This window comes from Rhodococcus sp. JS3073 (assembly GCF_026810085.1).
Taxonomy (GTDB): domain Bacteria; phylum Actinomycetota; class Actinomycetes; order Mycobacteriales; family Mycobacteriaceae; genus Rhodococcus_F; species Rhodococcus_F wratislaviensis.
This window is the reverse complement of the sequence record NZ_CP113951.1, coordinates 8,224,350-8,279,126: the sequence shown is the minus strand read 5'-3', so window position 1 is coordinate 8,279,126 and position 54,777 is coordinate 8,224,350. Positions and strand designations below refer to the sequence as shown.

Here is a 54,777-nt window from a genome sequence, read left to right as displayed (position 1 = left end):
GAAGACCTCGGCCACCGTGGCGCCCCACGGGTCCAGGCTCACGATCTTGCCGGGCTCGCTCCACTGCGGATACGGGCCGATGATGTTGGTGGGCGCGGTATTGGTGAGGTCGGCCTTGTGGTGGCGCGACAGCGCGCCCGACGCCACCGCCAGTGCCCGGTAGATGCTGTACGAGCCGCTGTGCGTTCCGATCACGTTGCGGTGGGCGCGGTTGGTGGTGGTGCCGACCACCGGCCCGCGCTCGGACGCCGTGGGTGCTCCCCAGTGGATCGGCAGGGCTCCGACACCGCCGCTGTGTGAGGTCAATCGGATGTGGCCGCCGGCGGACTCGGGGGTGGCGGCGACGGATTCAGCGGACATGGCGTTCCTCCGTTAAGGAAGGCCCGGCGGCACGGCATGCCGCCGGAACGTGTCTCCAGCGCCGGATGCTGCCGACCACCGGAAACCGAAGCATAACCACTCGGCCGCCACAATGTCGTGTGGCGGAGACGGCGACCCGTCCTGGCGATACGGCAGCACGATGGATCCGACTCGCGAGGCCCATTCTTCGCAGGTAGCGACGGCAGACGCGCGCGATGGGATGGCGCCGACGAGCGGATAGCCGCGAGGACCTGGGATAGTGTCGCCGTGGTGACGAAGAATCGAGCGCGAGCCGTCGACCTGCGAACCCAGATCGAGGCGGACGACGTCTTCGCGCGTGGCGACGCGTTGCGGGCCACCGTGCCGTCGAGTGCGCACGAGAGCGCCGCGGCCGGCGCAGGACGGCCGGATGTGCTCGAATTCGTCGAGACCAGCAATCAGGGACGGCTGGCAAATCTGATCCCGCTGCGAATCGGCCGGATGATCGCCTCCCCGTTCGCCTTCTTCCGCGGCGCCGCAGGCCTGATGGCGGCCGACCTCGCCACCTCTCCGGTTACCGGATTGACAGCGCAGCTGTGCGGTGACGCCCATGCTGCCAACTTCGGCCTGTATGGGACGCCGGACGGTCAGATCGTCATGGACATCAATGATTTCGACGAGACAGTCCCCGGCCCGTGGGAATGGGATCTCAAGCGCCTCGCAGCAAGCCTGGTCCTCGCCGGACGCGAGGGCGGTGTGTCCGAAAACGGCTGCATCGAGGCCGCCGAAGACGCCGTCAAATCGTATCGACGCACCATCCGCGATCTCGCCGAACTGCCATTCCTTCAGTCCTGGAATGCGTTGCCGGACAAATCGGTGCTCGAGCGGGCAAAGGCCGACGCGCTGCTCGACGACTTCGACAAGGCTGCGCAGAAAGCGCGACGCAATACGAGCGAGAAGGTGGCGGAGAAATGGACCGCCCACCTCGAAGATCACGATACCGGGATCCGCCGACGACGGTTCATCGACGACCCGCCGATCCTCACCCACGTCGATCGCGCCACCGCCGATGCCGTGACCGATGGTCTGGAACGGTATGTCGAGTCACTGCGCGAGTCTCGCAGGAACCTGATCACCCGATTCGCCGTGTCCGACGTCGCGTTCCGGATCGTCGGAACCGGCAGCGTGGGTCTGCGCAGCTATATAGCCCTGCTGCACGGTAATCGGGACGAAGTGCTCGTACTTCAACTGAAGCAGGCCCGGCCGTCCGCACTATCGGCGTATCTACCTGTCGACGAGCCGAAACACGAGGGCAAGCGGATCGTGCACGGCGCCCGGCTGGTGCAGGCGGAATCAGACATTCTGCTGGGCTGGACGACCATCGACGGCCTCCCTTACATCGTGCGGCAGTTCCGAAACCTCAAAGGGGACATCGATCCAACCGGTCTGGAACAAGACCATCTCGACGACTACGGCCGGCTCGCCGGCGCCCTGCTCGCGCGTGCACACACCCGCTCGCTCGATCCGCGGGCGCTCGCCGGATACTTCGCCAGCGACACGGACCTCGACGAGGTGATCGGACGGTACGCCGTCAGCTACGCCGATCAAACCGAAGCCGACCACGCAACGCTGGTCGCCGCGGTGAAATCGGGGCGGATCGCAGCAGAGCCGGCCTGATCCGGCACGGCGGAATTGCTCAGTGCGGAACGTGTAGCCAAGGGGTGGCGAGCCGAGAAAGGTCGCCACTCCCCCGAGATACGAGGCGCGGTTGCACCTCGTATCCACCCGAGCCGGAATGCCTCGGATGCGTGAGTGTGAGTGGCGACCTCTTTCGTCGCAACCAGAACATACCTCGCTCCCCCGACACGAATTGTCACCCCTTAGGCCATGGAGCCGGCGGTGCGAGTGAGAGCCTCCGCGCGCGCCGCTACAGGCGTTCACCGGGCTCGGCAGCTGCCGACCGCCCGCGCCGCCAGCTCATCCACCGGACGGACACGGCAAGCACACGCGGTACGACGAGATACACCGCGGTGGGAACGACGACACCGGTGAGCGACAGGGCCCGCAGCCACGTCGGCCAGGCGGCCGTGATCGGGCCCGACAAGGCCATAACGGTCATGCCCAACGTGACGAGCGGGAATATCGACACCCAGGTGGCGACCGCCCGCACGTGGATGGACGGAGGCGGCGCCGGCACGAGATCCCGAGCAAGCCGGTTCACCCGTACAGGCCGGTACCTCGTAGTCGTCGGAGCGAGATGTTCCACCACCGCGGATGCGAGAACGAGAGATTCCATCCTGAGGCAACCCTTCCCAAAACTCCAACTATTCAGTTGCACTTTGACCGTAGAGCCTGAGGAGGCAGATTGCAACCAAACAGTTGGAGTCTGTCGTAGGATGCAGCCGTGGCGTGGGATACCGAACGAACCAAGAAGCTCCTCATCCAGGCCGGAGTTACCGAATTCAGTTCGTTCGGTCTGGCCGGCGCCCGTGTCGATCGGATCGCCGACACAGCAGGAGTGAACAAAGAGCGCATCTACCAGTACTTCGGCAAGAAGGAGGCGTTCTTCAGCGCGGTCCTCGAACACGAACTGGCAACCACGCTGGCCGCTGTCGAACTCTCCGGTCACGGGGTCCCCGCCATCGCAGACTATGCCGGTCGCCGATTCGACTACCAACGCGAGCACCCCACTTTCACGCGGCTGCTGTTCTGGGAAGGACTCGAGCTCGAGGCACCTGTCGCGGAAGCATCACGACAGAAGCACGCTCGAGCGTTAGTCGCCAGCGCACGGGAAGCGGTCCCCGAACTGTCCGAGAGCGATGCACAGGAACTGCTCATCACTGTCATCACGCTCGTCGACGGATGGGTAGCTCTCCAGACCGCAGACCGGCTGTTCTCGACACCCCTTCCGCGTGGTCGCGACCGGGACTCGCGACGACGCGACTTCATCGTCCTGACAGTCGAGGCCGCGACCCAGGCCGCACTCACCCGAGCCCAGTCGGCCCGGACATAGCCGTCGCGTCATCTCTGCGAGGATCAGGTATCGGCGCGGCGAAGGCCTGTAAAAGCGGCCATCGGCGCTTCATGCTCGACGGTCTCGATCACCACCCTCGGTGAGTGCACGGGTAATGCTCAGGGCGGTCGTATGCACAGCGGGACCGACTCGTCGGATGTCGACCTTGCCGATCCACCCGGACGCGGAGACGGCCGCCACCGGCGGACCGTCGTCGACGCGAACGGCGCTGGCAACGCATGCGACGCCCGGCGCCGACTCCTCGTGCTCGTAGGCGATGCCGCTCGAAGCGATCCGCCGCAACTGCCGCACCAGCGGCCCGGGCGCGGTGATGGTGCGTGGACCGACCCGGACCAAGCCGGCTGCCAGCACGTCGCCGATCACCTGAGGCGGTGCTCCCGCGAGCAGGGCCTTGCCCACCCCGGTGGCGTGCGCGGGGAGACGACCACCCACGCCGGACGGCAGCCACGGTGCGTCCCGCCCCGGCAGGATCTCGACGTAGACCACCTCGGTGCCGTCGAGGATCGCCAGATGCACCGTCTGCCGTGTCGCCTCCCGCAGGTCGGCGAGGAACGGCAACGCCACCTCGCGGACCGACCGGCGACGAGAGGCCCGCTCGCCTAGCTCGAACAGCCGAAGGCCCAGCCCCACCTTGACACCCCGGCGTTCGAGAAACCCGACGCCTTCCATCTCCTTCACCAGCCGCGACACCGTCGCCTTCGGTATCCCGGTCCGCCGGGTCAACTCGTTGACGCCCAGCGCCGTGTCGGTGGGACCGAACGCGGCGAGCAGATCCGACATTCGCCGGACCACCGATGTCGGCTCGTCACCCCGTTCCACAGTGTTCCGTTCTACGGGACTCATTCGTTGAGTATCACCATCCGGCCCGGCACAGTACAAGCAACAACGCACCCAACATCCATCTCGAATCAGCACACCGTGAGGTCATCGATGCCAACCACCACGTCCGAAGCCCTGTCGAATTCGTCGATCGTGGCCGCAGCCGACCGACTTGCGTCCGCAACCGCGGGTCCGTGCGCACCCGTGCAAGATCTACTGGGAGTCACCGATATCGACGCCGCCTACGCCGTCCAGCAGCGGTTGACCGACCTCCGCGTCGCCGCCGGCGGCACCATCACCGGACGGAAGATCGGCCTGACCTCCCCCGCCGTGCAACAGCAACTCGGAGTGGACCAACCGGATTTCGGTGTGCTGTTCGCCGACATGGACGTCACCGGCCTACCCGAGGTCCCGAGCGGCCGGTTGCTGCAACCGAAGGCCGAGGCCGAAATCGCCTTCGAACTCGGTGCCGACCTCGTCGACGGCGACCTCGGCCTCGCCCAGGTGCGCGCCGCCGTCGCCCGCGCCGCAGCAGCCCTCGAAATCGTCGACTCCCGCATCGCCGACTGGGACATCACCATCACCGACACCGTCGCCGACAACGGCTCCTCCGGACTCTACGTCCTCGGCGAAAGCTGGCTCACCCTCGACGAATTCGAACCCCGCGAGGTATCCATGCGCCTGTTCTCCAACGAGGAATTGGTGTCCGAGGGCACCGGCGCCGCCTGCCTCGGCGACCCCCTCCAAGCCCTCGCCTGGCTCGCCCGCACCGCCCGCGACTACGGCCACCCCCTGCGCGCCGGGCAGGTCATCCTCTCCGGTGCCCTCGGCCCGATGGTCCCCACTCCACCCGGAACGGTCATCCGCGCCGAACTGTCCACCCTCGGCACCGTGACCGCCACCTTCTCGAAGGACAACGCATGACACACACCCACAAGATCAAAGTCGCGATCATCGGATCCGGCAACATCGGCACCGACCTGATGATCAAGGTCCTGCGCAACTCCGACAGCCTCGAGATGGGCGCGATGGTCGGCATCGACCCGACCTCAGACGGCCTCGCCCGCGCCGCCCGCCTGAACGTGCCCACCACCGCCGACGGCGTGCACGGCCTCATCGCCCTCGACGGCTTCGACGACATCGACATCGTCTTCGACGCCACCTCCGCCAAGGCCCATCAGGCCAACGCCGCAGCGCTGGCCCCCTACGGCAAGAAGCTCGTCGACCTCACCCCCGCCGCGATCGGCCCGTTCGTCGTGCCCCCGGTCAACCTCGACGAGCACCTCGACTCCGGCGTCGACAACGTCAACATGGTCACCTGCGGCGGCCAGGCCACCATCCCCATGGTCGCCGCCATCTCCCGGATCACCCCCGTCGCCTACGCCGAGATCGTCGCGTCCATCGCCTCCAAATCCGCCGGACCCGGCACCCGCGCGAACATCGACGAGTTCACCGAAACCACCTCGCACGCCGTCGAACAGGTCGGCGGAGCCGCCCGCGGCAAGGCCGTCATCATCCTCAACCCCGCCGAACCACCCCTGCTGATGCGCGACACCGTCCTCGCGCTGATCGGCAACGCCGACCACGACGCGATCCGCGGCTCCGTCGCGGAGATGGCCGCCCGGGTCGCCGAGTACGTCCCCGGCTACCGGCTCAAGCAGGACGTCCAGTTCACCCCGATCCCCGACGGCGAACCCGTCCACACCCTGGTCCCCGCCGGCGCCGGCCCGGTCACCACCAAGGTGTCGATCTTCCTCGAAGTCGAGGGCGCCGCCCACTACCTGCCCGCCTATGCCGGCAACCTCGACATCATGACCTCCGCCGCCCTGCGCACCGCCGAGTCCATCGCCCGACGCATCCAGAACACGATCCCCGCGGAGGTCGCACCATGACCAAGCTCTACATCCAGGACGTCACCCTCCGCGACGGCATGCACGCCGTCCGGCACCGCATCACCCCCACCGACGTCGGCCGCATCGTCGCCGCCCTCGACGCCGCCGGGGTCGACGCCATCGAAGTCGCACACGGCGACGGCCTCGCCGGCGGCTCCCTCAACTACGGCCCCGGCAGCCACACCGACTGGGAATGGATCGAGGCCGCCGCCGACAACCTCACCCACGCCACCCTCACCACGCTGCTGCTGCCAGGCATCGGCACCATCGCCGAACTCGAACACGCCTACCAGCTCGGTGTCCGCTCCATCCGCATCGCGACGCACTGCACCGAGGCGGACGTGTCCGCCCAGCACATCACCAAGGCCCGCGAGCTCGGCATGGACGTCTCCGGATTCTTGATGATGAGTCACATGAGCACCGCCGACGACCTGGCCAAGCAGGCGAAGTTGATGGAATCGTATGGGGCGCACTGCGTCTACGTCACCGACTCCGGCGGCCGCCTGACCATGGACGGGGTCCGCGACCGGGTCCGCGCCTACCGGAACCTCCTCGACCCCGCCACCCAGATCGGCATCCACGCCCACGAGAACCTGTCACTCTCGGTGGCCAACAGCGTCGTCGCCGTCGAGGAGGGCGTCACCCGCGTCGACGCATCCCTCGCCGGGCACGGCGCCGGCGCCGGCAACTGCCCACTCGAGGCATTCGTCGCCGTCGCCAACCTCCAGGACTGGAAACACAACTGCGACCTGTTCGCCCTCCAAGACGCCGCCGACGACCTCGTCCGCCCCCTCCAGGACCGGCCCGTGCGCGTGGACCGGGAAACCCTCACCCTGGGCTACGCCGGCGTCTACTCCAGCTTCCTCCGCCACGCCGAAACCGCCGCCAAGCAGTACGGCATCGACGTCCGCACCATTCTCCTCGAAGTCGGCAAACGCCGACTCGTCGGCGGACAGGAAGACATGATCACCGACATCGCGCTCGATCTCAGGTCCGAGGACTGAACAGCTCGAAGCGCAAGTGAACGGGCGACCGCTGGGTAGTTGATCAAGGTAAATGCCATGAACAATTCAACCAAGCTCGAGCGTTCGTAACTCTACTGTGTCACAGCGCTATCCACCTGTCCGCGGGTGCGATGCCTGGGTTGAACTGCGGCGCGGCTGTCCAACTCCGCCCAGGTCGGCTCGAAAATCATTGTGGCTGAGGCATTTTCCCTGGGTGTTCGACATCAACACCACACCATCTGCGTTGAGTTCGTCGAAGACCCGTCCGATCTCGACCCAGACCCGTCGATGTCCGGCAGGGAGCGCTCAGGGAGAGGATCCCGGTTCCGATTTCCGAGCGGTGCATGAGGTCGATCGCCGATGCCGGTGACCAGTCCGGGGTGGGCCAACCCCCGCGGTGAGGCCGCGGTCGTCGAGCATCCGACGATAGGCGGGGCATCAAATGCCGGTGGGTGTCGATGCGAGCGGTCACGAATGCTCCTGGGTCGATTTCCGGTTGCCGGCCCGAAGCCCGGTGAGTGCGTCGAAGACGAGCGAGGCGTGCAGTTCGAACAGAGCGAGGAGGTCCACGGTGTCCCCGCCGATCTCCTTGGCGATGAACAGACCGTCTGCCGACGCCACGGCATACGTCGTCAACAGGTGAACGGAGGCGCCGTCCAATTCGGGTGCGAACTCCCGGACCGTGTCCGCTATTCGCCGGGTGGCTTCGTCGCGGACTTCGAGGAACATCGTTCGGGCGCGTGGTTCGGTCGGACGACGCTCGAGTGCCAGCATCAGCCCGAGCCGTAGGAAATCGGGAGAATCGAGCAGCGCCTTGGCGATGTGGATCGACATCGCCGTGATGCGCTCACGAGGCGTCCCGTCGGCCGGCAGGGTGACCGCTTCGAGCCAACTGGCGAAGGAACGCTCGATCACCGCCGCGATCAGATCGTCCTTGTCCTTGAAGTGCCAGTAGATCGAACTGGCGGGCAAACCGCACGAGGCACTGACGAGTGCGATCGAGGTTCCGTCGTATCCACGTTCGCTGGCGACCTCGACAGCCGCGTCCAGAATGCGGCGCCGCGATTCTTCGCCGTTCGAACGTGTACGTCGCGGTTTCCGGTCCTCGGGCATTCGTAACCTCCGCAGGTTGTGTCTTGACTCTCAACGTATCCCATCTTACTGTAGCGATCAATACATATTGTAGTGACCACTACAGTAAGAGTGGCAGCGGTGGAGATACTCCACCCGGCGAGAGGTCCTCGAAGTGCCCGACACGACATACGACGTAGCCGTCATCGGCTACGGACCTACTGGTGTGACCGCCGCGAACCTATTGGGAATGAACGGATTACGCGTTCTGGTCATCGAGCGTGACCCGAACATCTACGGGCGCGCCAGAGCAATTTCCACAGACGAAGAAGTGCTGCGGATTTGGCAACAGGTAGGCCTGGCCGACCGCCTGAACGTTGAGATGTTGCCAGGTAAGCCGGTCAACTTCGTCGATTCCCACGGTAAGCCGTTCGTCCGCACAGCCCCGGTATCGCGCGGCGCGGGGCACCCGCCCCAGCAGTTCATCTATCAGCCGGCCGTGGAGAAGACACTTCGCAGCGGTGTCGAGCGGTTCCCCAATGTCGAGCTACTCCTCGAACACGAGTGCCTGCGGGTGGTCCAGGACGGCACCGGCGTGCAGCTCATGCTCGCCGACCTGACGACGGACGTGTTCACGCGCGTTCGGGCGTCGTATGTGATCGCGGCGGACGGGGGGTCGAGCCCGACTCGCGGGCAGCTGGGCATCGGATTCGAAGGACAAACCTACGAGGACCGATGGGTGGTCATCGACACCAAGGTGCTCCAGGAGTGGCCGGGCCACGACTCGTTACGTTTCCACTGCGACCCGGCCCAGCCCACTGTCGACTGCCCCACGCCCCTCGGTCATCACCGCTGGGAATACCCGGTTCCCACCGGCGCCGACGAGGAGGAACTGGTCGCCCACGATGCCATCTGGGCGGTCCTCGAAAAGCAGGGCATCACGAACACCCAGGTCGAGATCCTGCGCGCGGTCGTCTACAGCCACCACGTGCGGTTCGCCGACCGGTGGCGCGTCGGGCGGATATTTCTCGCAGGAGACGCCGCACACGTGATGCCACCCTGGATCGGGCAGGGAATGTCGGCGGGGGTGCGCGACGCGGCGAACCTGTGTTGGAAGCTGGCAGCCGTCGTCACCGGGTCGTTGCCCGAGGCGGTCCTCGATTCCTACCACATCGAACGCATGCCGCACGTCCGCGAAGTGACCCGCAGAGCCGTGAAGACCGGCAACATTATCACCGAACGCCGCCCTGCGATCTCTGCCCTGCGCAATCACGGTCTGCGACTGGCAACCAAGGTGCCGGCAGTGAACAACTGGCTCCGTGACAGTCGCTGGATCCCGGCAGCGTTCTACCCCGAGGGGTTTCTCGCAACGTCGCCGACAACCAGGCTGCCCGGTCGCGGCGGCACTCGCGCCATCGGCCATCAAATTCCGCAACCGTGGGTCCTGGACGAGAAAGGCGAGCGGGAACGGCTCGACGACGTCCTCGCTGGACAATGGGCAATCCTTCGGGCTGGAAGCTCGGAGGGCACCGCCTCCTGGACGGCGGCCGGTGTCCCCGTGCTCGACATCCTGCCGGCCGGGGCGTACGCGCGAGAAGGGGCGATCGTCGACGCCGACGATGTCCTCATCGACTGGATCCGCGGCAAGAGCGCCACCGTGCTCGCGATTCGACCCGACGGATTCGTCTACGCGGCAGGCGGACCCGACACCGGTCTCGCTCGCGCGCCACAGGGCCTCGATCTGCACGTATCCCCCGTGACCGTCCCGACGATCGACTCATTCGACCACCTACCTCGGAGGACCAAGTGACCACCTCGACCATGACCGAGAAGACAGTGCACGTCGGCGGTAAGGACATCTTCTACGCCGAGACCGGAGAGGGTCCGGTCGTGGTGCTCCTCCACGGCGGCGGACCGGGCGCGTCCGGCGTGTCGAACTACTCGCGCAACATCGACGCACTCGCCTCGTCGTTCCGCGTCATCGTTCCCGATCTGCCGGGATACGGGCGGTCGACGAAAGGCGTCGATCAGAGCGATCCGTTCGGCTACCTCGCCGATGCGATCCGCGACCTGCTCGACGACATCGGTGTCGACAAGGCCCATCTGCTCGGCAACTCCTACGGCGGTGCGTGCGCGTTGCGGCTCGCGCTGGACACCCCGGGCCGCGTCGGCCGCATGGTGCTCATGGGACCCGGCGGTATCGGTACCACCCGCGGCTTGCCGACGCCCGGCCTCAGATCGCTGCTGGCCTATTACGGCGGGGACGGACCGTCGCGGGGCAAGCTCGAGACGTTCATCCGCGACTACCTGGTATTCGACGGCGCCGCCGTTCCCAACGCGGTGATAGATCAGCGTTTCCAGTCCAGCATCGACCCTGCTGTGGTCGCCGACCCACCTTTGCGACGCCCGTCCGGCCGCAATGCGCTCGAGACCCTGTGGCGCATGGACTTCACCCGCGACAAGCGACTGTCGTCGCTGCAGACCCCGACCCTCGTGGTGTGGGGCGCCGCAGACAAGGTGAACAGACCGTCCGGCGGCCGCATGCTCGCCGACACCATGCCGAACTGCGACCTGCTGCAGGTCTCGAGCGCCGGCCACTGGGTCCAGTGGGAACGTGCCGAGTTCTTCAACGACGTCACCCGCACCTTCCTGTCGGCCTGAGGACACCAGATGAGCACACACACGCTGAACAGTGAAGACACGGCCGCCGACGATGGGGTCGTCGGCCCGTCCGTCTTCGGCAACGTCCAACTCGGGTACATCGTCATCGAGACCCGCAAGTTCGCCGACTGGAGACGCTTCGGGGCCGAAGCGATCGGCATGCACGTCGACGACTTGGACACCGGACGCATCCGATTCCGCATGGACGACCACGAGTGCCGCTTCCTGCTGCAGTACGGCCCCGCCGAGGACGTCACCGCCATCGGCTGGCAGATCGACGACCACGAGACGTTCGATCGCATCGTGGCGAGGGTCGTCGCGAACGGAGTCCCCATCGATGAGGGCACTGCCGACGAAGCCGCGCTTCGCGGAGTGGAACGGCTGCTGCGTTTTCCGGGCCCCAAAGGGATCATCCAGGAGATCTTCACCCGAGCACTGATCAGTGCGACGCCTCTCGTGATGAAGAATCACGCCTTCGTCACCGGTGCCGGTGGCATGGGACACGTGGCGATCACATCGAAGGAGCCGTTCAAGCTGCGCGGCTACTACGACACCGTCTTCGATGCTCGCCTGACGGACTACATCGACGAGACCATCAGCGGTCTGACGCTCGAGATTCGATTCCTGCGGGTCAACGAACGACACCATTCGATCGCGATCGCGAACGTCCGGGGCATGAAGATCAACCCGATCCGCACGCGAATCCAGCATCTCAACATTCAGGTGGCCGAGCTCGACGACATGATCCAGTCATTCGAGCGGGTGAAGAAACTGGGCTTCGGGATGGCCCTCGGTGTCGGTCAGCACACGAACGACCGTGAACTCTCGTATTACGCCCAGACCCCGTCGGGGTTCGAATGGGAGGTCGGCTGGAATCCCCTCGTCATCGATGAGAACACGTGGGAGCCCGCAACGCATCAGGGCATCAGCATCTGGGGCCACTCACGCTCGGGGCAGACCGTGATCGACAAGCTGGCACAGTTCAAGGCCGCCGTTCACTGGGCCGGCGTGGCAGAAGAGACCGTCCCCGCCCTCAGCGGGAACGGAATACCCGACTACCAGTAGTCCTCCGGATCCTTTCGAGGGAATCCGTCAACGGTGTGGCGACACGACACAAGGAGCTCAGTGAACAACAACAACGGTGCGACGATGACGCGGCGAGGGCTTCTCGGTGCGACCGCCGCTGTGGGAGCGGTGCTGGCAGTGGGGCGAACAGCCTCCGCGGCGCCAGCGGTGGATGCCCAACTGCCCGCTGGTAACTACCGCATCGATCTGCATGCGCATTTTCTGCCACCCGAGTATCGGTCCGCGCTGTTGTCGCACGGGTACGTCACCATCGGCGGATACCCGACACCCACCTGGTCACCAGAAGCGGCACTCGACTTCATGGACCGATACGGCATCGGCGCCCAAGCACTGTCCGTCTCCGATCCGGGGGTTTCTTTCCTACGCGGCAGGGAAGCCAACGACCTGGCCCGCTACTGCAACACCTATGCCGCGAATCTGTTCCACCAGCACCCCACACGATTCGGTGCGTTCGCGGTGCTGCCCATGCCCGACGTCGCCGCGTCGATCGCCGAAGCCGAATATGCTTTGGACACATTGCACCTCGACGGTGTCGTGTTGCTGTCCGCGTACGACGGAATCTATCTCGGCGATCCGCGCTTCGATCCGTTGATGGCAGTCCTGAACGCCCGCGGCGCCTACGTGTTCGTCCACCCCGCATCCATTCCCGGGGATGCGAAACCGGAGTCGCCGATACCGGATTTCGTCGAGGAGTTCACCTTCGACACCACTCGTGCGGCGACGTTGATGATCGCGACCGAAACGCTGACACGTTTCCCGAACATTCGCTTCCAGCTCGCGCATGCCGGCGGCACATTGCCGTTCCTGTCGCACCGCATCGGTCTCGCCGCGCAGACTCCGATCGCAGACCTCTGGCCCGCGGGCGTGCAACGGCTGTCGGTTCTGGACGTGAAGAACCGCGTCAATCGATTCTTCTACGACACCGCACTGAGTCCCGCTCCACCGTCGATGACCAGTGTCCTGGCAGTGACATCGAAGGACCACGTCGTCTTCGGCTCGGACTGGCCGTTCAGCCAGGTCACGCTCCTCGAGTCCGGTGACCCTCAGCCAGAGTTGAGCGAGACATTCTCGGCAGCGGATCGCGTGGAGATCGAACGAACGAATCCGCTTCACGAACTGCCCAGACTGTCCGCGGTGCTGGGCGGCTGAAACTCGGCATTGCCGTGCACGTCAGCGGACCGAACTGGCAAGGTCTAATCATGGCGTTCGGGTGGCGGTCGGTCACTGCGGAGTGGCCGCTGCTGATACCACCGGTCTCCGTTGCGGTGTTGGGCGTGACCTGGGGCCGAGACATCGGCACGGTTCTGGCGCTCGTCGTTGCGGTGGTGCTGGTCGGTGCAGTGCTGGCTGCTGTTCATCACGCCGAAGTGGTTGCACACAGGGTCGGCGAGCCGTTCGGATCGTTGATTCTCGCTGTCGCCGTCACCGTCATCGAGGTCGGATTGATCGTGACGTTGATGATCTCGGGTGGCCCGGCGACGGCGTCGCTTGCCCGCGACACGGTGTTCGCGGCGGTGATGCTCACAGTCAACGGCATCATGGGGTTGTCGCTGTTCGTCGGCTCGCGAAGATACGGGGTCGCGCTGTTCAACGCGGAGGGTACCGGCGCCGCACTGGCGACGGTGGCGTCACTGGCCACCTTGAGCCTGGTGCTGCCGACCTTCACCACGAGTCGGCCCGGTCCCGAATTTTCTTCGGCACAATTGATATTCGCCGCAGTGGCCTCGCTGGTTCTGTACGGGATGTTCGTCCTCACCCAGACCGGACCACATCGACACTTCTTCCTGCCCGTCATCGCCGATGAACCGGTGGACGCCGATGGCCGGAACGCCGCACCCCCGACAGGCAGGATGGCGGGAACGAGCCTCGCCCTGCTGGTACTGGCGTTGTGCGCCGTCGTGGGATTGGCGAAGGTCGAGTCCCCTGCGATCGAGGACGCGGTCGAGGACGCCGGATTGCCACAATCCATCGTCGGCGTAGTCATCGCGCTGCTAGTGCTTCTGCCGGAAACCCTCGCCGCGGTGCGGGCGGCGCAGAGAAACCGGATCCAGATCAGCTTGAATCTGGCCCTGGGATCGGCGATGGCCAGCATCGGTTTGACCATCCCGGCCATTGCCGTCGCCTCGATCTGGCTGGACGGCCCACTTCTGCTCGGACTCGGTCCCACTCAGGTCGTGCTACTCGCCATCACCGTGGTGGTGGGCATGCTGACGGTGGTCCCCGGGCGTGCCACCCGCCTCCAAGGCGGCGTCCACTTGGTGCTGCTGGCTGCTTACGTGTTCCTCTCCGTCAACCCCTGACCATCGCCCGGCGCCTCACCGCTCATGGAGACGTCACCAGCGAGCCTCCCCGAAATGCGTTCGGGTAAGTTTCCGCGCATGAGAACCGCATCGTGGGTCAGCGCGGCGGCTGCGGTGCTGTTCGCTGCCACCACTGCCGCAGCGTGGCGGAAGGCAACCCTCGCCGAACAGGCCAGACACGAGGCCGAAGCCGCGCTGGACGCGGCGCTCGACCAAGTCGCCGCGTTGACCCGGATCGCCGAAGCCGCGCAGCGAGCATTCCCACAGCCGCAGCACGTCGAGTTCGACGTCCAGCGTATCCGTGGACCCGTCGACCGATTCCGGCTCCGCAACGTCGGAACCGGTACCGCCACCGACGTGCGGTTCATCGTCGATCCCGCCGAGGAGCAGAACCGCCGGATTCCCACGCCGCAATGGCTGCAGGAAGAACCCGTGACGTTGCTGCCGAAGGAATGGGCCGAATTCGCCGCGAGCGCGTTGTCTCCTGTCGGCGGCTCGTGGCGAATAGTGTTTCCGGCGTTCGTCACCGTGATCTGCAACGAAGCCGGTGCGCCGCAACTGGTGGACCTGCCGACGACTGTCGGTGCCGAAGACGGTGTGATCGGCTGACAGTCCTCAGAGACCTGTCTGCCCCTGACCCAGACGATTCCCGACACGATCGAACCATTCGAGTACCGCACGTTCGTACACGATCCCGAAGTCGAGTGTGGCCAGCGCGAATCGGTTGGAACCGTGCGCTGCGGCGTCACGCTCGTATTCGGCGAGCTGACGCTCGTGCGCTGCGCGGTGTGAGTCCAGCATCGCGGCCAACCGCTCGGGCGGAAGGTGCGCGCCGAACGCGACGGTGAGCAGCATCGGATAGCGAATGTTCTCCGGGCCGGGGTCGCGCTCGATCCACTCCGCGAACGCTTGGCGACCATCCTCGGTGAGCGTGTAGGGCTTGCGCTCTCGGGCGCCCCGTTCCCCCGCCTCGATCAACCCGGCACGCTCCATCGCGGCGAGTTCCCGATACACCTGGCTGGTCGTGATCGACCAGAACTTGCCGATGCGTTCCTGCGCGGTCACCACCAGATCCCATCCCGTTTTGGATCCCTCGTGCAGGAACCCGAGGAGCGATGCCGCAGTGGCATTGAGGGGGCGTTCGGCCATGGCACGGTCCTTCGCGCAGTCGGGGGTTGACATTCCACTGTGGCATATCGATCATGGTAGTAGCGACATTCCATAGTGGAATGTCATCGCCGAGGAGGGTCCGATGCAGTACGCGGACAACATCCGAATATCCGATTCCGAACGCGAACAGGTCGTCGGTGAACTCGGGCGGCACCTCGCCGCCGGGCGACTGACCATCGGGGAGTTCGACCAGCGGGTGGCACAGGTGTATCGGTCGACCACCCAGCAGCAGGCGCATGAGGTGTTACGTGATCTTCCGTCGGCACCCTCCGCGGTCGCCACCGCGCGGCCCGCGGCACCGACGATCCGCCCCGCGCGTCGTCTCATCCCGGGTCACCAGCGGATCGAGTGGCTCGCCTGGCTCGCCGCCGGAGGAATCAACATCGTGGTCTGGGGCATCGTCTCGCTCGCGACCGGCGTCATGATCTACCCGTGGCCGGTCTGGGTGATAGGCCCGTGGGGCTTGGTGCTGCTGGGCAGGACCCTGCTCGGCCGCGAGGGCGGCTGCAGCAGGATCACCGGTGCTCTGCACGACGACCGGACGAGAGTCGCCGTGAGTCGCTGAGTCCCGCGGAAGAACGGCGGTGCGCCCGGGTCCGTCGGTCACCCGGTGAAACGCGCGATCCAGAGCCGGATCGTCTCGTCGGTGGCACCGTGCGCCCGCAGCCACGCGTGCATGCCGCCCGGGTGGGTGTCCCAGCGGGCGAGGACTCCCTCAATGGCCTCGGGGACCGCACCCCGCAGATCGCGGTCGTTGGGATGCGCCCGGCCGAGTTCGGGAGCGAAGCGGGTAATGCGGGCCACGACGGCGCCCATGTGCTGGTTGGTCGATTCGTAGTCGGCGACGATGTCGTCGGGCTCGACTCCGGCCGTGCGCAGCAGCAACGCCACCGCGACCCCGGTGCGGTCCTTACCTGCCGCGCAGTGCAGCAACACCGGGCCGGGGGCGGTGGCCGCCACCTGCAGGACGTCCACGAGACGCTCCCCCGCATTGGTCAGAATCCCGAGATAGACGTCGGCGAGCCGGTCACCCTGGTTCGGCGCGGCGACCTCGGCATCGGACAGCAGCGAGATCCGGTGCACGGCGGTCTTCTCAGACCGCAGCGGATGCTCCCGGGTCGCGAATTCCTGGGGACTGCGCAGGTCGACGACGGTGCGGGCCGGCCACTCCTCGACCGTGGTCGGTCGGGCATCGCCGGGCGCCGGCAGAGCGCTGCGGTAGAGCACCCCGGCCCGGGTCCGTCGCCCCTCGGTGAGCGGAAGCCCGCCGAGGTCGCGCAGGTTGGGGAGGACATCGAGGTCCGTGACGGTCATAGGAGCTTCCTTCCGAGGCGAGAGGCCGTGACCAGGCAGAACGGCCCGTGTCCCCGCCGGACGAGGGCCGCGGGGACCAGAAGATAGGTATACCCCCCGGTGATTCGGCCGATGCGCCATCTCCCCACAGTCGGCGATGATGTGACCTGTCTCATACTCACGAACCGGGGTCGCCCGTTGGTCCGACGCCGCCACTGACGGAGGGTGCTCGCACCGATGAATGCAGAACCGATTACCTGCGGTGACTACGTCACGGCAACCTTCGCGCGCGACTTCGTCGCCGAGGGTTTCGACCACGACGCCGTCGAACGCATCCACAGCGGTCTGTTCGACGAGTGGAGTCATGCCCTTGCTCAATCGGGTCTGTTCACCAACAGAACCGTCGCGGCGGCGCTGCACTCCTGGCAGGACGATCCGCACTCCCTCCTCGACGCCCTGCTCGCGAACGCGGACGAGATGACCCTCAAGCGCTACGACCTCGTCTGGGAGGCCCTGGAGCGCGCCCACGTCGGTTCGGCCGAGCCTGTCGCCGAATACGCATGACGCTGCCGCCGACAGCAGTGGCGCCGCGAAGTCCGCCCCGGCCGTTCAACCCCACTTTCACAGACACCGCCGACCACACCGACGAACGAGAGCAATGAGCACCAACACGTATCCCACCATCGAAACCATCCGCATCGGGCAGTCCGGTCACGAATGCCGCTACTGCGGGCACACCGTCGCCAAGGACGGTCCGGGCTACCGGCACACCACCACCGGTCAGTACCGCTGCGATCCCGCCAGCCGAGCATTGAACGAATCCCGGCTGTCCAACAGCATGGTTCGGAGCTGAGCACGATGAACGTGCAGACGATGCCGGTGAGCGAGGCCCCCGAGGGGCTCGGCCGGTTCCGCGACGCGGTCGATGCGCTGCACGCGTTCGACAGTCCCTGCCACCGGACCGACCCTCACACGGCACTGCTGTTCGACAGTCTCGTCGATGATCTGATCGAAGCAGCCCAGACGGCCGCGGGCGACACGGTTCCACAGCGCGACATCTTCGCCGTGATCGACACCGCGATCTCTCGCACACGCCCGTCACTCTGAATCTGCGCCACTCGCGACCTCGACTAGGGGTGGGCAATGACGGTCAAATCGATTCCACTCCCCCGCCCGATGGTGTTGTAGATCGGGCAGGACGCCGCGAACTTCGCCGCCAGTGAGTCGGCCGTCGGCTGGTCCACCCCGTGAATCTCGATGCGCACTTCAGTGAAGTCGTAGCGAGTCGGGTCGGTCGTACCCCGTCGATGGGACGCGTGTACCTCGATGTTGTCGACGCGGATGTCGTCGGCCTCGGCGTTGGACTGAATGTTCGCCATTGCGCACGAAACGATCGCTGCCAGGAGCAGTTCGCCGGCCTGAATGGCCTCGGCCGGGCCGAACCGTGAATCCGAGACGAGGTGGTTCTCGCGGGCATCGAGGATGAATCGTCCCGGCGCCCCCGATACCGTGTGCCCGGACACTTCCGCGACGCCGGAGCTCACCGTGCGGCCTCGGCGGCTCGACGCACCCGGTTGGCCCACTCCCCGCTCTGCACTCGGGGTAGCCCGAGGTTCTCGCGCAGGGTGCGCCCCTCGTAGTCCTTGCGGAACAGTCCTCGCTTCTGCAACTCGGGAACCACGTGGCGGGTGAAGTCCTCGAATCCCCCCGGCTGGTACGGAGCCTGCACCATGAATCCGTCGCAGGCCCCCCGCCCGAACCATTCCTCGAGCCCGTCGGCGACTTCTGTTGCAGTGCCGATGAATCCACCTTCCACGCGACCGCCGTAGCGCTTCCCGAGCTCACGCAGGGTCAGCCCCTCCCGCTCGGTCATCTCCCTGACCTCCTGGTAGTGGCCTTCGACGCCGGGAACCTCGACGTCGGGGAGTCGCTCGTCCAGTGGGAACGTCGACAGGTCCACGTCCAAGTGGTAGGCAAGTGTGGACAATCCCCCGAGGGGCGGTACGAGGTCGAAGAGTTCTTCGAATGTCTGCTGCGCGATCGCCGTCGTGGCCCCGACGACGGGCGCGATGGACGGGAGGATCTTCACAGCCTCGGGGTCGCGGCCGTGAGCGGCAGCCCGTTCCTTGATCTCCTTGTAGAAGTCCTGCGCGGACTCGAGTGACGCGTGGCTGCAGAAGATCACGTCGGACCACCGTGCTGCGAAGTCCTTGCCCTTGGCGGACGCACCGGCCTGGATCACCACGGGGTAGCCCTGCGGAGGCCTGGGGACGTTCAGCGGCCCCTGCACGGTGAACCAGTCGCCCTTGTGACGGATCGGGTGCACTCGATCCGGGTCGGCGAACAGGGGCTGTTCGGTATCGAGGACGAGAGCGTCGTCCTCCCAGCTGTCCCAGAGCTTTCCCGCGACCTCGAGGAACTCGTCTGCCCGCTCGTATCGCTGTTCACGGGGAAACTGTTCGTCCCGGTTGAAGTTTCGCGCTTCCGACTCCTGGAAGGAGGTCACCACATTCCAGGCCGCACGTCCCTCGGTCAGGTGGTCCAGGGTGGCGAAGGATCGCGCGACGGTGAACGGTTGCGCGTACGTGGTGGAGACCGTGGCGGCGAGGCCGAGATGCGAAGTGACCGCACCCATCGACGACAGCACGTGGAGCGGGTCGAGGCGCATCGAACCGAGTGCCCCGTTGCGTAGCTGGGTGTCGGGGCTGCCGCCGAAGCGGTCGGGCACGGAGAGTATGTCCGCGAAGAACGCGAGATCGAAACGAGCGTCTTCGAGCGTGCGGGCGATGTTCTGGTAGTAGCCGGCGCTGAGCCAGCCGGGTACCGACCCCGGGTACCGCCAGCCGCCTGGCCGACCCGGGCCCGCGGTAACGAAGGCGGCCAGATGCATACGGGAGGAAGACATGTGTGATGATACCTACTTCGCGAGAGCCTGAGTAATGACTGACTTGATCGAGTCGAAACGCGAATCCTGCAACCAGGTGGTGACGTCGACCCGGTCCGGGTACACACCGAGGTCGTGGAAGTTGTCCGCGAGGTCCTGGGTTCCGTTGATCGCGGCCGCATCCAGCGCAGTGAATTCACCTGCGCCGGAATAGGACAGGCGTCTCGCCTTCACAAGGTCGAGATACACCTGCTCCTCGAGATCACTGTTCCCGAATCCACCCAGTTCGGCGAACGCGGAGACCGCGACCTCGGGGTTGCCGTCGATCCAGCGTTGCGCATCGCGCACGTTCCGAACCAGTGTGGCCGCGGCATCCGGATGGTTGAATGCGAAGTCCTCACTCGCGACGAAGAAGGCGTAGTCGTACGTCTTCACGTCGGGAAGTGCGACCGCGTTGTGTTTGCGCTTGGCCAACTCGATGGTGGGCTGCCAGCTGATCCACGCGTCGACCTTGCCCTCCGCGAAGGCGGCCTCCGCATCTGCGGCGGGAAGATTGACGTACTCGATGTCGTCGAGTGTGAGGCCGACCGACTCCAGATACTTCACCAAGCTGTACGTGCCGGTGGTGCCGCGATGATCCGCGACTTTGCGTCCTCGCAGATCTGCACCCGACTTGATGTCCGATCCCTGCGGAACCAGGATGTCGACCTCGTTGGCGGGAAGTGGATATGCAACCAGCGGAACGATCGGCACACCACCGCCGATGGCGTAGATCACCGCAGTGGCAGTGGCGAAGGAGAAGTCGACACTTCCCGATTTGACGGCCTCCATCACCGGGAGTGAAGCCGGGAAACCGGACGGCCACTGGACGGGGACCCCTAGATCCGTGGCGAGGTCGAATCCGCCCAGGTTGTTGCGCAGGATCGTGCCGGGCTCAGCCTTCCCGTCGCCGATCAATGCGTAACGCACCTCGGTCAGCGGGCCACCCGCCGCGCCGGATGCCGACGCACCGCAGCCGGTCAGCGAGAGGGCGGAAAGACCCAGGACTCCGGCGCCGGCGGCCCTGAGGAATCCTCGCCGATCGAGGGCGCGGAGTTGTGAAGTGACGCGGGGTGACATGAGGTGAGGGCCTTTCGATGGGACCAGGAGGTGGGACTAGGGATAAGAGAGCGCGTTGTCTGCTTGGAGGAGTCCGTCGAGCAACTCCTCCTTCCAGGCCGCGAGTTGGGCGTCTCCGCGGTGTCGTGGTCGGGCGTGCGGGATCCTGAGATCACGGGTGATGCCCTGTTCGGTGAGGAGCAGCACGCGGTCGGAGAGCACGAGTGCCTCTTCCACGTCGTGGGTCACGAGCAGAACCGTCCTCGGCTGCTCGGCCAGGACGCGTTCGAGAAGTTGCTGCATCGCCACGCGGGTGATGGCGTCCAGGGCGCCGAACGGTTCGTCGAGCAAGAGGACATGAGGCCGATGCAGCAACGCCCGGGCGAGCGCAACCCGTTGACGCTGCCCTCCGGAAAGCTCTGACGGCCAGCCTCTCTCACGCCCCGACAGACCTACATCGCGCAGCAGCTCGAGGGCGCGTTCGCGTTGACTCCGAGTTCCGAGCTGCACGTTGTCCAGGACGTTCCGCCACGGAAGCAGACGGTCCTCCTGGAACATCATCCGCGACATCGTGCCACCGGAGGTGCTGCCGCTGGATTCGACGGCGCCGTGCGTCGGTTGTTCGAGCCCGGCGATGATCCGCAGAAGCGTGGACTTGCCGACCCCGCTGGGGCCGAGGAACGAGACGAACTCACCGGGCGCGACGGTCAGGTCGAGATCGTGGAGAACTGTCTTGTCACGGTATCGGTGCCCGATGCCGATCAGATCGAGGCCGACGAGGTTGGTGGCAGGCATCAGCGATTCCCTCCCTGATAGTGGGGATTCCAGCGCAGGACCCGGGCCTCGATCAGCCTGGTGATCTGGTCGGCGAGCAGTCCGGCGACGGCGTACAGCAGGATTGCGAGAACGATGCGGTCGTTGCGCAGCATGTCCCGGCCGTTCTGAGCGAGGAATCCGATGCCCTCGCTGGTGGCGATCGTCTCGGCGATCACCAGCGTCAACCAGGCGACGCCGAGTGCATAGCGGATGCCCGTGAGAATCATCGGCATGGCTCCGGGAACGATGATGTCGCGGATTCGGGCGCCTCGACCCAGCCCATAGGACTCGCCGAGCTGAACGAGTTTCGGATCGACCGTACGAATTCCCGCGACCGTGTTGAGGTACACCGGAAAGATCACACCCAGCGTGACGAGCACGACTTTCGGGAGCTCACCGATACCGAACGCCGCGATCAGAAGCGGGACCAGGGCGAGGTGTGGAAGCGCACGCAACATCTGCAGGGTGCGGTCCACCAGTCCCTCGGCGATTCGCGAGAGTCCGACGACGAAGCCGAGCACGAGTCCGATCGATGCTCCGAGGGAGAACCCGATCAGGATTCGGCGCAGGCTGACCGTCAGGTGCTTCTGCAGTTCTCCGGCGGTCCACAGCTGGTCTGCCGTGGCGAGGACCTTGCTGGGCGGAGGCAGGATGGAGGGTGAGATCGCCCCGGTCGAGGACGCCCACTGCCAGCCGAGGATGACGAGGACGGGCACCACCCATGGCAGCAACAGTGACGGTTGAAGTCGGTGGTGCGCGCCGGCACCGCGTGGCCGACGACGATCCTCCCTCGCCGGCTCCGGCCGCGTGATGTGTGGTGCGGCAAGTTGCGTCTCAGACATCTCCGACGACGCCCGATCCGACAGTTCCTGTTTTCCGGCTGAGAGCTCGGCGTGCTGAGTCGAAATTCATGGCTACTCCTTGTGCTGACGCGGAGGAGCCTACGAACATCTGCACAACTATGTCTGCATCTGTATACACATGGATTCAAACTCTTTACTCGGGCTGTTCACCTCTGGTAAGGCTTGCTCCGTGGCATGGCGTTCGTGCCCGGACAGGGGAACTCGATGGAGAGAGAATCATCGGCGTACAAACAGCTGCGTGAGCGGATCACCGGCGGTGCCGACCGGCCCGGGACGATGTTGATACCGGCGACGATCGGCGCGGAGTTGGGACTGTCTCGTACACCGGTGCGGGAAGCGTTGCAGCGACTCGAATACGAGGGCCTGGTGGTGCAGGCGCCGCGTGGGTACCGGGTGCGCGAGCGCACCCCCGAGGAGGTGCTCGAGATCTGCGAGGCACGGATCGCACTCGAGTCCGCGATCGCGTACTCGGCCGCGACCCGCCACACCGAGTTGGACCTGGCGCGGTTGAGCCGGTTGTTCGAGCAGGCAATCGAATCACCCGATCCCTCGACAAGCCTGGCGCTACACAATGAATGGCACAGCGCGCTTCGCAGCGCGGCTCACAATCAGACGATCACCCAGCTGATGGACCGGCTCGACGCTCAGTTGCGGGTTTATGACGCGGAGGAGGCCCAGGCTTCCTCCAATCTGGAGCAAATCGAAACGGAGCACCGCGAGATCCTGACCGCCGTTCAGAGCGGCGACGCCGAAAAGGCGCGGATCCTGATGATCGCGCACCAGACTCGTACCCGTGATCTGCGAATCGCAGCAATGGCCCGGCGGTAGTCGCCGGCGCCGCACCGGCGAGCAACCGGGCGTTATCCCACCGTCTACTACCATGCTTCGTGGATGGGGATGCGCGGTCAGGGCGCCCGGTGAGACGAAGGATGGGCAATGACGATCGACCGCGGACAGGACCCGAAATCTCGACCCTCCCCAGGAAGACGGCGGCGCCTGCCCTGGCTGCTGCTCGCCGCCGTGGTGGTCGTCGTAGGAGTGGTCGCCGTCGTTGCCTACACCCTGGCCTCCGGAGCCGACGACGGCCGCGAAGCCCATGACTTCGCGCCGAGCGCGGACAATCCTGACCCGTCGCTGGGGATCGAAGGGATCGTCACCGTCGACTATCCGCCCGCCGCCCATGTCCAGGCGCCGCAGCGGGTGGCCTACGACCAGAGTCCCCCGTTCGGTGGCGCACACGACCAGTACTGGGCCACGTGCACCGGCATTGTCTATCCCGCAGCGATTCGCAGCGAGAACGCCGTGCATTCCCTCGAACACGGGGCCGTGTGGGTGACCTACGACCCGGACCGACTGAGCGCCGACGACGTCGCAACATTGGCAGCGAACGTCGACGGCGAACCGTACACCCTGATGTCGCCGTACCCCGGGCTCGATTCGGCGGTGTCCCTGCAGTCGTGGGGTCACCAACTGAAGCTCGACGACGCCCACGATCGGCGCATTTCCGACTTCCTCACGGCCTTGCGCCAGAACCCGAACACCTACCCGGAACCGGGGGCAACCTGCTCGACGGTGCGCGGTGGATTCGATCCGGCCGACCCGCCACCATTCGATCCATCCGCGCCGGATGCCGATGCGTTTCCGGTCGACGGCAAGTAGCCGCGTCACCGGACATTTCCACCCCTCTTCGGACGAGATCGGGTTCCTGCGGTCGAAGCCGAAATTCATCTACCGAAAATGTGCCCGGTTTGTCGATATCGCGATCGCCGATTCGACGAATAAGTAGGAGCACATGAGGAGGTGAGAGCGATGTTGGCGGCACATCTGTTGTCCGGTCTGACCAGTGAAGAAGTCGATCTGATCGTGGCGGAGGAACTGCATCTGCTCGACGCCCTCACATGAGGGCCGTCGACGCCGTGTCGAATACCGACAGTTGACACACGGGCACCGCTAGCGCGCGCCCGATCGGGGAATATCTGCGTCGAGCGTGGCGGCGATCCGCGCTCCGATCGAACCGTAATCGAGGTCGGTCACGAATCGGTGTGCCGGCCCCCGTACTGGAGTGACGCCCCACACGGCGGCCCGGCCGTCCTCGTGGCGCACCCTGGGTTGGGCATCGTCGGCGGCCAGCACGACCGCGGGGTCGAGCATCACGGCGGCTGCGACGGAATCGTGTGCGGTGTAGATCGGATTCTCGGCGCGGTATGTGCTGGTGCAGTAGCGGTGATAGTCCTCGGTGATGTCGCGGACGAAGGTCGCGGTCTTTCCTACCGCGGAACGAGCGACGAGATCGGCCCAGGCCAATCGGAGTCGGCCGGTGACATTCATTCCCACCCACGTAATCTGCCCAGGCGCCGCGGCGACCACCGTGGCCGCGCCTGGATCGTGGTTGGTGTTGGTGTCACCCTTCCCGAGGAACTGTGGTTGTACTGCTGCCTCGACGCCTCTACGGGAGGCGGTTCCCATGCCACCCATGACGGTGACCGAACGGTACCGGGTCAGCAGCCGTGGGTCGCGTGTGACGGCGGCGGCGATGTTGGCCAGCGGACCCAGGCACAGCAGGTCCACCGCACCGGGCCGGTCCTCGGCGACGCGGAGCAGTTGATCGACGGCGGACTCGGGCGCCGGATACACGCCCGGTGGCGGCCGATATCCGCGGTCGCCGAGTCCGTCGAGTCCGTGCGGGGAGCTGGTGGCAGGTGGCGGCCCGGGACGTGGTTGTCCGATGCACACCGGCACGTCGTGTAGGCCGGCGACGGACAGCACGGTGAGGGCGTTCCGCGCGGCCTGCCGTTCGGTGCAGTTCCCGAACGCGGTTCCGACACCGACGATCTCGGTTCCGGGGTGGTGTGCAACGGTGAGCAGGGCGAGGGCGTCATCGACTCCGGTGTCGGTGTCGACGAGTACGCAGCGGTCCGTCACTTCCGGTCCTGTCCCCCGTGATTCCAGATCGGAATCGACTCGATTACACTCGCGCGCAGTGTAACTGGACCCGGCTCCCGCTGGTTTCGCCGGTCAGTAACTGAACGTGACCGCCCCTTCGTCGCCTATCCACTTCCACATCGGTACCGTCCCGGCGAGTTCGGCATTGGATACCAGCGCGTCCTTGTCGAGGTGCTTGGCCTCGAAGCAGATCGGGCACACCATGTAGATGCCGCCCGCGGTCTCGAATCGTGCTGCCAGATCGGGAAGCGGCGGACAACCTTCGCATGCCACGCCCTGAATAGTGCCGTCGAGCGCGAGCCGTACCGCTTCCTTCGTGAGAAACATCAGCGTCTCGCGCTGTTGTTCTGCCGCGCCGACCGCGACCAGAAACGCAACCGTCACCTTCTCGGCGTCCTCGAGACCGGTGGTGAGACTGACCACTGCTTTATTACTCATGGATTCGAGTCTTCGCCGCGCGAGGACTGCCGACAAGGGGGCTCGTCGCGTCACAGGATTCGCGCGTCGAGATCGGTGGCGATTGTGTGTTTCGACCGCACCCGCAACGGATTCGCGCCTAACCTGAAGAGGTGTTCGAACAGCATCCGTTCCAGCCGGTTTCGATGCCGTTGTGCCTCGCAGTACGTCACGATCGTTCCACCGGCGCGTCCACCGGCGAACGTATCGGGATTCACCCGCGGATGTTGACTCGGATGGGAGCGGAGCCGCGTCAGCAGGCTCGTGTCAGCCACGGGGGAACGACCGCACTGTTCACGCTGATCCCGGATACCGATATGGAAGAAGTCGACACCATCCGGATAACGGAGAGTGGCTGTCGTCGGCTCGGCGCGGCGCCGGGACAGACGGTGATCCTCGACTTTCGGTGCATCGACCCCGCCATGACCGAGAAAGAGGCCGAAATAGAGGGTGAGTTCATCGAGCGACTCGAAGACGACGGGCGACATCACCGTCTCGTGGTCCTGGCACCGCACGGTGGGGCCATCGAAACCCGAACGGATCAGCAGGCTGAGCAGGTCGTCGCTTCACTGGGATCACACGACTCGACGCTGTGGGCGTGCAAAGGGTGGGGACCGATAGGCCACGCCTATCGGGCATGGCACATTTCCTCGACTGATCTCAGCGTCCACAGCTTTCCGCTCCTGCGTTCGCTGTCGGCGAGACGATTCCAGTGGGCGCTGTCGTTTCACGGCTACAGAGGAAACGACGTCCTCATTGGCGGACTCGCTCCCGCGCGGCTCAAGTCGGACCTCCGCAACGCGATCGCGAAGGCAGTCGACGGAAGCGGAATCCGCGTTCGCGTGGCCGACCCCGGAGAACGGTATTGCGGTGAATCCGCATCCAACCTCGTCAACCGCCTGACTGCCGATGCGGCCGGCGGAATCCAGATCGAACAATCCCGACCCGCACGAATGCTGCACGGCCGAGCGATCGCTGCGGCTGTCAGCGAGGTCTACGACTCCTGGATCGCCGCCGACAATCGTCGGTGAGACATCACGGGCCCGCAGGAGCCCAGCACGGGCCGTCCGGGGGCGGGGTGTGCTCGTATCCCGGATAGCACGGCAGCACCTGCGGGGCAGGCGCGGGCGCGGGTGCAGGGGCCGGCACGGGTGCCGGTGCATTCGCCGGTGGCGAGCCGGGCGGGAGACACGGACCGTCCGGGGGCGGGGTGTGCTCGTAACCCGGATAGCACGGCAGCACCTGCGGAGCGGACGCTGCCGGAGGCGGTGCGGGTAGCGGCGCTATCGGTGGTGATTGCGGTGCCGGCGTCGGTGAAGGTGGGACCTCCTCTCGAACGGGAGCCTCCGCGACCGGCGCCTGAGTCGGTGGTGGTTCTTGCACCGGCGGCACCTGCTCGGCAGCGGTCGGGTTCGTCATGGCGGTCGGTGACGACGACGGCGAAGCCGGTCCGGCCGCGCTCGAGGACGGCATGGGCACGGCGACGTCGGGCGATGCCGCTCCCGACCCGATGATCACACCACCGACGATTGCGGCAGCGATGATCGCGGCGAGCGCAAGTCCGGCGACCACGAGACGGCGATTCCGGACGATCGGTGGGGTCGCGGGAGTGGTATCGGCGGCAGGCTGCGGTGGTGGCGCCGCGAGACGAGCGGCAGCGGCCAGCTCGCCCGCAGTCCGATAGCGCCGCGCGGGGTCGACCGCCGTTCCGCGTGCGATCACGGCGGCCATGCCGACGGGCGGCGTCGGGATCGCCGATGTCGGGAACACCTCGCCGGTGAGGCACTCGTACAACACGCAGGTCAGGCCGTAGACGCCCGACGCGGCGCCGAGGATCATCGGGAGCCCGACATCGGTGAGCTGGATCAGTCCCCCGTCCTGCACGACGACGTTCGCCGACGACACTTCCTGCTCGACCAGCCCGGCCGCGCGCACTGCCTCCAGCGCCGACGCCAGCTGCTCGACAACGCCGACCGCGCGTGATATCTCCATCGGCCCAGTGGTCGCGAGGATCGTCCGCAGGTTCGTGCCCTGGGTCGTCGGCGTTGCGAGAAAGAGTCGGTTGCCAATCTGCCCGAAGTCGTGGATCGGTACCACGTGCGGGTTCCGGATGTGCGCCGCGATGCCGGCTTCCCGTTCGAACCGATCGCAGAATTCGTCGTCCTCGGAAGCGTCCGGCGGCAGTGCCCGCACCACGACGTGACGGAACGTGACCGTGTCGAACGCCGCCCACACCTCGCCGCTCACATCGACCGTCAGCGGACGGTCCAGCCGGTACTTGCCGAACAGCGTTCCCACTTGCATTGCCACTCTCCGCGCTCGAATCGGCCGCGTCTGCGGAACTGTGCACCCGAAATTCTATGCCGTGGCGGCCATAGGGTCTCGTTGGAGCCCAGTAGTGTCCTCGTATGCGCAGAACGCACCTAGGCTTGCCCCGGTCCGGGGCCGCCCCGACTCAGGAGAAACCTGATGCGTACTGCATTCTGCAATGCCCTCTTTTCCGTGTTCGATCACCGGATCTGTTGTAGGCGGATTCCCGAATGGACCGCGCACGTCGGTCAGCCGTGGGACACCTACGACGTTGCACCGTGGAATCTGTACAACGCGATCTGGCGGATCCAGCACTGGATTCGCAGCGGCGTCGACGCTGATCGGTGACCTTGTCCCGCTCTTCGGCGGCGTCAGATTTCTACTCGGGCGCCGCCCGGGGCGGGGTGCCACACGTTCTGACGCAGGACTCGCAGGAGGGTCCCTGGGCTCATCAGCCGCTCGGGACGATCGACCAGGGCGGCGACGCGGATGAAGGCGGTAGCGAGCACGGGATCGTGCTCGGCAGCTTCGTGTAGGCGCAGGATGTAGGCATTGCCGATCCGCATCTTCGGGCTGCGGTTTCCCATCACTTCGGGAAAGCCAAGTCCCCGCCGACGGACATCTCCCACACCTTCGCGACATCGCGAAAGAAACCGCGTGCGTGTGGCTCGGTGCCTCGCTGCAGGTGACGGTGCAGTGTGAGCGCCTCGAGCGCCGCCACGGTCATCCCCTGCGCATAGATCGGGTTGAAGCTGCACAGGCCGTCCCCCGTCACGGGAAGCCGGCTGGGAGGATCGACAGTCGTTCGTACCGTCTGCGGACGCTCGCCGGAAACCGGAAGGTCCGGGCTTGCTCGAGCGGTTCTGCGTCCCGGATCACCTCGAAGAGGTCGGGGATCCCCAGGGACCGGGCAAAGTCGAGGTAGCCGTCTGGATCGGCCGGCGGATAATCGCCGAGCATCCCCATCAGCGTCACCAGGACGCGGTTTCCCTCGAGCAGCTGTAGCGCGCCCCCTCGCGGAGAATCGGGTGTCGGACCGATCACGATCCCTCGGTCGTCGCCCAACCCCGGCGCCGGGGCACGGTAGATGCGGGTAGCGTAGCCGAGGCCGACGTGCACCCTGTCCTCGTCCGGGCGTCCGAAGCCGAGATCCGCCAACCACATTGGGGCACGCGAGCCCCGTCCGGTCGCGTCCACCACCAGGTCGGCGTCGAGGATCTCCTCGGTACTGCCGTCGGCCCGCCGGAGAACGCGGGCTCCGGTGACGCGAAGGCGGTCGGGCGTCGTGGTGATGCCCGCGGCATCGCAGCGATCCACGATGGTGACCCCTTCCAGTTCGCCCACCCGGGCACGCACGTAGCCCTCCAAGAATGGTCGGCTGGCGCTCACGACGGTCATTCCGCTCACCGGCTGCGGAAAATCGGTGCCCACTCAGGCATCGCGCCCGTCGAGCCGGGCGACCGACGCGCCCGTTTCCGCCGCGACCTCCGCGAACTCGCCCAGCAACGTGGTCTTCCCGATCCCTCCGGGGCCGTGCAGGAACAGCACGGACAACTGCGGATCGGCCGACTCCAGTCCGGCCCGAACCAATTCGCGCTCGACCCGGCGCCCGACGAAGGTCCGCCTGCGCCTCGAATTCAGGACGTCTCCGAGCCGTATCGAGGACTGTGCTGTGCCCTCCATACGTCCAATCCAGAAGCAGTGCCCTTCCGACAAAACCTTGGTGGGATCCGCTCACGGTGTGCGCTGCGCACCCCGCTGCGGCACACACCCGCCACTTACCAGTTCGCGTGCCTCGCGCGGGCGACGAGGACGTCGTCGCCTGCATCGATGCGGGTGCCGAAGCCGCGGCTGATCCCGTCGAGAACCCGCCGTAGCCATTCGGTGTCACGTGTCGACGCGCGTTGCAGTCGCATCTGCCGGGATCTCATCGGCACCATTCGCAGCTCGCACAGTTCGCGGGTGCGCGCGTCGAGGGTCACCAGGTAGAGCAGCCGCAGATCGTCGCGGTAGCCCTCGTGTCCCCCGATGCCCTCGTAGTCGTTGATCAGGTCACCGCAGCCGTACAAGATCGGATGGCCACGGTAGATCTCGACCGGCCGCGGGTGATGCGACGAGTGCCCGAAGACCACGTCGACGCCACCGTCGACGAGCCGATGCGCGAATTCGACATGCGCATCCGGCACGTCGTAGCCCCAGTTCGAACCCCAGTGCAGAGAGACCACCACCACGTCCGTGTTCCGTCGTATCAGCCGCGTCCGGTCGAGCACACGGTCCGCCTCGGCGCCGGTGGGCTCCGAAAGGAACGCGACACCAGGCCGGCCCCGGCGGGCCGCCCCGCGCGGCGAGACTCCGCTCGACGTCATCCCTGCCGCCCAGATCAGCAGCCGACGACCCGCCCCGGCCTCCACGACCACGGGACACCACGCCTGCGCCACGGTGCGCCCCGCTCCGACGGTCCGCACGCCGTTGCGGGCCAGCGCGTCGAGGGTCTCCACGAGCCCATCGGCACCGAAGTCGAGTAGGTGATTGTTCGCCAGCACGCAGACGTCGATCCGCGCAGCGGTGAGCACCCCGAGGTTCGACGGATGCATTCTGTAGTTGATTCCCTTGGAGGCGAAGCGGGCACACGTGGTGACGGTCGTTTCGAGATTGATCACGCGCGCGTCGGGCTCGGCCGCGTCGAGGACGGGCAACGCCTCACCCCACGGCCACCCGAACCCGACGGGGCCGCGGATCGAGCCATTTCGCTTCTCCGCCAACGCCACGTACTCGCGGGCGTCGTGGACGCAGCGCTCCCTCAACTCCGGGTCGCCGGGGAAGGGGAGGATCTGGTCGACTCCCCGACCGGTCATCACGTCGCCGGCGAGGAACATCGTGATGGTGTCGGACATCGAAATCCTTTGCGACAGCACAAGTGCCGGGAACATACTCGGCGACCGACATCACGGCTCGGAGAATGCACCCGCCGCTCGCACCGTCATCAGGCTCGCGCGCCGGCTCTATCGAGCTGGGAGACCCGTTGCGGGCTCAACTCGAGGATGACGCCGATATCACGCACCGAGAGACCCGATCGGCGCAGATGCGCGACCGCGGCCCGTGAGGCACGCGCTGCACATTCCTGCGCGTGGGCGGCGGACTCGACCTGCAAGTGGGCCGCTCGAGCCTCCATGAGCGCCGCCGAATCCCCGATCTCGTAGTCGAGGATCACCTCTACGTCCTCGGCCGGCACATCCTCGACCAGATGCACGGCATCCGCCACCATGGCAGAAACCTGATCGAGCCGCCGCGCCTGAGTGACAGCCGCCTCGACTCCTGGAACCTCCACCACCCACCAGCCGCCACGACGGGTGGCCTTCGCCGTCACCTTCATCACGAACCACTTCCTGCCCGGGTCGCATCTCATCCGAAACCCGCCCCCTCCAACGACAAGTCTAGTCCCCCTCTACTGAGCACAACTACACGGACAGAAGACATTCGGAAAATCGACCCATCGACACCCGGCACCCGGCACTCTCACCAGAAATCCAGTGCCTGGGCGGTCGCGGTGGACTCCGCGTGGGTGGGCCGTAGGGCGCCGCCGATGGCGTAGACGGTGTGACCGACCGTCGCAACGGACATGCCGTGAGCCCCCGTGGGCATGGGCGGCAATGGTGACCAGGTCCCCGAGGCCACGTCGTAGGCCTCGACCGTCGACAGCACCTTGGTCGGTTGTTCACCACCGACCGCGACGATGCGGCCGTCGATGAACGCCGCACCGAGCCCACCGCGAGGGGTCGGCATGGCCGGCAACGTCGTCCACGTTCCCGCGGCGGGGTCGTAGCGTTCGACCGCGGCGGTGTTCTGATCCGATGCCAGATCCCGCCCGCCGATCGCATAGAAGTAGGTCCCGTCCGACACCCCGGCCAGATGCTCCCGTGACGTGGGGATGTCCGAGACGGTCGTCCACTTCGTGCCGTCGAACACTTCGGTCGTCGGCACCAGTGCGCCGTTCGCCTGCCCTCCGGCCACCACGATCCTGTCGCCCACCACCGCTGCGGCACCAGCGGACCGGGGCTCGTTCAGTGGGGGCAGATCCACCCACTTGCCGTTCCGCAGCGCGAGCACCCGGTCGGACGTCGTCCCGCTGAGATTCGGGCCTTTCGGCACCCAGCCGCCGAGGACCACCAACTCGCCCCCGTACTCGACGGCCATCGCATGATTGAGGGGAACCGGAAGGTCGGGGCCCGCCTTCCAGGTGTCGATGGCGGGGTCGTTCCCCTCGACCTTCGGGGTCGACCCCGCATTGTCGAGTCCGCCGAGCACCCAGATCGTGCCGTCCGCGACGGCGGTCGCCGTCTGCTGACGAGCGATCGGCGCGTCCTTCAGCGGACGCCACGCCGGCGCCCATTGGGTCTTGCGGGGCGCGATCTGCAGGGCCTCGGAAACAGCGGTCGATTCGGCGTGTGTCGGTTTGATGCCGCCGCCGACGGCATACACCGTGTTGCCGACCGCGCCGACCGCCATCCCGTGCCGCGGCGTGCGCAGGGCCGGCAATTCCGACCACGTCCCGGCCACCACGTCGTAGGCCTCGACCGTCGACAGCACGCGAGTCGGTTCTTCACCACCGACCGCGACGATGCGGCCGTCGATGAACACCGCACCGAGCCCACCGCGAGGAGTGGGCATGGCCGGCAACGTCGTCCACGTTCCCGCGGCGGGATCGAACCGTTCGACCGCGGCGGTGTTCTGGTCCGACGCCAGATCCCGCCCACCGATCGCATAGAAATACGTCCCGTCCGACACCCCGGCCAGATGCTCCCGTGGCGTGGGGACAGGCGCGACGGTCGTCCACTTCGTGCCGTCGAACACCTCGGTCGTCGCCACCAGTTGACCGTTCGCCTGTCCCCCGGTTACCACGATCTTGTCGCCGACCACGGCCGCGGCCCCAGCCGCCCGCGGTGCGTTCAGCGGCGGCAGGTCCACCCACCCGCCGTCGCGCATGGCCATCACCCGATCGGAGTCGACCGCGGTCAGGTTCTGACCTTCCGCTTTCCAACCGCCGATCAGTATGGGTTCGTCGTTGTAGGTGACAGCCATCGCATGATTGAGCGGGACCGGAAGGTCGGGGCCGGCCTTCCAGGTGTCGATCGCCGGGTCATAGCCCTCCTGCTGGGCGGAGACGCCGTTGTCGTCCAACCCTCCGAAGACCCAGATCGTCCCGTCCGAGACTGTCGTTGCCGTCTGCTGGCGGGCAACACGGGCATCCTTGACCGGTCGCCACGCCGCAGTCGGGTCGACGGCAGGAGACGCGCCGGCGTCCTGGACGGTAGGTCGTGCGGTGCCTGGGCCGGGGGTTTCCCGAAGCACGAGGTAGCCGCCGCCGGCCAGCACCAGCGCGACGACCAGTGCCAGGATGGTCAGGACCGCGCGCCGGCCTGTGCGGGACTCTCCGATGCTGCCCGATTCTCCGGTCGGCGGCCAGGGCGGCGGGCCATTCGGCGGCCAGAACGGCGGTCCCGACGGATGAGAATCCGGCTGGAGCTGCTGGGTCGGTTCGCCCCACGGACGCTGACCGCTGTCCGAACCTTCGTATTGGATGCGACGGTATCCATCGGCACCGGAATCCGACGGGTGCTCCTCGGTCGCCTGCGCGGCCTCCAGGGGTGCCAGCGCCATCGCGTCCGAACGCAAACCGATGTGTTGCTGAGCAGCTTGGAGTTCGTGTCCGAACTCCTCGGCAGACGCCGGCCGGGCAGCGGGATTCGTCGCCATCGCCCTCTCGATCACAGCGCACACGCCGTCCGGGATGCCCTGTGCGCGCATGTCCGGCACCGGCTGGCTGCTGATCCTCACGAACTGCGCAACGAGCTCCTCACCGGTCTTCCGTTCGAACGCCGCCCTCCCCGCGATCAGCGAGAAGATCGTCGCGCCCAATCCGTAGACGTCGGATCTCGCCGTCGGCGATTCCCCGTTGAGCACTTCCGGCGCGGTGAACGCCAGTGACCCGGTAAACCCGCCGGTGGCCGTTTCGTATCCGCCGGCGATGTGCGCGATACCGAAATCGGTGAGCTGCGGCTCGCCGTAGTCGGTGAGAAGGATGTTCGCGGGTTTGATGTCGCGATGCAGCGTGCCGGTCCGGTGCGCCGTCTCCAAAGCTCCCGCCAACTTCACCCCGATGCTGATCGCCTCCGGCCAGGGCAACGGACCTTCTCGGCGTATCTGGACCGCCAGTGAATCGCGCGGGTGATAGTGCATGACGATGTACGGGCGACCGGCGTCGGTCACGCCTACCTGCAGTATGTTGACGATGTTCGGGTGGCCGGAGAGCCCACCCATCGCGTAGCCCTCCCGCAGGAAACGCTCACGATTCTCCGGGTCCAGGTCCGACGTCAGGACCTTGATCGCCACGATTCGACCCAGCGAACGCTGCAGACAGCGGTACACCACACCGAACCCGCCCCGGCCCACCTCCTCGGCACCTGCGAACCCGGCGGCGTCCAACTCGGCCACGATTCCGTGGCCGACTGCACGGACCGACGCCGCCTGTGTCGCATATGGGTCGAAATCGGCCATCGGGCGCCTCAGTCCTGTCCGACATCCACGACGACGTCGCGGCGATGCCCGCCGAGTGGGGCAGGCTTCGTACCAACGTGCGCACACGCGTTCATCGCATTCACCTCTGATGCAGGTCGACCAGACACGCCGATGCGTTCACCAGCAGTCGACGACGCGAAATTCTTTCTGTCACAAGGGCGAAGCGCGGAGTCTTTTCGTCGGATGTCGACGGGATCCGCCCTGTCCAGCAAGTATTCGACGGGTCGAGATCCGCGTCAAGATGACAATTTCCCCTCCCTAGGGTGCCTATCGGCGGCCGCGACTTCCTGCCACGTCGGCCACTGTGCACCGATCGGGCTCTGGTGCCGTCCTAGAAGGTGCCGTCGTAGAGCGCGTAACCGCCCGGCCCCGTAGCTTTCGCCCGATACATCGCCGAGTCGGCCCGGCGGACGAGTTCTTCGCGGGTGCACTCCGGATCGGACAGTGCGACACCGATACTGGCACTGATCGGCCAGTCGAGAGATTCTGCCCGGTTCAGGTCGGCGAGGCTTCCGGTGATCCGGGCGGCAATTGCCACCGCCTCCGTTGCACCTGCGACGTGCTCACACACCACCACGAATTCGTCACCGCCGAGGCGGGCAACAGTATCGCCCGGGCGCACCGCCGACCGGAGATGCCTGGCGAGAACGATCAGTGCGTCGTCGCCGCCGGCATGGCCGAGGCTGTCGTTGACGATTTTGAAGTCGTCGAGATCGACCAACAACAGCGCCACGCGGGTGCCGCCGCGCGGCGCGGCGTCCAGGGCCTCGTCGAGCCGACGGCGGGCCAACGCACGGTTCGGTAACCCGGTCAGCGGATCGTGCAAGCTCTGGTGCACCAACGCGGCTTCGGCCTCGATGCGGCGGATAGCCGCGGACAGCACCGCCGTCACCGAGCGCAGAAAGGTCAGATCACGGTCGGTGTATTCGCGGCGACGACGACTGTGCGCGGTCAACACACCCCAGACAACTTCGGAGCCGATCGGAACGCACACCCCGCTGTGCAGCCCGCGCCCCGTCATCCCGACAGTGGAGAACCGGGTCTCGTGGACCCGATCGGCGCATACGATCACCGACCCGCTGGCCGCGGCAAATCCGGGTTGCGATCCCCTTCCCGGGGCGAACACCGTCGGCGAGGGCTCGGGTCCCCGATAGGCCAGCACGGCGAGTGCGCCGTCGTCGGACATCTGCGCGATCGACGAGCACTGCACACCCATCAGTGCGGCGGCCGCACCGGCCGCCGCACCGAGGAGTTCGTCGAGGTCTCCGCCGACGGCGAGTTGGCTCAAGTCGGCGATCGCCTGCTGCTCGCGGGCCCGGTACGCGGACTCCCCCAGAGCGCGGTGCAGGCGTTGTTCGTCCACTTCTGCACCGCGGCGATCCTGCGCAATCGATGCGATCAGCGACGGCCCGGTCCGCGTGTACTGCAGCACGAATGTCGAGATCAGCATCGGGATCGGCTCACCCGTCACGAAATGGCGGAATTCCGTCAGCCCGTTCCACTCCCCCCGCTCGACCAGAGCAGACTCCACCTCACGGGCCTGCACGAGGCCGACATCCGTGAAAAGCTCCGCCGTCGTCCTCGCGTACGCGTGCACGGCATCTCCCAATCCGAGCAGACCGACACCCGCGGGATTGACATACACGATCCGCCCCGACACGAATTCGGACACGAACACCAACGCCGGAGTGTGTTCGAGGACCGCGAGCAACATCCCCGAATCCGGCAGAGCCTCCATGGATACTCCCTCCCCTGCGAACCTTCCGTCCCACACCCGCCTGTGACCCCCTCCACGATAAGCGGCCTCCACAACACCGCGGCGGTGCGGGCGTGGCACGTTGATTCTGCCTCGATGTAGGTGCACCATCGGGGCATGCGCAGAGTGCGTTGGCCGGCATTCGCGCCGCCGGCAGCCAGTGGGACCGCAGTGCACGGTCCCACCATCCTGGCGTCCAAGACTCACATCACCCTCGACTTGCTCGGAATCGTCGCCTTCTCGTCCGGAATCCACGTCCGTCTCGCGTTGACCGCGACCGGGCGCGCCGCCGAACGTGCGCGTCACGAGACACGATCGCTGTCCGATCCGACCGATCCCGACACCCAGTGGTCGTATCTGTCGGTGCTGCTGCAGCTGGGGTCTGTGGAGGGCGAAGCCGACCCCTACCTGCCACGATCCGGCTCGCCGCTGAAGTGGGGCGGGGTACCCGCTTACCGTACGGAGCCGAATTATTGGCTCGGAACGTGTACGTGCCCGCACGACATCATGATCGCTGCGGGGTGGCCGGAGATAGGCCTGGGCCCGACCTGCGTCACTGCCCTCCTCGAACCGAGCTCGTCCACTGTCACATCGGACTGATCCGAACACGTTCACTCCACTCCCATTCCGAGGTGGTTGCGGCTAGCGTCGGACAGACATGGCCCGAGATGGAGGTTCACGATGCGTTTGTCCACCCGGAACCAGCTCAGCGGAACGATCACCGAGGTGACCCTCGGCAGTGTGATGGCCACGGTCAAGGTGAAGCTCGACGGCGGCGAGCAGATCGTCACCGCATCCATCACGAAGGAGGCGGTCGAGGAACTCGGCCTGAAGTCGGGTGTGGCTGCGACGGTGCTCGTGAAATCCACCGAGGTGATGCTCGGCGTCGAGTAGCCCCCGAACCTCAGCAGTTCAGAGACCCGCGCACTGCTAGTACGCCGAGGTGGTGAGGGAATCGGGTGCTGTCACGATCTCGAACGGCATGTCGATGTGCGCAACCGTCCCGGATCGGGATCCGGGGTGGACGGAGAAGCTGCCCCCGGCCGCGACGACACGGAGTTCGTGCGATGTCAGTCCGATGTGGCCTCTGCTGAGGCTTCGATCGATCGCCTCACGGGAGATGCCGCACCCGTCGTCGGTGACATCGAGCACCGCATGCTCACCCCACCGCGCCAGCTCGACTCGGACGGTACGGGCCTGCGCGTGTTTGACCACGTTGCTGAGCAATTCGCGTGCCGCACTGAACAGCACATCATCAGCCGATGTGCGCAAGTCGTCGACCCACTCCGAAGTCAGGAGCTCCACGTCGAAACCGCCACGCGCCTGGGCAGAGCGAGTGAGATCGCCGAGAGCGCGAGCGAGACCGACACGATCGAGCACAGTGGGGTGCAGCTCCGAGACGGTCGCCCTGAGCAGGGTCGCGGATTCGGTGAGTGCGTGGGTGATGCGATCGACCGCCTCCGGGTCGGCACTGCCGGTGAGGTCGTCGAGGTCCATCTTTGCGGCCAGGACGAATTGGAGCGCCCCGTCGTGGAGTTGCTCGGACAACGCACGTCGTTCGCGTTGTTCGAGACCCATCAATTCGGCGAGCAGGGCGGTGCGGTCGCGAACCAGGTGACCGATGGTCAGCACTCTGGACCGCTGGATTCTGCTGAGCATGACGGCGCCCGCACCGAGGACGGCGAGGGCCATCGTGCTGAGCAGGATGGAGGCCCAGGGTTCTTCGTTCGAGGCCATCGTGGCCCAGCTGGCTGCCAGGAACACCAAGACCGTAGGCACGACCACGGACGCACACACGCCCGGGCGCAGCTGCGTGGAGGCCAGCAGCGGGATCACGAACAAACCGTTGCTCAGGATGTCCGCGGTCCAACTCTGTTGTGCTGCAATACCAGTCAACAGGGTGAGGCAACCGAGTACCGCAAGGTCGACGAACAGCGCGAGCCACATCGCGTTCACCGGCCCCGGACCGCCCCGACGAGTCCACAGCGCGAGCCCGCCGGACCAGAGTGCGTAGCAGATCAGGATCGCGACGCAGACGCCCGCATCGTTCATCGGCGGGACGAAGGCGAGCGTCAATGCGATGAAGAGCACCAGCACGCCACGAAGTGCGAGTTGCAGATACGCGCCGCGATAGGCGTGTTCGAGGATGATGCGTTCGAGATCTGGGCTGCCGCCGAGATCCGCGGGTAGTACCGATGACTCAGCCATGGGACGGCCTCCTCGGCCGGGCGACTCCGACAGGAAGATGCCAGGACATCAACTGCTGGACCTGCGACAATGCCCAAGATTCTAGCACCGGCGAGTGGCGGAACCACTGGACTCGACGGTCTGCTCGCGGGCCCTGCGGATCTCCGCGAACTGCGCCTCGAGTTCGCCGTGCAGTCGCTGATTGTCCAGCGCCAGAGTGGTGGCGGCCCGCACGGCCGCCAGAAGCCGCGGCTGGTCGGCGACCGCCCGGTCGTACACCAACGCCCCCACCAGGACACCGTCGCGGATGAGGGCCGTGGCCTCGCGGGGATCGTTCCTGGGTGGCAGAACCTGGGGACGTCCCTGCGCGTCCACATATCCGTCGTGCGCGCGGGAGAACGACCACAACGACAGGTTCGGGTCGCGCAATGCCGCCCGCAGTGCGTCGATGAAACCGTCACCGAGCGGGGTGGTGCCGATCTCGATCATCAGGTTGCGTACCGCAGCTCGGGCGACTCGGTAGCGCCACATCCCGACCAGCACCGCAAGCGGGATGAGCGCAGTCGACGGATATCGCAGAAGCAGCGTCCACGCATGCTGCGGGCTGTGCACCCACACGGAGACCAGCGGTGTCCAGGCGGTTGCGGCGGTCCCGAGCAGAGCGGCGATCCACAGTGGCGCCACAGCCGCCCGGTAGGCCGGAGAACCTGACCTCCACCGAGTGACCACGACACCGATCAGGACCACACCGAGGGCGATCCCCACCGCACCGAACATCACCTGCAACGCCGCGAAGACCCACGGGTCGTCACGCACCAGGAGCAGATTCAACGACGGCGGATGAGCCGGGCTGATGCGGTGAGTGTCGAGGAAGGCAAGCTCGGACACGACGGCGACCGCGTAGTACGCGTAACTTCCGCCGACGAACCATCGCTCCCACCGGCGGCGCAACCGCCCCCAGGGAAAACTGAGCACAAGTTGGATCAGCACCGGAATGTACATGTTGGTCAGCGCCGCACCTGCCGTGAACAGCGCCGGAACAGTCGAGAGCCGAAAGCCCTTCACCAGCCACAGCAGCCCTGCGGCAACCAGCAGCCACCCCAGGTTGTCCTGCGGCCGGTGGCTCTTGGCGACCAGGCCGGCCGCCACGAACACCACTCCGACCAACACGAACAATGCCAGTTCCGTCGCACTGAACACGCCCCGGCACACCTGCCAGTCGACCGATGCCGCCACCGCGACCGCCAGTACGGCGGTCACCAGGGCGGTCGCACTGTGCGCGCGAAGGCTCACCGTTTGCCGCCCGCGAGTCCGGACAATTCGAGGAACACGAGATCGATCCTCGTGGGAATCCGGATCCGGCACCATCACCACAGGGTGGCGTAATGCGACACCTGGGTGGACCTTCTCGACACCTCCGGTCACGTGTCGCCGGCAGTGTTCGGGACGGATCGATCGATGCCACGCGGCACACCGGTATTCGTGGGAACATCTCATCCGATCGGTCCAGCAGACTGACGAGAGAGGGATGTGGTGCATGACCAGGATTCAGCCCGCGGTGGCACTGGCATCGATTGCCGGTGCCTCATCGCTGCTTCTTGCGGCCTGCACCCAGGACGCATCGTCGACCGGTGGCACCGAATCGGCTGCGCCGAGCACCTCCGGCGAGGCACCGGCAGCGGAGGCACCTGTCAACGGTGTCGATGCGAAGGAGTACGCCGCCGGCGATCCGGAAACCGATTCCTACGGCTTCGTCACACCGTCAGGGAAATGGCTGTGCGCGATCATTCCCACGAAGAAGTTGGCCGGATGTGCCTCTCATCCCACCGCGGGGCCATTGGGTGTTCCGGGAACTCCGCAGATCGCGTCGCCCGACGGCGGCCCGCCGGCGGAGGCGAACGTCATCGCGGTCGAGGCGGGGAAGGAGCCGAGCTTCCAGAACTGGAACCAGGCACCCTTTCCCGGCAACGCCCACGTCCTCCCCTACGACACCACGCTGGCGATCGACGGATTCAGTTGCAATGTGCAGTTCTCCGGCGTCTCGTGCAGGGAGGATGCAACGGACAAGGGGTTCACCATCTCCACCAGCGGCTACAAGTTCGAGTACACCCCGATACCTGTGAGCCTCCCCAGTGCGATCCCGCCGCCGATCGCGCCCACTCCAGCGCCGCTCCCCAAGCAGGCACGCGGATCGAATCAGTGTGGCCCCATTGTCTATCCGGAGACCGGCAAGCCTGCGACCGTGGTCATCGTGAAGGGAACACTCCGTTGCGACGAGGCGCACACCATGCTCACGAAGTATTTCGCCGCGCCTGACAAGAGTGAACCGGTGTACAGCTTCGACGGCTGGGAATGCCGCCTCGCGGGAGACCCGGGATCCGCGGAGATCGGCTACACGATCAACTGCACCGACGGCAACGGGAACACCGTAGTCGCACAGCCGTAGACCGATCACCCGCGATTTCACGGCAGTACCCGCGAGACTCGACGCTCGATGTCTACGCTGGCGTTATGCAACCACCGAATGACCGGGCCGGCACTTGGGAAGGTTCCTGGCTCGCGGCAATGACGGTGATCAAGAGCGCTCAGCGGGTTTTCACGCCGGAGAATCGACCTCCCTCCGAGCTCATTCCCCTCGTCGAACCCCTGAGCCGGTTGGGTGATGCGCTGCGGGCTACACCGCCCGACCCCGAAGAGTCCCGCCGTCGCGCAGCCGACCTGGTGGCCGATCGAGACCTGATCGAGTGGGCATGTCGGCCGGACCAGCCCAGCGAGATCCGGGAGTTCGGGGCGACCTTGGCCTTCTTGTCGATGAAACTGACCACCTGAGTTCCAGGTTGCCGACGCCGCACGAGGGGACCGGACCGCTCAGAAGTCGTAGTCCACGACGACCGGAGCATGATCGCTCATCCGCCGGTCGGCTGCCGGATCCCGATCGGTGCCGGCCGTGACCGCGGCCCGCGCCAGTTGCGGCGTCGCGAGGTGGTAGTCGATGCGCCAGCCGATGTCGTTCACGAATGACTGCCCCAGCCACGACCACCACGAGTACGGACCGTCGGCGTCCGGATGGTGTCGCCGGACGACGTCGACGAGGGTGCGCGGCGACAGGATGGAGTCGAACCACTCGCGTTCCTCAGGCAGAAAACCCTCGGCCTGATTGCTACGCCGCCAGTTCCGTACGTCGGAACGGGTGTGCGCAATGTTGAGGTCACCCATCAGCAGAAGCTCCCTGCCCCGTGCGCGCGCCGTGCGCCGCGAGCGGGTCAACTGTCGCGCGAACGCGGAGAGGAAGCGCATCTTGCGGTCGTACCGGGCTCCGCCGTCGGGCGCCTCCCGCATCCGCCCGGGCTTCTGGAGGTGGGCCGGAAGACCGCCTTTCGGCAGGTACATCGACGCCACGGTGATCGGCGCCTCGGCGAGGTCGACCTCGACGTACCGACCCTGGTTCGCGAACTCTCCCAGACCCCGAGCCAGTGGCTCCGGGCCCAGTTCGTCGCTCTCGGTGTGCATTTCACCCGGTGCACGCATCAGTGCCGTGCCACTCCACGTCCGGACTGCGACGGGCGCACGCCGAGTCAGGACCGCGACACCGTTGCGGCCCGCGACATCCCCCTCGTCGTACGTGAGGTGATAGTCGCCGAACACCCCCGGCGGGATGGCCGCGGCACGCGCCCGCACCTCCTGAAGCGCGACCACATCGGGGCCGCGGTCGCCAAGCCAGTCCTCGAAGCCGCGCCGCTGCGCCGCGCGGATCCCGTTGACGTTGAAGGTCGCGATTCGCACGAGTCACAGTGTAGGGATCCGTCCGACGCGTCGTATCTCGCCACCGTCCACGCGACGTCTGCCGGTTCTGCGGAGTTGACCGATTTGTGTGTGAACTCGAGTACGGGTTGCTAGCCTTCCGGTGATTGAGGCCACATTGCCGGGGGGAGTTCTCGATGCTGATCGCGCGGACAGGCCCAGGAAGTGCCCGGCGAGGTGTAGCGACCGCGGCCCTGGCGGTATCGGTCGTCCTCGGCGTCGCGACGAGCCCCGCGCCTGCCATCGCGTCAGCCGAGACGTTCTTCTTCGACGACGTCGGTTCGACGGCCGTTCCGCGGGCGAACTGCGGTCCCGGTTCGCTGCCGGAAACGGGTTTGCAGGGCGACGTTCCGGCCGAGGACCGAAACAACGGCCGAAGCACTCAGGGGTATCGATGCAACATGTCGCTGGTCGGAGGCCTACAGGATCGCGGTGGCGGCCTGCTGTCGGTGACCTACGACCACTGCTCCTACACCAGCACGTTCTTCCCCGGGAACCTGCTCAACCCCACCACGCCGGGCGTACAGGTGCTCGACGTGTCGAACCCCGCGCAGCCGGTGTTGTCCACGACGCTGAACGAGCCCGCGATGCTGGGCGGAACCTGGGAAAGCCTGAAGGTCAACAAGGCACGCAAGTTGCTCGCGGCCACGGCGGTGCCGATCGCTGCCGGCACCGGTTACTTCTCCGTCTACGACATTTCCGACTGCGCCCACCCCCGGTTGCTCAACCGTGGTGCCGGTACCGACGTCACGATGCCGCTGCCGTTCGTCTCCCATGAGGGCGGCTTCTCCCCGGACGGCAACACCTACTGGGTGTCCGGCCCCGCACCGGGATTCCTCACCGCCATCGACATCACAAACCCGGCCTCGCCGCGGATCATCTGGCAGGGATTACACGGACTCGGCGGGCACGGATTCGGCATCACCCCCGACGGGAACCGGATGTACCTGTCGAATCTCGGTGGGATCACCGTCCTCGACATCAGTGCGGTGCAACGCGGCGACCCGTATCCCACGGTGCCGCAGGTCGCCACCTACCTGTGGACCGACGGCTTCTTCAACCAGCACAGCATCCCGGTCACATATGGGGACAAGCCCTACATCTTCACAGTCGACGAAACCGGCGGTGGTGGAATCAAAGTGTTCGACGTCGCCGACCCGGCGCACGCCGAGATCGTGCAGAAGATCAAGCTCGAGATCCAGCTTCCGGCCAATACCGCCGCCAACCTTCGGTCGTCGCAAGGCGGCTCGGTGTTCTCCTACGATCCGCACTACTGCGTGGTCGATCGCCCAGCCGACCCGACCGCGCTCGCGTGCTCCTGGGAATCGTCCGGGATCCGCGTGTTCGATGTTCGCGATCTGAGCCGCATCAGCGAGATCGCCTACTACAACCCGCCGGCACAGACCGGCAAGAACGTTCAGCTCACCAACTCACCGCACGCACTGTCCTCGCTGATCGGTGTCTCACTCTTCAATTTCGTTCCGCTCGCCCGCGCCGTCTTCGAGGGCAAGACGGACCCACGGGTCGCGTTCGGACCGCGCGCCGGAATGGTCGCGTTCGGCGACCTGTCCGCGGACTGGTGCTTCTCGCCTCCGGAGTTCCACGGCAACCAGATCTGGACCTCGTGCAGCGACAACGGCTTCATGGCGTTGCAGCTCGACGACGCCGTTTATCAACCACCGGCGAATCAGGCTTCGACCTATGGGCAGTGACACCATGCCCTCGTCGTTCCGCCGTCCCCTCGTCCTACTGCTGTGCGCCATCGTGCTCGGTGCCGCCGGGGTCGCCGCCGGAATGTTGCTGCAGTCGGAGCGCGACACGAACCCCGGCGGGGTCCAGTTGTCATCAGCGGACATCGGCTTCGCACAGGACATGTCGGTGCACCATGAGCAGGCCGTGCTGATCGCCCAGACGCTGCCGCAGGACGTCGATCCGCAGGTCCGGGTCATCGCCGACCAGATCGTCGTCACACAGACCTCCGAGATCGCGACGATGCGCGGCTGGCTCAACCTCTTCGACGAGCCGTTCACCACCCCGCACCCGATGCAGTGGATGCACGGATCGGATCACGCCATGAGCGACCCGGGCGGCGCACCCATGCCGGGAGCAGCGAGTACCAACGAGATCACCCAGCTCGCCGGCCTGCGCGGAGCAGATGCCGAGACACTGTTTCTACAGCTCATGATTCGGCACCACCAAGGGGGCGTCGACATGGCCGAGGCTGCCACCCACGCGGTTGCATCCGAACCGATCCGCCGCATCGCACGCGGGATGATCCGTGACCAGAGCAATGAAATCGCGGTGATGACAGCCATACTCGACACTCGAAACGCGAGACCGCTCCCCCACCCGTGAGGAGTTGAGGATCTCGACCGGCACACCTCGAAAGACCACCCACGATCGTGTGCCGACGGTAGTCGCCCCTCGGGTGCGTCCGCCCTTGCCCGGCCGCGGCGACTGTAGAAGCATTTCCGTAGGTGGACGCCGTCCGGCGACTACATGTCACGCCACTGCCGGGATCGAAACGGTGCAACCCGCGACGGCGTCCCCTGGGTCGCGATTGGTCCTGCCGACGGCTGCGGCGGGCCCGAGGAGGAAGCGTGGGAGCTCTGCTCGCAAGCATCCCGGCCATCGGCAGCCGACGCTACCGATCGGAGAAACTATGACCACCGAAACCACTCCAGTCTCCATCCAGCGCGAACCGGAACTGGCCGGACAAACCGTGGTCGTGATCGGCGGCAGCGCAGGCATCGGCCTCGAAACAGCTCGCCGCGCCCGCGCCGAGGGCGCCGAGGTCGTCCTCACCGGCCGCAACCCCGACCGGCTCGAGCAAGCAGCGACAGAAGTCGGCGCGCAACGCACCGCGGCCTTCGATGCCAACGACACGGCGTCCTTGGCGAGGTTCTTCCAGGAGCTGCCGACACCGATCGACCACGTGCTGGTCACGGCCGGGGGCCCGCGCTACGCGCCGCTGCTCGAGATGGACTCCGACGAGGTGCGCGAGCAACTCAGCGGACATGTGGTGCTGGGGCTCGAGGTCGCGCGCAACGCGGCGAGCAAGATGAGGCCCGGAGGCACGCTGCTACTCATGGGCGGAACCGGTGGCCGGCGCATCGGTCACGGACTGGGGATCGCCTCCGCCGCCACTGCGGCACTTCCCCCGTTCACGGCGGCCCTCGCGCTCGAGCTCGCGCCGGTGCGCGTCAACCTCATCGCCGCCGGCTTCGTCGACACCCCGCTGTCGGCTTCGCTGCTCGGAGATCGACTGGACGAGCGCCGGGACGAATTGCGGGCAACGCTTCCGATCGGCCGGGTCGTCGGCCCCACCGACGTCGCCGCACTGGCCGTCCACATCATGAGCAACACCGCGCTCACCGGTGCGACGTACGACATCGACGGTGGTCAGCAGTTCGTCTCCTGATGTCCAGACATCGAAACGTGGGTGGGTCGAAGGACCACCCCGATCAATCCCCAACTCGACCAGAGAGGCAACCAAATGAGCACGAATGAAGTTCACACCAACGAAGCGACCGACACGAATGTCGTGTCAGTCGACATGAAGCTGGAGGTCGTCGTCATCCCTGTCACGGATGTCGACCGCGCTACCGAGTTCTACTCCCGGCTCGGTTGGAGACAAGACGTCACACCGCCGGGATCCGGCGTCGTCCAGTTCACCCCGCCCGGCGCCGACGCCTCGATCCATTTCGGCGCCGACCTCACAACGGCCGCAACCGGTTCCGCCAAGGGATACCTCATCGTCTCCGACATCGAGGCTGCCCGTGACCAGCTGGTTGCCGCCGGCGTCGAGGTGACCCTGTTCCACCTCGGTACGGACGGCCCAGGCGACGGGCTGGACCCGGACCGTCGCAGCTACTTCTCGCTGGCGTCGTTCAGCGACCCCGACGGCAACGCCTGGGTGCTGCAGGAGATCACCACCCGGCTTCCCGGGCGCATCGACACCGCCGTCACCTCGTTCGGCTCTGCACGCGACCTCGCAACCGCGCTCCGGCGCGCGGCGGCCGCCCACGGCGGGCACGAAGAGCGCACCGGTGAGGAAGACCCGAACTGGCCCGACTGGTACGCCGAGTACATGGCCGCCAAACAGTCCGGGGCCGACCTGCCCACGTGAGGAGTTGTGAACGCCACGGCCATCTGCCGTGTCCACCGCGAGGCAGGCCATCTCCGACTCGCCCGAGCGGATCGAGCCATCCGCACGCAACCGTCACGCACTCCGTTGCTGCACAGTACTTTCGAGAACCCTCGCGCCGGGGATCCGCCGGATGTCGGGACGGTTCGGTGAGGACCTCGTCGGCGGCGCGACGACCGGAGCAGATCGCGCCGTCCATTCGAGGTGAGTCACAACTCGTCGACGCACGGCGATATCCAGACCATGAGAGGCGACACGCGCACACTGATTCCGTTCGTGGCAATGGTGACATGCATCGCCCTGGCTGCGGGCTGCCAGTCGACCAGCGAACACACCGGATCCGTCGACGGGACGACGATCCCGTGGAACACGGTCCCCGCCGCACAGTCCGGTGGAGGTGCCGCGCCCCACCCACCGGATCCTCCCCCACCGACGGACCCGAACGTGGGTCCCGGTTCCCCCGGCCCTCCCACACCGACAACACCGGGCCCGACGATATCCGGCATCCCATTCTTCCCGCACACAGCGCTGGTGACTCCACCCGTCCCCGGAGTTACGGCCAGTGGCGTGCACGTCGAGCGGCACGACGGGTTCGATCGCATCGTCTACGACTTCGGCGGCACATACGCGCCTGGCTGGCGCGCCGAATACGTCGCCGAGGCAACGCAACGCGGTCGAGAGACCGCGACACGAATCAACGGTCGATCGATACTGCAGATCTACTTCTTCGACACGGACTCCTCGGCCGAGAGTGGGATCGCCGCGTACAACGGACCGAACCCCTTGTCGGACCCCGCGGCGTACAGCGTCGTCGAGGTACACCTCACACCGAATTACGAGAGAGGCACCCAGTCGTTCGTCGGCCTCCGTACCGACTACCCGCAGTTCCAGGTCACGACTCTCACAGAACCGACGAGAATCGCCGTCGACATCCACGACTAGCACCGCATTCGGGCACTCGTCGCCCCGGCAGAGATTGCATTCCCGGGGCGACACGAGCCGACTTTCGTGACAGATCGTCAAACTCGTTGACATACTTGAAGTGATGACTATCCGGATAACGCTCGACGGCTTTCACAAGGATGCGATCTCGATGCGAGATAACAGGCCCGCAACCTCCGCACTGCAGCTCTACCGCGCCTTTCAGCACCAGCACCCCCGAACTCCGGTCCCGGCCGACTACGTCACCGAATGCGGTTTCCGACTGGGACGTTGGCAGGACCGCCAGCGGATTGCCCGCATGCTCGGCACACTGCCGCCCCAGCGCATCGAGCAACTCGACGCGATCGGATTTCTGTGGAGTGATGACGACGACCCACTTCCGGCCGTGTCACGTACCGACGCCAAGCGGCGACGGATGCTCACCGCCATCGCCGCCTACCGCGAAGAACACGGCAACGCACTTGTTCCCGCGAACTATGTCACCGCAGACGGTGAACAGGTGGGCCAATGGCTCTACCGGGCGGTGAAGAAGTGGAGGGCCGACGCCTTGCCGGACAAGGAGCGTCGCACACTATCCGTGCTCGGCGTCTCCCCCGGTCCACGACCACGAGGCCCCCGAACATCAGCACACCTTGTCGGACACGTGAGGTAAGGCGGACAGCACGCAGGCCGAATAGTGTTGCTGTACAGATGTTCGAGTATCAGGTCATTCCCCGGACAGGTCGGCCGAAAGATCCCGAACCTCGACACCTGCAGGAATCTCGACCTCGGCGACCAACTCGGGCCGGTCGTCGAATTCGAGACGAAGAGCGCGGCACATGGTCGCGTGCATGTCGTAGAGGCTGGTGATGTAGGTCAGTTCCAGAATCTCGGGATCCGTCAGGTGGGTCTTCAGGACCGCGAATACCTCGTCCGGTACCCGGCCGCCGTCGTACACGAGGCCGTCGGTGTAGGCAAGCACGGCCCGCTCGAGTGCGGAGAAGCAGTCGCTGATCTGCCAGTGCGGAACGGCCGCGATCTTCCCCTCGGGCATCCCGAGGGAACGCATCTGCTTGCAGTGCTGAGAGAAGACGAATTGGCTTCCGCGCGCGTACCCGGCCCGGCCCTGCCCCAGTTCGCGCAGCAGCGGGTCCAGGGAGGCATTGCGGTAGAGCGAGAACCCGCGTACGGCGTGCCGGAACACATCCGGCGACTGGGCGAATACGGTCCACCAGTCGCCGGGAGTGCCGTGGACGGTGCCGTGATCGACGGCGGGATCTTTGTCAGGCCCGAACAGTCGATCGTAGAAGAAGAGGATCTTCTCGTCGGCGACTTCGGCGCGGGGCACTTCACGTAAGCGGGGCACTGCGGCTCCTTTCGGACGGCGGGCAGGGTCAGGATGCGGTGGGTACGCGCCGGTCGGCGGCGGTCCTCGGTTCGTGCGAGACATCGGCTTCGGTGAAGGTGCGGGTCCAGCAGGCGAATTCGAGCAGGACGCCATCCGGGTCCTGGAAATAGAACGAGCGCACGAAGGTGCCCGGGTGCACGTGCCGGGACACGCCGGAGGGACTGTCGTCGTGGTTGAGTATCCGGCTGACCTTGATTCCTTCGGCCTGCATCCGGCTGTAGTACTCGTCGAACTGTTCCGGGGGCACCGCGAACGCGACGTGATTCATCGATCCCACCGCACTGGCGAGTTCGCCCTCGTCGGGCAGTCCTTTGGGGGCGGCGAGACCGGGCGCGGCCTCGGGGGAATCGGCTAGCCAGAAGAAGGCAATGGTGTTGCCGTTGCCGCAGTCGAAGAAGAAGTGCTGACCCAGGTCCCCCGGCAGCTCGATGGTCTTGATCAGGGGCATGCCCAACACGCCCGAGTAGAAATCGATGGTGCGTTGCATGTCCGAGCACACCAGCGCGAGGTGGTTGATACCACGAAGTTCGTACTTGGAGTTCGAAGTGCTCATAGCGGTCCTTCCGATGTGGTGAAGTCGTCGCGAGAAGGGTTAAAAAATGACTTGACAGTCATGTCATCTATTGGGAGAGTTTGTCTGTGAGCAAGTCATCTGTCAATACCCCGTCCACGCCGGCGACGGCCGACACCCTGACCGCGCGTGGTCGCAAGACGCGTGACGCACTCCTCGACGCCGCACAGAAGGTGTTCGAGACGGTCGGATTCCTCGACACCAGGGTCGAACACATCGCCCAGGAGGCGAAGGTCTCCTACGGCACCTTCTACCGCTATTTCGAGTCGAAAGACGACGTGTTCCGGGAGCTGAGCACGCGACTGTTCGAGGACATGCACCGCCGGGAGCCGACCGATACGGATTTGTCTCCGGCGGAGAAGCTGATCGCCTCCAACCGCTCGTACTATCAGGCCTATCGCCGAAACGCCCGACTGATGGCGATCGTCGAACAGGTCGCGACGTTCAACGCCGAGTTCCGCGAACTCCGACACGAGCACCGTCGTCAGTTGATCGACCGGACCTCCCGCGCCATCGCACGCTGGCAGCAGGACGGCCTGGTGACGGCCACCCTCGACCCGGTACTGGCCGCCCGCGCCATGGCCGCCATGGTCGACCACACCCTGTACCTGTGGTTGATCCAGGGCGACGAGGCCGACGAGGCGGCTCTGCTCGACACCCTCGACCAGATGTGCCTCGGCGCACTCGGGCTGAACCGGGATTGAGCACCGAATTTTTCATCCCTTCTCATCCCCCAAAGGCAAGCACCATGACAACGCATGCGCCGCCCTCGACCGCCACTGATGAGATCCCCCCGGGCGCACTCGACGGCCTGCGGGTACTCGAACTGGGCACCTTGATCGCCGGCCCCTACTGCGGACGACTGCTCGGAGACATGGGGGCCGACATCATCAAGATCGAGGCCCCGGATCGTCCTGACCCACTGCGGGATTGGGGGCAGGCAGAGGGTGGACACCAGTACTTCTGGTCCGTGCACGCCCGCAACAAGCGATGCGTCAATCTCGACCTGCGAACCGAAGCAGGACGGCAGATCTTCCTCGACCTCGTCGCCACCGCCGACGTCGTCGTCGAGAGCTTCCGGCCCGGAACCCTCGAACGCTGGGGCGTCGGCTACGACGTCCTGCGGGAGATCAACCGGAGGCTGGTCTTGGCACGGGTCTCCGGATACGGCCAGACCGGGCCGTACGCCGGCCGTCCCGGATACGCCTCGGTCGCCGAAGGCATCAGCGGATTGCGCCACCTCAACGGGTTTCCCGGACAGGCGCCGCCGCGGCTCGCCCTCTCCCTCGGAGACAGCCTCGCCGGGATGTTCGCCTTCCAGGGTGTCCTCGCGGCACTGATCGCGCGCGAGCGCACCGGACGGGGACAGATCGTCGACGCCGCGCTCACCGAGGCAGCCCTGGCAATCCAGGAATCCACCGTTCCGGACTACCACAAGACCGGGCACGTCCGGCAGCCCTCCGGCACCCGACTCGATCGCGTCGCACCGTCCAATCTGTACCGGACGCAGGACGGACTGTGGGTGATCATCGCGGCCAACCAGGACACCCTGTTCGCGCGCCTCGCTGCCGCGATGGGTCGTCCGGAGCTGGCCACCGACATCCGCTACGCCACCCACACGGCGCGCGGTGATCACCAGGACGAACTCGACGCGCTCATCGCGGAGTGGGCGGCCGGCTTCCCGGCCACTGACCTGATCGAACTGTTGACCAAGTTCGAGGTGGTCACCGGACCGGTCAACACCGTTGCCGAGGTACTGGCCGACCCGCAGTTCAACGCACGCGAGATTTTCGTCGACCATGTCGACCCGTCCGTCGGGCCCGGAGACGAAGGATTCGACCCGGAACCGGTGAAGGGAGTCGGGGTCATCCCGAAACTCAGCGAGACCGCGGGCGGGGTCCGCTGGGGCGGGCCAAGCAGACCGGGAACCCACACCGACGAGGTCCTCACCGAGCTCCTCGGTTACGACGCCGAACGGCTCGCCGCGCTGCGCGATCAGGGCACGATCTCATGACCGAGACCCCACCGAGGGTCGACATCCGCGAGGTCGGACCCCGCGATGGACTGCAGATCGAGAACCCCATTCCCACCGAGGCCAAGCTGAAGCTGATCGACGCACTCGCGGCCACCGGCGTCGGGCGCATCGAGGTCACGTCCTTCGTCTCCCCCCGAGCCGTCCCGGCATTGGCCGACGCCGAGGCCGTCGCCGCCCACCTCCGCCGCTGGCCGCAGGTGACGTTCTCGGCGCTGGTGGCCGGTCTCGGCGGGGTGAAGCGGGCACTCACGGCCGGCGTGTCCCGCCTCGAGTACGTCGTGTCCGCCTCCGACGGGCACAACCGAGCCAACGTCGGCCGCAGCAGCGAGGAGTCGATCGCGCTGATCGCCCCCGTCGCCGAACTGGTCCACCAGGCCGGCGGCCATCTCGAAGTGATCATCGCCATCGCCTTCGATTGTCCGTTCGACGGCCCGACCCCACCGGATCGGGTGGCCGAAATCGCTCGCCGTGCAATTCTTTCGGGCGCGGACGCCCTGTCGGTCGCCGACACCATCGGTACCGCGACACCGGTGCGCACCACCGACGTGCTCACCCGGGTACGCGCCGCCGCCCCCGACATCGATCTCGGCCTGCACCTGCACAACACCCGCGGTCAGGGCCTCGCCAATGCATGGGCGGCGTACACCGTGGGCATCCGCCAATTCGACGCCTCCGTCGGTGGCCTCGGTGGTTGCCCTTTCGCGCCCGGCGCCAGCGGCAACATCGCCACCGAGGAACTGGTCTACATGTTCGAAGATGGTGGCATCACCACCGGCATCGACATCGACAAGGAACTCGTCGCCGCTCGACTGGCTGAGCGCCTGCTCCACAAATCCCTCGCCAGCGGACTGCTCCAGGCCGGAGGCCTACCGGTACCGGCCGGCACCGCCTGCAATTGACCACCTCGCTGCCGCCACCAGGACGGACGACCCGCTTCGCCGCCCACAGCGGTAGCACCGCACGGAAGTGACGAATGATCATGAACGACTTGGCCGATCGCTTCTTCGCCGCCGTCAGTGACGGCGACGAGACGACGCTGACCGAACTTTATGCACCTGACGCACGGATCTGGCACAACGACGACGGGCGCGAGCAGACGGTCACCGAGAACCTGCGCGTGCTGCGCTGGCTCTCACGCACCCTCGACGACCTGCGCTATGAGGACATCCGCCGGCACGAGTTGCCGGACGGCTTCGCTCAGCAGCACGTACTGCGCGCCACGTTGCCCGGGCACGGGCTGCTGGAGGTGCCGGCGAGCCTGTTCGTCCGCGTCGTCGGCGGCCGGATCACCCGCATCGACGAATACGTCGACTCCGCCGCCACCCAGCCTCTGCGCACGCTGGCCGCCCACCCACGGGAGCACTGACATGACCGACACCCGTTCCGACGTTCCCCTCGCCGAACTGTGCGCGCGGATGCGCTCGTTCATCGACGAGGCCGTCATCCCCGCCGAACCCGTCCTGGTGAACGAGGACGGGGCCGCGCACGAGGCACTCGCCGAATTGCGCGAGCGAGCCAAGGGACTCGGCCTGTGGGCGCTCGGCCACCCCGCCGAACTCGGGGGCGGTGGCGTCCCCTTCCTCGACTTCGTCTACCTCAACGAGATCATCGGACGGTCGGAATTCGGCCAGATGGCCGTCGGCTCGGTCTCCATGCAGGACACGCTGATGCTGCACAAACACGGCACCCCCGAGCAGAAGCAGAGATGGATACCCCCGATGGTCGCCGGCGACCTGCTCCCCTCGGTCGGTCTGACCGAGCCGGAAGTGGCCGGCTCGGATCCCACTCTGGTCGCCACGCGTGCCGAGCTCGACGACGACACCTGGGTGATCAACGGGCACAAGTGGTTCACCACCGGAGTCCAGGACGCGGGCTACTGTTCGGTCTTCGCCCGGACCGAACCCGACACCACCCCGCGGCACGAGCGCATCAGTGCGATCATCGTGCCGACCGACACCCCCGGGTTCGAGATCGTCCGCTCGATCCCCACGATGGGGCACAATCCGAGTGATCACTACGAGGTCCTGCTCACCGACGTCCGTGTTCCGGCCTCCGCCCTCCTCGGCGAGCGCGGCAAGGGTTTCGCGGTGGCCCAGGACCGGCTCGGCCCTGGGCGGATCTTCCATTGCATGCGGTGGCTCGGGCAGGCGCAGCGGGCATACGAGCTGATGTGTGACCGCGCGAACACCCGCTTCACCCACGGTTCCCTGCTCGCCGAAAAGGGCGAAGTGCACCGCTACATCGCTGAATCCGCCGCCCAGATCCACGCCGCCCGGCTCATGACGCTCGATGCCGCCCGAGCGATGGACGCCGGAGAGGATGCCCGGGTACGCATCGGGTTGGTGAAGTTCTGGGGTGCCCGCATGCTGCACGACGTCGTCGACCGTGCCATCCAGATCCACGGAGCCCTCGGTCTGACCGCCGATACCCCGCTCGAACGGATGTACCGGCAGGCGCGGTACGCACGAATCTACGACGGACCCGACGAAGTTCACCGCATGTCCACCGCCCGTCGGTTGCTGCGCGATCCGGAGGCCGCCCCGTGGCGATGACTCACGCCCCCGTCACCCTCGAAGACGGCGTCCGCGCCGTTCTGACTGCCGCCTACGGAACAGGGACGACCGTCGGGGAACCCCGGCAACTCACCGGCGGTGCCAGCCGGCAGGTGTGGGCCGTCGACGCCGAGAGCCCGGACGGGCGTCCTCTTCCGGTGGTGCTGCGCCGCGACCCTCCCGGGCACGGCGACGTCGCCCGGATGCGTACGGAGGTGGCGTGCCTGCGGGCCACCGCCTCCGCCGGGGTCCCGGTGCCCGCGGTCCTCGCTTCCGGCGACACCGCGCCCGGCATCGACGCTCCGTACCTGCTCATGGACAAGGTCGAGGGAGAAGCACTCCCCCGGCGGCTGCAGCGGGATCCGGCGTTCGAGGCGGTGCGCCGCCACCTCGCCGTGGACATGGGTTACGTGCTCGGCCGGATCCACCTTACTCCCCTGGACACTCTCGACATGCTCGACGCCACCGACCCGGTGGACGCGATCGAGGCCGTCTACCGCGACCTGAACGATCCCCGTCCGGCGGTCGAGGCGGGCCTGCGGTGGTTGCGCGACCACCGCCCGACCGATCGCCCGCATGCATTGGTACACGGCGACTTCCGGATCGGAAACCTTCTCGTCGACGGAACCGGCATCCGCGGGGTGCTCGACTGGGAACTCGCCCACCTCGGTAATCCCGTCGAGGACCTCGGCTGGCTGTGTGTGCGGGCCTGGCGGTTCGGTGCGCCCGCGCCGGTCGCCGGCATCGGCACCCGCGAACAGCTCCTCGACGGCTACGAGAAGGC

At 66.3% G+C, this 54,777-nt stretch carries 63 protein-coding genes (2 of these 63 running past the window's edge); 35 read left to right on the top strand and 28 right to left on the bottom strand.

Annotated elements, in window-relative coordinates; translation table 11 throughout:
* Positions 1-360 carry the 5' end (the start) of a GTP cyclohydrolase II gene (locus OYT95_RS37810; RefSeq protein ID WP_268790520.1) on the bottom strand. 912 nt of this gene lie to the left of the window's left edge, so the window shows 360 of its 1,272 coding nt (coding positions 1-360); the start codon lies at positions 358-360; its stop codon lies beyond the left edge, outside the window.
* A 270-nt stretch (positions 361-630) separates the two neighbouring features.
* Here OYT95_RS37810 and OYT95_RS37805 point away from each other — a divergent pair, with 270 nt between their 5' ends.
* The gene (locus tag OYT95_RS37805; RefSeq protein WP_268790519.1) at positions 631-2,016 is read left to right on the top strand and encodes a DUF2252 domain-containing protein; all 1,386 of its coding nucleotides are present in this window, start codon (positions 631-633) and stop codon (positions 2,014-2,016) included.
* Between the two features lie 250 nt (positions 2,017-2,266).
* On the opposite strand, the gene OYT95_RS37800 is transcribed toward OYT95_RS37805, so the two are convergent.
* Positions 2,267-2,635 (bottom strand): hypothetical protein, encoded by a 369-nt coding sequence (locus OYT95_RS37800; protein ID WP_268790518.1) that lies wholly within the window; start codon positions 2,633-2,635, stop codon positions 2,267-2,269.
* 108 nt (positions 2,636-2,743) lie between these two features.
* On the opposite strand from OYT95_RS37800, the gene OYT95_RS37795 reads away from it, so the two are divergent.
* Positions 2,744-3,352 carry a TetR/AcrR family transcriptional regulator gene (locus tag OYT95_RS37795; RefSeq protein ID WP_112298275.1) on the top strand — a complete coding sequence of 203 codons (609 nt, stop codon included), beginning with the start codon at positions 2,744-2,746 and terminating at the stop codon, positions 3,350-3,352.
* Between the two features lie 69 nt (positions 3,353-3,421).
* Here the strand turns inward: OYT95_RS37795 and OYT95_RS37790 are convergent, their stop codons facing one another.
* Entirely contained in the window at positions 3,422-4,216 is a 795-nt protein-coding gene (locus OYT95_RS37790; RefSeq protein WP_268790517.1) for an IclR family transcriptional regulator, read from the bottom strand.
* Positions 4,217-4,303: 87 nt separating this feature from the next.
* Between OYT95_RS37790 and OYT95_RS37785 the strand changes: the two genes are divergently transcribed.
* Genes OYT95_RS37785 through dmpG form a run of 3 tightly spaced genes read left to right on the top strand, consistent with a single transcriptional unit; the run spans position 4,304 to position 7,088 of the window.
* Positions 4,304-5,116, top strand: coding sequence for a 2-keto-4-pentenoate hydratase (locus OYT95_RS37785; RefSeq protein WP_268790516.1), 813 nt, complete (start codon positions 4,304-4,306; stop codon positions 5,114-5,116).
* The gene (locus OYT95_RS37780; RefSeq protein WP_268790515.1) at positions 5,113-6,084 is read left to right on the top strand and encodes an acetaldehyde dehydrogenase (acetylating); all 972 of its coding nucleotides are present in this window, start codon (positions 5,113-5,115) and stop codon (positions 6,082-6,084) included. The genes OYT95_RS37785 and OYT95_RS37780 overlap by 4 nt, the downstream gene beginning before the upstream one ends.
* The gene (dmpG, locus tag OYT95_RS37775) at positions 6,081-7,088 is read left to right on the top strand and encodes a 4-hydroxy-2-oxovalerate aldolase (RefSeq protein ID WP_268790514.1); all 1,008 of its coding nucleotides are present in this window, start codon (positions 6,081-6,083) and stop codon (positions 7,086-7,088) included. Before OYT95_RS37780 ends, dmpG begins: the two co-directional genes overlap by 4 nt.
* 468 nt (positions 7,089-7,556) lie before the next feature.
* On the opposite strand, the gene OYT95_RS37770 is transcribed toward dmpG, so the two are convergent.
* Entirely contained in the window at positions 7,557-8,201 is a 645-nt protein-coding gene (locus OYT95_RS37770; protein ID WP_268790513.1) for a TetR/AcrR family transcriptional regulator, read from the bottom strand.
* A 133-nt stretch (positions 8,202-8,334) separates the two neighbouring features.
* Between OYT95_RS37770 and OYT95_RS37765 the strand changes: the two genes are divergently transcribed.
* The 6 genes from OYT95_RS37765 to OYT95_RS37740 all read left to right on the top strand — a co-directional run bounded on the left by OYT95_RS37765 (position 8,335) and on the right by OYT95_RS37740 (position 14,815).
* On the top strand, positions 8,335-9,969 hold the full coding sequence (locus OYT95_RS37765) for a bifunctional 3-(3-hydroxy-phenyl)propionate/3-hydroxycinnamic acid hydroxylase (protein WP_268790512.1): 1,635 nt from the start codon (positions 8,335-8,337) through the stop codon (positions 9,967-9,969).
* Positions 9,966-10,820 carry an alpha/beta fold hydrolase gene (locus OYT95_RS37760; RefSeq protein ID WP_112298282.1) on the top strand — a complete coding sequence of 285 codons (855 nt, stop codon included), beginning with the start codon at positions 9,966-9,968 and terminating at the stop codon, positions 10,818-10,820. Before OYT95_RS37765 ends, OYT95_RS37760 begins: the two co-directional genes overlap by 4 nt.
* Positions 10,821-10,829: 9 nt before the next feature.
* A complete protein-coding gene (locus tag OYT95_RS37755; protein ID WP_268790511.1) occupies positions 10,830-11,885 on the top strand; it encodes a VOC family protein in 1,056 nt (351 codons plus the stop codon).
* Positions 11,886-11,945: 60 nt separating this feature from the next.
* The gene (locus OYT95_RS37750) at positions 11,946-13,055 is read left to right on the top strand and encodes an amidohydrolase family protein (RefSeq protein ID WP_268790510.1); all 1,110 of its coding nucleotides are present in this window, start codon (positions 11,946-11,948) and stop codon (positions 13,053-13,055) included.
* A gap of 50 nt (positions 13,056-13,105) precedes the next feature.
* On the top strand, positions 13,106-14,206 hold the full coding sequence (locus OYT95_RS37745) for a calcium:proton antiporter (RefSeq protein WP_037233932.1): 1,101 nt from the start codon (positions 13,106-13,108) through the stop codon (positions 14,204-14,206).
* A 78-nt stretch (positions 14,207-14,284) separates the two neighbouring features.
* Entirely contained in the window at positions 14,285-14,815 is a 531-nt protein-coding gene (locus OYT95_RS37740) for a hypothetical protein (RefSeq protein ID WP_268790509.1), read from the top strand.
* Between the two features lie 6 nt (positions 14,816-14,821).
* Here the strand turns inward: OYT95_RS37740 and OYT95_RS37735 are convergent, their stop codons facing one another.
* Positions 14,822-15,355, bottom strand: coding sequence for a PadR family transcriptional regulator (locus OYT95_RS37735; RefSeq protein WP_037234050.1), 534 nt, complete (start codon positions 15,353-15,355; stop codon positions 14,822-14,824).
* Positions 15,356-15,458: 103 nt separating this feature from the next.
* Here OYT95_RS37735 and OYT95_RS37730 point away from each other — a divergent pair, with 103 nt between their 5' ends.
* On the top strand, positions 15,459-15,941 hold the full coding sequence (locus OYT95_RS37730; RefSeq protein WP_268790508.1) for a DUF1707 SHOCT-like domain-containing protein: 483 nt from the start codon (positions 15,459-15,461) through the stop codon (positions 15,939-15,941).
* 38 nt (positions 15,942-15,979) lie between these two features.
* Here OYT95_RS37730 and OYT95_RS37725 read toward each other — a convergent pair whose 3' ends face one another.
* The gene (locus OYT95_RS37725; protein ID WP_268790507.1) at positions 15,980-16,690 is read right to left on the bottom strand and encodes a tyrosine-protein phosphatase; all 711 of its coding nucleotides are present in this window, start codon (positions 16,688-16,690) and stop codon (positions 15,980-15,982) included.
* 216 nt (positions 16,691-16,906) lie between these two features.
* Between OYT95_RS37725 and OYT95_RS37720 the strand changes: the two genes are divergently transcribed.
* The 3 genes from OYT95_RS37720 (at position 16,907) to OYT95_RS37710 (ending at position 17,776) form a co-directional block, all read left to right on the top strand.
* Positions 16,907-17,233 carry a hypothetical protein gene (locus tag OYT95_RS37720; protein WP_268790506.1) on the top strand — a complete coding sequence of 109 codons (327 nt, stop codon included), beginning with the start codon at positions 16,907-16,909 and terminating at the stop codon, positions 17,231-17,233.
* Positions 17,234-17,327: 94 nt separating this feature from the next.
* On the top strand, positions 17,328-17,522 hold the full coding sequence (locus tag OYT95_RS37715; RefSeq protein WP_037233944.1) for a hypothetical protein: 195 nt from the start codon (positions 17,328-17,330) through the stop codon (positions 17,520-17,522).
* 5 nt (positions 17,523-17,527) lie between these two features.
* A complete protein-coding gene (locus OYT95_RS37710; RefSeq protein ID WP_268790505.1) occupies positions 17,528-17,776 on the top strand; it encodes a hypothetical protein in 249 nt (82 codons plus the stop codon).
* A gap of 23 nt (positions 17,777-17,799) precedes the next feature.
* Here the strand turns inward: OYT95_RS37710 and OYT95_RS37705 are convergent, their stop codons facing one another.
* From OYT95_RS37705 to OYT95_RS37685, 5 genes are read right to left on the bottom strand one after another with little or no spacing between them, the layout of a single operon-like run.
* A complete protein-coding gene (locus OYT95_RS37705; protein WP_112298289.1) occupies positions 17,800-18,213 on the bottom strand; it encodes an OsmC family protein in 414 nt (137 codons plus the stop codon).
* Positions 18,210-19,574 carry an LLM class flavin-dependent oxidoreductase gene (locus tag OYT95_RS37700; RefSeq protein WP_128638505.1) on the bottom strand — a complete coding sequence of 455 codons (1,365 nt, stop codon included), beginning with the start codon at positions 19,572-19,574 and terminating at the stop codon, positions 18,210-18,212. The genes OYT95_RS37705 and OYT95_RS37700 overlap by 4 nt, the downstream gene beginning before the upstream one ends.
* A gap of 12 nt (positions 19,575-19,586) precedes the next feature.
* Complete coding sequence (locus tag OYT95_RS37695) at positions 19,587-20,672, bottom strand: NrtA/SsuA/CpmA family ABC transporter substrate-binding protein (protein ID WP_037233956.1); 1,086 nt, start codon at positions 20,670-20,672, stop codon at positions 19,587-19,589.
* A 36-nt stretch (positions 20,673-20,708) separates the two neighbouring features.
* Positions 20,709-21,446: an ABC transporter ATP-binding protein gene (locus tag OYT95_RS37690; RefSeq protein WP_037233960.1), complete on the bottom strand. Its 738-nt coding sequence runs from the start codon at positions 21,444-21,446 to the stop codon at positions 20,709-20,711.
* Positions 21,446-22,186, bottom strand: coding sequence for an ABC transporter permease subunit (locus OYT95_RS37685; protein ID WP_255221530.1), 741 nt, complete (start codon positions 22,184-22,186; stop codon positions 21,446-21,448). Before OYT95_RS37685 ends, OYT95_RS37690 begins: the two co-directional genes overlap by 1 nt.
* 348 nt (positions 22,187-22,534) lie before the next feature.
* Between OYT95_RS37685 and OYT95_RS37680 the strand changes: the two genes are divergently transcribed.
* Complete coding sequence (locus OYT95_RS37680) at positions 22,535-23,158, top strand: GntR family transcriptional regulator (RefSeq protein WP_268790504.1); 624 nt, start codon at positions 22,535-22,537, stop codon at positions 23,156-23,158.
* A 108-nt stretch (positions 23,159-23,266) separates the two neighbouring features.
* Positions 23,267-23,989 carry a DUF3105 domain-containing protein gene (locus OYT95_RS37675; protein ID WP_268790503.1) on the top strand — a complete coding sequence of 241 codons (723 nt, stop codon included), beginning with the start codon at positions 23,267-23,269 and terminating at the stop codon, positions 23,987-23,989.
* Positions 23,990-24,280: 291 nt separating this feature from the next.
* Here OYT95_RS37675 and OYT95_RS37670 read toward each other — a convergent pair whose 3' ends face one another.
* The 3 genes from OYT95_RS37670 to OYT95_RS37660 form a co-directional block, all read right to left on the bottom strand.
* Positions 24,281-25,252, bottom strand: coding sequence for a nucleoside hydrolase (locus OYT95_RS37670; protein WP_268790502.1), 972 nt, complete (start codon positions 25,250-25,252; stop codon positions 24,281-24,283).
* Positions 25,253-25,345: 93 nt separating this feature from the next.
* On the bottom strand, positions 25,346-25,711 hold the full coding sequence (locus OYT95_RS37665; RefSeq protein WP_037233968.1) for a peroxiredoxin: 366 nt from the start codon (positions 25,709-25,711) through the stop codon (positions 25,346-25,348).
* Between the two features lie 50 nt (positions 25,712-25,761).
* A complete protein-coding gene (locus tag OYT95_RS37660) occupies positions 25,762-26,217 on the bottom strand; it encodes a hypothetical protein (protein WP_268790501.1) in 456 nt (151 codons plus the stop codon).
* Between the two features lie 9 nt (positions 26,218-26,226).
* Between OYT95_RS37660 and OYT95_RS37655 the strand changes: the two genes are divergently transcribed.
* Positions 26,227-26,760 carry a poly-gamma-glutamate hydrolase family protein gene (locus OYT95_RS37655; RefSeq protein ID WP_255221532.1) on the top strand — a complete coding sequence of 178 codons (534 nt, stop codon included), beginning with the start codon at positions 26,227-26,229 and terminating at the stop codon, positions 26,758-26,760.
* A 4-nt stretch (positions 26,761-26,764) separates the two neighbouring features.
* Here OYT95_RS37655 and OYT95_RS37650 read toward each other — a convergent pair whose 3' ends face one another.
* A complete protein-coding gene (locus OYT95_RS37650; RefSeq protein ID WP_268790500.1) occupies positions 26,765-28,033 on the bottom strand; it encodes a serine/threonine-protein kinase in 1,269 nt (422 codons plus the stop codon).
* Between the two features lie 165 nt (positions 28,034-28,198).
* Here OYT95_RS37650 and OYT95_RS37645 point away from each other — a divergent pair, with 165 nt between their 5' ends.
* Positions 28,199-28,387, top strand: coding sequence for a hypothetical protein (locus OYT95_RS37645; protein ID WP_112298296.1), 189 nt, complete (start codon positions 28,199-28,201; stop codon positions 28,385-28,387).
* A gap of 23 nt (positions 28,388-28,410) precedes the next feature.
* Here OYT95_RS37645 and OYT95_RS37640 read toward each other — a convergent pair whose 3' ends face one another.
* The 8 genes from OYT95_RS37640 to OYT95_RS37605 all read right to left on the bottom strand — a co-directional run bounded on the left by OYT95_RS37640 (position 28,411) and on the right by OYT95_RS37605 (position 36,353).
* The gene (locus OYT95_RS37640; protein ID WP_268790499.1) at positions 28,411-28,626 is read right to left on the bottom strand and encodes a hypothetical protein; all 216 of its coding nucleotides are present in this window, start codon (positions 28,624-28,626) and stop codon (positions 28,411-28,413) included.
* On the bottom strand, positions 28,626-28,814 hold the full coding sequence (locus OYT95_RS37635) for a hypothetical protein (RefSeq protein ID WP_268790498.1): 189 nt from the start codon (positions 28,812-28,814) through the stop codon (positions 28,626-28,628). The genes OYT95_RS37640 and OYT95_RS37635 overlap by 1 nt, the downstream gene beginning before the upstream one ends.
* Positions 28,811-29,437 carry an NAD(P)/FAD-dependent oxidoreductase gene (locus OYT95_RS37630; RefSeq protein ID WP_268790497.1) on the bottom strand — a complete coding sequence of 209 codons (627 nt, stop codon included), beginning with the start codon at positions 29,435-29,437 and terminating at the stop codon, positions 28,811-28,813. The genes OYT95_RS37635 and OYT95_RS37630 overlap by 4 nt, the downstream gene beginning before the upstream one ends.
* A 33-nt stretch (positions 29,438-29,470) precedes the next feature.
* Positions 29,471-29,722: an AAA family ATPase gene (locus tag OYT95_RS37625; protein WP_268790496.1), complete on the bottom strand. Its 252-nt coding sequence runs from the start codon at positions 29,720-29,722 to the stop codon at positions 29,471-29,473.
* Positions 29,723-29,817: 95 nt separating this feature from the next.
* Positions 29,818-30,933, bottom strand: a complete 1,116-nt coding sequence (locus OYT95_RS37620; RefSeq protein ID WP_037233980.1) for a CapA family protein — start codon at positions 30,931-30,933, stop codon at positions 29,818-29,820.
* An 89-nt stretch (positions 30,934-31,022) separates the two neighbouring features.
* Positions 31,023-31,412: a hypothetical protein gene (locus tag OYT95_RS37615; RefSeq protein WP_037233983.1), complete on the bottom strand. Its 390-nt coding sequence runs from the start codon at positions 31,410-31,412 to the stop codon at positions 31,023-31,025.
* A 143-nt stretch (positions 31,413-31,555) separates the two neighbouring features.
* Positions 31,556-34,594, bottom strand: coding sequence for a serine/threonine-protein kinase (locus OYT95_RS37610; protein ID WP_268790495.1), 3,039 nt, complete (start codon positions 34,592-34,594; stop codon positions 31,556-31,558).
* A gap of 352 nt (positions 34,595-34,946) precedes the next feature.
* Positions 34,947-36,353 carry a sensor domain-containing diguanylate cyclase gene (locus tag OYT95_RS37605; protein WP_268790494.1) on the bottom strand — a complete coding sequence of 469 codons (1,407 nt, stop codon included), beginning with the start codon at positions 36,351-36,353 and terminating at the stop codon, positions 34,947-34,949.
* A 135-nt stretch (positions 36,354-36,488) separates the two neighbouring features.
* On the opposite strand from OYT95_RS37605, the gene OYT95_RS37600 reads away from it, so the two are divergent.
* Together OYT95_RS37600 and OYT95_RS37595 are read left to right on the top strand one after the other, a co-directional pair.
* Complete coding sequence (locus tag OYT95_RS37600; RefSeq protein WP_268790493.1) at positions 36,489-36,971, top strand: hypothetical protein; 483 nt, start codon at positions 36,489-36,491, stop codon at positions 36,969-36,971.
* Positions 36,972-37,052: 81 nt separating this feature from the next.
* Positions 37,053-37,265 carry a TOBE domain-containing protein gene (locus tag OYT95_RS37595; protein WP_037233989.1) on the top strand — a complete coding sequence of 71 codons (213 nt, stop codon included), beginning with the start codon at positions 37,053-37,055 and terminating at the stop codon, positions 37,263-37,265.
* Positions 37,266-37,301: 36 nt separating this feature from the next.
* On the opposite strand, the gene OYT95_RS37590 is transcribed toward OYT95_RS37595, so the two are convergent.
* The gene (locus OYT95_RS37590; RefSeq protein ID WP_128638496.1) at positions 37,302-38,579 is read right to left on the bottom strand and encodes a sensor histidine kinase; all 1,278 of its coding nucleotides are present in this window, start codon (positions 38,577-38,579) and stop codon (positions 37,302-37,304) included.
* Positions 38,580-38,660: 81 nt separating this feature from the next.
* Positions 38,661-39,818, bottom strand: a complete 1,158-nt coding sequence (locus OYT95_RS37585; protein WP_268790492.1) for a hypothetical protein — start codon at positions 39,816-39,818, stop codon at positions 38,661-38,663.
* A 268-nt stretch (positions 39,819-40,086) separates the two neighbouring features.
* On the opposite strand from OYT95_RS37585, the gene OYT95_RS37580 reads away from it, so the two are divergent.
* Together OYT95_RS37580 and OYT95_RS37575 are read left to right on the top strand one after the other, a co-directional pair.
* Positions 40,087-41,004, top strand: a complete 918-nt coding sequence (locus OYT95_RS37580) for a hypothetical protein (protein WP_442972537.1) — start codon at positions 40,087-40,089, stop codon at positions 41,002-41,004.
* A gap of 65 nt (positions 41,005-41,069) precedes the next feature.
* Positions 41,070-41,387 (top strand): hypothetical protein, encoded by a 318-nt coding sequence (locus OYT95_RS37575; protein ID WP_037239461.1) that lies wholly within the window; start codon positions 41,070-41,072, stop codon positions 41,385-41,387.
* A 39-nt stretch (positions 41,388-41,426) separates the two neighbouring features.
* Here OYT95_RS37575 and OYT95_RS37570 read toward each other — a convergent pair whose 3' ends face one another.
* Complete coding sequence (locus OYT95_RS37570; protein ID WP_268790490.1) at positions 41,427-42,341, bottom strand: exodeoxyribonuclease III; 915 nt, start codon at positions 42,339-42,341, stop codon at positions 41,427-41,429.
* Between the two features lie 155 nt (positions 42,342-42,496).
* Between OYT95_RS37570 and OYT95_RS37565 the strand changes: the two genes are divergently transcribed.
* The 6 genes from OYT95_RS37565 to OYT95_RS37540 all read left to right on the top strand — a co-directional run bounded on the left by OYT95_RS37565 (position 42,497) and on the right by OYT95_RS37540 (position 48,100).
* The gene (locus OYT95_RS37565; protein ID WP_128638494.1) at positions 42,497-44,071 is read left to right on the top strand and encodes an LVIVD repeat-containing protein; all 1,575 of its coding nucleotides are present in this window, start codon (positions 42,497-42,499) and stop codon (positions 44,069-44,071) included.
* Positions 44,061-44,714 (top strand): DUF305 domain-containing protein, encoded by a 654-nt coding sequence (locus OYT95_RS37560; protein WP_268790489.1) that lies wholly within the window; start codon positions 44,061-44,063, stop codon positions 44,712-44,714. The genes OYT95_RS37565 and OYT95_RS37560 overlap by 11 nt, the downstream gene beginning before the upstream one ends.
* A 307-nt stretch (positions 44,715-45,021) precedes the next feature.
* On the top strand, positions 45,022-45,780 hold the full coding sequence (locus OYT95_RS37555; protein WP_268790488.1) for an SDR family oxidoreductase: 759 nt from the start codon (positions 45,022-45,024) through the stop codon (positions 45,778-45,780).
* Positions 45,781-45,855: 75 nt separating this feature from the next.
* The gene (locus tag OYT95_RS37550; protein ID WP_268790487.1) at positions 45,856-46,488 is read left to right on the top strand and encodes a VOC family protein; all 633 of its coding nucleotides are present in this window, start codon (positions 45,856-45,858) and stop codon (positions 46,486-46,488) included.
* Between the two features lie 549 nt (positions 46,489-47,037).
* Positions 47,038-47,448, top strand: a complete 411-nt coding sequence (locus OYT95_RS37545) for an AMIN-like domain-containing (lipo)protein (RefSeq protein ID WP_245973244.1) — start codon at positions 47,038-47,040, stop codon at positions 47,446-47,448.
* 151 nt (positions 47,449-47,599) lie between these two features.
* Positions 47,600-48,100, top strand: coding sequence for a helicase associated domain-containing protein (locus OYT95_RS37540; RefSeq protein ID WP_037239448.1), 501 nt, complete (start codon positions 47,600-47,602; stop codon positions 48,098-48,100).
* Between the two features lie 54 nt (positions 48,101-48,154).
* Here the strand turns inward: OYT95_RS37540 and OYT95_RS37535 are convergent, their stop codons facing one another.
* Positions 48,155-48,793 carry a carboxymuconolactone decarboxylase family protein gene (locus OYT95_RS37535; protein ID WP_112298307.1) on the bottom strand — a complete coding sequence of 213 codons (639 nt, stop codon included), beginning with the start codon at positions 48,791-48,793 and terminating at the stop codon, positions 48,155-48,157.
* Between the two features lie 28 nt (positions 48,794-48,821).
* Positions 48,822-49,388: a VOC family protein gene (locus OYT95_RS37530; protein WP_112298308.1), complete on the bottom strand. Its 567-nt coding sequence runs from the start codon at positions 49,386-49,388 to the stop codon at positions 48,822-48,824.
* Positions 49,389-49,474: 86 nt separating this feature from the next.
* Between OYT95_RS37530 and OYT95_RS37525 the strand changes: the two genes are divergently transcribed.
* The 6 genes from OYT95_RS37525 to OYT95_RS37500 all read left to right on the top strand — a co-directional run.
* Positions 49,475-50,110 (top strand): TetR/AcrR family transcriptional regulator, encoded by a 636-nt coding sequence (locus OYT95_RS37525; RefSeq protein ID WP_112298309.1) that lies wholly within the window; start codon positions 49,475-49,477, stop codon positions 50,108-50,110.
* Between the two features lie 44 nt (positions 50,111-50,154).
* A complete protein-coding gene (locus OYT95_RS37520; protein ID WP_112298310.1) occupies positions 50,155-51,420 on the top strand; it encodes a CaiB/BaiF CoA transferase family protein in 1,266 nt (421 codons plus the stop codon).
* On the top strand, positions 51,417-52,340 hold the full coding sequence (locus tag OYT95_RS37515) for a hydroxymethylglutaryl-CoA lyase (protein ID WP_268790486.1): 924 nt from the start codon (positions 51,417-51,419) through the stop codon (positions 52,338-52,340). Before OYT95_RS37520 ends, OYT95_RS37515 begins: the two co-directional genes overlap by 4 nt.
* A gap of 74 nt (positions 52,341-52,414) precedes the next feature.
* Positions 52,415-52,807: a nuclear transport factor 2 family protein gene (locus OYT95_RS37510; protein ID WP_235214351.1), complete on the top strand. Its 393-nt coding sequence runs from the start codon at positions 52,415-52,417 to the stop codon at positions 52,805-52,807.
* 1 nt (position 52,808) lies between these two features.
* Entirely contained in the window at positions 52,809-53,993 is a 1,185-nt protein-coding gene (locus OYT95_RS37505; protein ID WP_112298312.1) for an acyl-CoA dehydrogenase family protein, read from the top strand.
* Positions 53,990-54,777, top strand: the 5' portion of a protein-coding gene (locus OYT95_RS37500) for a phosphotransferase family protein (RefSeq protein ID WP_268792317.1). Its footprint extends 580 nt past the window's final position; the window shows 788 of its 1,368 coding nt (coding positions 1-788); the start codon lies at positions 53,990-53,992; its stop codon lies off the right edge, out of view. Before OYT95_RS37505 ends, OYT95_RS37500 begins: the two co-directional genes overlap by 4 nt.

What these genes read in the sequence shown, in the direction of transcription:
- OYT95_RS37800 (WP_268790518.1), bottom strand. Translation starts at nt 2,635, where the DNA reads ATGGAATCTCTCGTTCTCGCATCCGCGGTGGTGGAACATCTCGCTCCG.
- OYT95_RS37790 (WP_268790517.1), bottom strand. Translation starts at nt 4,216, where the DNA reads ATGAGTCCCGTAGAACGGAACACTGTGGAACGGGGTGACGAGCCGACA.
- OYT95_RS37785 (WP_268790516.1), top strand. Translation starts at nt 4,304, where the DNA reads ATGCCAACCACCACGTCCGAAGCCCTGTCGAATTCGTCGATCGTGGCC.
- OYT95_RS37780 (WP_268790515.1), top strand. Translation starts at nt 5,113, where the DNA reads ATGACACACACCCACAAGATCAAAGTCGCGATCATCGGATCCGGCAAC.
- dmpG (WP_268790514.1), top strand. Translation starts at nt 6,081, where the DNA reads ATGACCAAGCTCTACATCCAGGACGTCACCCTCCGCGACGGCATGCAC.
- OYT95_RS37770 (WP_268790513.1), bottom strand. Translation starts at nt 8,201, where the DNA reads ATGCCCGAGGACCGGAAACCGCGACGTACACGTTCGAACGGCGAAGAA.
- OYT95_RS37755 (WP_268790511.1), top strand. Translation starts at nt 10,830, where the DNA reads ATGAGCACACACACGCTGAACAGTGAAGACACGGCCGCCGACGATGGG.
- OYT95_RS37745 (WP_037233932.1), top strand. Translation starts at nt 13,106, where the DNA reads ATGGCGTTCGGGTGGCGGTCGGTCACTGCGGAGTGGCCGCTGCTGATA.
- OYT95_RS37740 (WP_268790509.1), top strand. Translation starts at nt 14,285, where the DNA reads ATGAGAACCGCATCGTGGGTCAGCGCGGCGGCTGCGGTGCTGTTCGCT.
- OYT95_RS37735 (WP_037234050.1), bottom strand. Translation starts at nt 15,355, where the DNA reads ATGGCCGAACGCCCCCTCAATGCCACTGCGGCATCGCTCCTCGGGTTC.
- OYT95_RS37730 (WP_268790508.1), top strand. Translation starts at nt 15,459, where the DNA reads ATGCAGTACGCGGACAACATCCGAATATCCGATTCCGAACGCGAACAG.
- OYT95_RS37725 (WP_268790507.1), bottom strand. Translation starts at nt 16,690, where the DNA reads ATGACCGTCACGGACCTCGATGTCCTCCCCAACCTGCGCGACCTCGGC.
- OYT95_RS37720 (WP_268790506.1), top strand. Translation starts at nt 16,907, where the DNA reads ATGAATGCAGAACCGATTACCTGCGGTGACTACGTCACGGCAACCTTC.
- OYT95_RS37715 (WP_037233944.1), top strand. Translation starts at nt 17,328, where the DNA reads ATGAGCACCAACACGTATCCCACCATCGAAACCATCCGCATCGGGCAG.
- OYT95_RS37710 (WP_268790505.1), top strand. Translation starts at nt 17,528, where the DNA reads ATGAACGTGCAGACGATGCCGGTGAGCGAGGCCCCCGAGGGGCTCGGC.
- OYT95_RS37700 (WP_128638505.1), bottom strand. Translation starts at nt 19,574, where the DNA reads ATGTCTTCCTCCCGTATGCATCTGGCCGCCTTCGTTACCGCGGGCCCG.
- OYT95_RS37695 (WP_037233956.1), bottom strand. Translation starts at nt 20,672, where the DNA reads ATGTCACCCCGCGTCACTTCACAACTCCGCGCCCTCGATCGGCGAGGA.
- OYT95_RS37690 (WP_037233960.1), bottom strand. Translation starts at nt 21,446, where the DNA reads ATGCCTGCCACCAACCTCGTCGGCCTCGATCTGATCGGCATCGGGCAC.
- OYT95_RS37680 (WP_268790504.1), top strand. Translation starts at nt 22,535, where the DNA reads ATGGAGAGAGAATCATCGGCGTACAAACAGCTGCGTGAGCGGATCACC.
- OYT95_RS37675 (WP_268790503.1), top strand. Translation starts at nt 23,267, where the DNA reads ATGACGATCGACCGCGGACAGGACCCGAAATCTCGACCCTCCCCAGGA.
- OYT95_RS37665 (WP_037233968.1), bottom strand. Translation starts at nt 25,711, where the DNA reads ATGAGTAATAAAGCAGTGGTCAGTCTCACCACCGGTCTCGAGGACGCC.
- OYT95_RS37660 (WP_268790501.1), bottom strand. Translation starts at nt 26,217, where the DNA reads ATGTCGCCCGTCGTCTTCGAGTCGCTCGATGAACTCACCCTCTATTTC.
- OYT95_RS37650 (WP_268790500.1), bottom strand. Translation starts at nt 28,033, where the DNA reads ATGCAAGTGGGAACGCTGTTCGGCAAGTACCGGCTGGACCGTCCGCTG.
- OYT95_RS37645 (WP_112298296.1), top strand. Translation starts at nt 28,199, where the DNA reads ATGCGTACTGCATTCTGCAATGCCCTCTTTTCCGTGTTCGATCACCGG.
- OYT95_RS37640 (WP_268790499.1), bottom strand. Translation starts at nt 28,626, where the DNA reads ATGGGAAACCGCAGCCCGAAGATGCGGATCGGCAATGCCTACATCCTG.
- OYT95_RS37630 (WP_268790497.1), bottom strand. Translation starts at nt 29,437, where the DNA reads ATGACCGTCGTGAGCGCCAGCCGACCATTCTTGGAGGGCTACGTGCGT.
- OYT95_RS37625 (WP_268790496.1), bottom strand. Translation starts at nt 29,722, where the DNA reads ATGGAGGGCACAGCACAGTCCTCGATACGGCTCGGAGACGTCCTGAAT.
- OYT95_RS37620 (WP_037233980.1), bottom strand. Translation starts at nt 30,933, where the DNA reads ATGTCCGACACCATCACGATGTTCCTCGCCGGCGACGTGATGACCGGT.
- OYT95_RS37615 (WP_037233983.1), bottom strand. Translation starts at nt 31,412, where the DNA reads ATGAAGGTGACGGCGAAGGCCACCCGTCGTGGCGGCTGGTGGGTGGTG.
- OYT95_RS37610 (WP_268790495.1), bottom strand. Translation starts at nt 34,594, where the DNA reads ATGGCCGATTTCGACCCATATGCGACACAGGCGGCGTCGGTCCGTGCA.
- OYT95_RS37605 (WP_268790494.1), bottom strand. Translation starts at nt 36,353, where the DNA reads ATGGAGGCTCTGCCGGATTCGGGGATGTTGCTCGCGGTCCTCGAACAC.
- OYT95_RS37600 (WP_268790493.1), top strand. Translation starts at nt 36,489, where the DNA reads ATGCGCAGAGTGCGTTGGCCGGCATTCGCGCCGCCGGCAGCCAGTGGG.
- OYT95_RS37595 (WP_037233989.1), top strand. Translation starts at nt 37,053, where the DNA reads ATGCGTTTGTCCACCCGGAACCAGCTCAGCGGAACGATCACCGAGGTG.
- OYT95_RS37590 (WP_128638496.1), bottom strand. Translation starts at nt 38,579, where the DNA reads ATGGCTGAGTCATCGGTACTACCCGCGGATCTCGGCGGCAGCCCAGAT.
- OYT95_RS37580 (WP_442972537.1), top strand. Translation starts at nt 40,087, where the DNA reads ATGTGGTGCATGACCAGGATTCAGCCCGCGGTGGCACTGGCATCGATT.
- OYT95_RS37575 (WP_037239461.1), top strand. Translation starts at nt 41,070, where the DNA reads ATGCAACCACCGAATGACCGGGCCGGCACTTGGGAAGGTTCCTGGCTC.
- OYT95_RS37565 (WP_128638494.1), top strand. Translation starts at nt 42,497, where the DNA reads ATGCTGATCGCGCGGACAGGCCCAGGAAGTGCCCGGCGAGGTGTAGCG.
- OYT95_RS37560 (WP_268790489.1), top strand. Translation starts at nt 44,061, where the DNA reads ATGGGCAGTGACACCATGCCCTCGTCGTTCCGCCGTCCCCTCGTCCTA.
- OYT95_RS37555 (WP_268790488.1), top strand. Translation starts at nt 45,022, where the DNA reads ATGACCACCGAAACCACTCCAGTCTCCATCCAGCGCGAACCGGAACTG.
- OYT95_RS37550 (WP_268790487.1), top strand. Translation starts at nt 45,856, where the DNA reads ATGAGCACGAATGAAGTTCACACCAACGAAGCGACCGACACGAATGTC.
- OYT95_RS37540 (WP_037239448.1), top strand. Translation starts at nt 47,600, where the DNA reads ATGCGAGATAACAGGCCCGCAACCTCCGCACTGCAGCTCTACCGCGCC.
- OYT95_RS37530 (WP_112298308.1), bottom strand. Translation starts at nt 49,388, where the DNA reads ATGAGCACTTCGAACTCCAAGTACGAACTTCGTGGTATCAACCACCTC.
- OYT95_RS37520 (WP_112298310.1), top strand. Translation starts at nt 50,155, where the DNA reads ATGACAACGCATGCGCCGCCCTCGACCGCCACTGATGAGATCCCCCCG.
- OYT95_RS37515 (WP_268790486.1), top strand. Translation starts at nt 51,417, where the DNA reads ATGACCGAGACCCCACCGAGGGTCGACATCCGCGAGGTCGGACCCCGC.
- OYT95_RS37510 (WP_235214351.1), top strand. Translation starts at nt 52,415, where the DNA reads ATGATCATGAACGACTTGGCCGATCGCTTCTTCGCCGCCGTCAGTGAC.
- OYT95_RS37505 (WP_112298312.1), top strand. Translation starts at nt 52,809, where the DNA reads ATGACCGACACCCGTTCCGACGTTCCCCTCGCCGAACTGTGCGCGCGG.